Raw genomic sequence first — 43,601 nt, forward strand, 5'->3', positions numbered from 1 at the left:
GCTCGGGCCGGTGCCGCCGGCGCCGTGCCCCAGGATGAGGCTGCCGCGCACGGGGATGCCGGGGCCCGGCCGGTGGAGGTAGGCGCGCGCCGGACCGACCGGAGTGGGGATCGTGCGCGTGCTGCGCCGCCCCGGCGCCGGGCTCACCCGAGCACCTCACCGGTCGCAGGATCGACAACGCCGACGAGGTCGGCCGCGCCGACCGGCTCGAGGAGCTCTGGGCCGTTGCTGCGGCTGTTGCCGACGGCCCGCCCCACCGGATAGGCGGCGAACCGGCCGGGTCGCTGCGTTGCCACCAGCGCCTGCACCTGCTCCGCCGGGGCGTCCGGGTCGAGCCAGGCGCCCCACTGGTCGGGGTCGAGCACGAGGGGCTGCCGATCATGGATGCGCTCCAGCCCCGCCTCCGCCGCGGTCGTCACGATCGTGAACGTCGTGAGCCAGGCCAACGGGTCGTCGCGCTCCGCGCCCGGATCGCGCCAGAACTCGAAGAGCCCGGCGAACGTGATCGGCACCCCGTCGGGACGGTGCATGAAGAACGGCTGCTTGCGTGGCTTGCCCTTGGCGTCCGTGGCCACCGGGCTCGTCTGCCACTCGTACCACCCGTCGGCCGGCACCAGCGCGCGGCGCGACGCGATGGCTGCGCGGAAGGCGGGTTTCTCGAAGACCGTCTCCGCCCGGGCGTTCGTCATCCGCGCGCCGACGGCAGGATCCTTGGCCCACGAGGGCACGAGCCCCCACGTCAGCAGCCGCAATTGACGCTGCAATCGACCCTGCCCGCCCTCCGCGTCGGCCTGCCCTGCCAGACCGCCGCTCGCCTCGACCGAGTCACCCTGGTCACGCGGGCGGCGAGCCACCACGACGCGCGCGTTCTTACTCGGCGCCACGTTGTAGTCGGGGTCGCCGGCGGGGGGCGACTGCGCTGACTTCAACACGCTGCGCACGGGGTCGGACGTGCGGTCCACATCGATCTCGAGCGCCTCGATCAACTCGTCGCTGCTGGAGGCAGCTGCATATCGCCCGCACATGGCGCCCCAGGCTAACGGGCGTGCCTGCGGGGCGCCGGTCATCGCCGTGCGGGGAGCGGGCAACTGCCACCTCACCGTCTCGGCGCCGGGGGACTACCGTAGGTAGTCCACGGGTCCGCCTGGCCCGTGAGCGCGCCGGCCCATCGCCCCCGGCGCGGGCGCCGATCATGCGAGGAGAGCCTGACCTGCGATGCATCTATTGCCTCGTCCCACCAACACCGTCAGTCACGGCGGCCGGGCATGAGTGACCACCGCGAGCCCGGCACCGCGGCCGACGACGACTCGGACGCCGGCGACTCCGCGGATCGGCATCTGGACCCCTGGCCCGCCCCACCCGCCGCCGGCGCCTTCGACGCCGTGGTGCAGTTGCCCGGCAGCAAGTCGCTGACCAACCGATTTCTGGTGCTCGCCGCCCTGGCCGGCGACACCTCCCGCATCCGGCGGCCGCTGCGCTCCCGCGACACCCTGCTCATGGCTGATGCGCTGCGCTCCCTGGGCGCGCGCATCGACGACATCCCCGGCGACGAGGACGACTGCGACGACTGGCTGGTCGAGCCGGGCCCGATCCGTGGGCAGACCTCGCTCGACTGCGGCCTGGCGGGCACCGTCATGCGCTTCCTGCCGCCGGTCGCCGCCCTCGCCGACGGCCCCGTGCGCTTCGACGGGGACGCGCACGCCCGCAAGCGACCCATGCGGGCCGGCCTGCTGGCACTGCGCGCCCTCGGCGTCGACGTGCGCGACGAGGGGCGGGCCGCGTTGCCGTTCACGGTCGTGGGCACCGGCGCCGTGCGCGGCGGCCGCGTGAGCCTGGACGCCTCCTCCAGTTCGCAGTTCATCTCTGCGCTGCTGCTCACCGGGGCTCGCTTCACCGAGGGCGTCGAGGTCGTGCATGTCGGCGATCCCGTGCCCAGCGAGCCGCACGTCGCCATGACGGTCGAAGTGCTGCGCGACGCCGGGGTCGACGTCGAGGACCACGAGCCCGACCGCTGGCGCGTCGCTCCCTCGACGATCCACGCCCTCGATGTGCAGGTGGAGCCGGATCTGTCGAATGCCGCCCCCTTCCTGGCCGCCGCGATGGTGACCGGGAGCCGGATCCACCTCCCGGGCTGGCCGCAATACACGACGCAGGCCGGGGACGAGCTGCGCGACATCCTCGACGCCATGGGCGGCGACGTCTCCCTCAGCCGTGAGGGCCTGACGTTGACCGGCCCCCCGACCATCCACGGGGTCGACCTCGATCTGCACGACGCGGGCGAGCTCGCTCCGGTCGTCGCTGCCCTGGCCGCTTTGGCCGACTCCCCCAGCCGACTGCGCGGCATCGCCCACCTACGCGGGCACGAAACCGATCGGCTGGCGGCCCTGGCCACCGAGATCGGCAAGGTCGGCGGCACCGTCGAGGTGCTGCCCGACGGTCTGACGATCCGTCCCGCCCGGCGACCGAGCGCCGCGCGACTGGCGACCTACGCCGACCACCGGATGGCGATGGCTGCGGCGGTGCTCGGCCTGGCCGCCCCCGGCACCCTCGTCGAGGACGTCGGGACGGTCGGCAAGACGCTGCCCACCTTCACCCGACTGTGGGCGGACATGTTGGGACAGACCCAGCGGAACGGCGAGATCGCACAGGAAAGCGTGGAGAAGCGGGGTCAGGGCAGCGGGCAGGACGCTCCGCGATCGCGGGGCGCCTCGACCCGGAACGGCGGCGCGTGAGCCGGCGGGCGCGGGCCTTCGACTACCGGGAATACGACGAGTCGGACGTGCGCGTCCGACCCAATCGACGCGGCAGTCGGCCGCGTACGAAGACGCGGCCCACGCACAAAGACGCCACGCCCGCCCGGGTCCTGGCGGTCGATCGGGGCCGCTACACCCTGCTGGTCCCCGGGCTCGAGCCGGGGCGCACGGTGACGGCGATGAAGGCGCGGGAGCTGGGGCGCAAGGGCGTCGTCGTGGGCGATGCGGTAGCGGTCGTCGGGGACGTCTCCGGTGATCCCGATGCGCTGGCGCGGATCGTGCGGATCGAGCCGCGGCGCTCGGTGCTGCGGCGCACGGCCGACGACACCGACCCGGTCGAGCGGGTCATCGTCGCCAACGCCGACCAGCTGGCGATCGTCACCGCCCTGGCAGATCCCGAGCCGCGGCGCGGGATGATCGACCGCTGCCTCGTCGCCGCGTTCGACGCCGGGCTCGCGCCGCTGTTGGTGCTCACCAAGGCCGATCTCGGCGACCCGCGGGCGTTTCTCGAGGCCTACAGCGAGCTGACCGACGTGCGGGTCGTCGTCACCGCCTCGGACCCGCACGCGCCGAGTGCACCGATCGAGGGCCTCGAGGCGTTGGCGCAGCAACTGCGGGGGCAGGTCACTGTATTCGTCGGGCATTCCGGGGTCGGCAAGTCGACACTGGTCAACGCTCTGGTGCCGACGGCGCACCGGGCCATCGGTGCCGTCAACGACGTGACGGGACGTGGCCGGCACACCTCGACCTCCGCCATCGTGCTGCCGCTGCCCGACGACGACGGCTGGATCGTCGACACCCCCGGGGTGCGCTCGTTCGGGCTGGCCCACGTGCAACCAACGGCGATCGTCACGCACTTTCCCGACCTGGAGCCGGGCACGCAGCACTGCCCACGCGGGTGCAGTCACGACGAACCGGAGTGTGCCCTCGACGAGTTCGTGGCCGCGGGCAACGCCGGTCCGGCCGGCCCGGCCCGGTTGGCGTCCCTGCGAAGGCTGTTGCGCGCCCGCACCGAGCGCGCCGAATAGCCCGCGCGGCGCGACGCAGCACCGGGCCGACCCCGCATCCGCGCTGGTGGCCCCGCGTGGTTGCGGGACGTTCGATTCCCCTGCGAGGTCACTGGGGTGTCACCATGAGGGTCTTGCGCGCCGACCGTGCCCGCCGCCGCTACGGACGAGGCCGATACCGACGAGAGGGACGCCCATGTCTGAGAAAGCCAAGCGCATGAACAAGGCCGTGTACGAGGCCGAGTTGCTGCGGCTGCAGCAGGAGCTCGTGGAGATGCAGGAGTGGATCAAGACCGAGGGCAAACGCCTCGTCGTGATCTTCGAGGGCCGCGACGCCGCCGGTAAGGGCGGCTCGATCAAGCGCATCACGGAGTTCCTCAACCCGCGCATCGCGCAGATCGTGGCGCTGCCGGCCCCGACCGAGCGGCAGACGACCCAGTGGTATTTCCAGCGATACGTCGAGCACCTGCCTGCCGCCGGCGAGATCCGGCTGTTCGACCGCTCCTGGTACAACCGCGCCGGGGTGGAGCGGGTCATGGGCTACTGCACGACCGCGGAGCATCGACGCTTCCTGCGGCAGTGTCCGATCTTCGAGCGGATGCTCATCGAGGACGGCATCATGCTGCGCAAGTACTGGTTCTCGGTGAGCGACGACGAGCAGGAGCGCCGCTTCCGCTCCCGGATGACCGACCCGATGCGCCGTTGGAAGCTCTCCCCCACCGATCTGGAGTCGCTGACCCGCTGGGAGGACTACAGCCGCGCCAAGGACGAGATGTTCGTGCACACCGACATCGCCGAGGCGCGCTGGAACGTCGTGGAGAGCAACGACAAACGGGCCGCGCGGATCAACATGATCGCCCACCTCGTCGACTCCGTGCCTTACCAGCACGTCGAGCAGCCCTACCTGGAGCTGCCGCAACGGCCGCCGTCGACGGGCTACCGACGCACCGACCGGGCCCTGCAGCTGGAGGTGCCCAACCACGCCAAGGCGGTACAGGCGCAAGCGCAGGCGCAGGCGGAGGCCGCCAAGAGCGCCAAGTCGGCCAAGCCCGCCAAGAACAGCAAGGGGTCCAAGAACGGGTAGACGCACGGCCATTCGTGACCGCGCGGCGACGCCCGCCTGCGGCTGAACACGCCGGGTGGGCGATAGGTTGGACCTCGTGCCCGATTACAACGACGACCTGCGGCTGGCCCACGTCCTGGCGGACTCCGTGGAGCGGATCACGATGGCCCGCTTCCGCGCCGCGGACCTGCGGGTCGACGCCAAGCCGGATCTGACCCCCGTCACCGACGCCGACACCGACGCCGAAGAGCTCATCCGCACCCAGCTCAAGCGCGCCCGTTCCCGCGATGCCGTGCTCGGCGAGGAGGGCGGCGAGACCGGCGGCGGGTCGCGCAAGTGGATCATCGACCCGATCGACGGCACGAAGAACTACGTCCGCGGCGTGCCCGTGTGGGCGACCCTCATTGCGCTCTACGACAACAACGAGCCGGCCATCGGGCTCGTTGCGGCGCCCGCGTTGGGCCGCCGCTGGTGGGCGGCGCTCGGCACCGGGGCCTGGACCGGCCGCAGCCTGTCCAGCGCGCAGCGCCTCGGGGTCTCCGGCGTGCGGGCGGTCGGCGATGCGTCGCTGTCGTACTCCAGCCTCGGTGGCTGGCGCAAGGCCGGGCGCTTCGACCAGTTCGTCACCCTCGCCGACCGCTGCTGGCGCACCCGGGCCTACGGCGACTTTTGGTCCTACATGCTGCTGGCCGACGGCGGCGTCGACATCGCGTGCGAGCCGGAGCTGGCCGTGTACGACATGGCCGCGCTCGTGCCGATCGTCACCGAGGCAGGCGGCCGGTTCACCTCTCTCGACGGTCAGCCCGGCCCGTGGGGCAACAACGCGCTGGCGACCAACGGCCATCTGCACGACGCCGTGCTCGAGAGCTTGCAGGCCTCCGCGGAGGCCGAGTCGGCACCGCAGGAGTCCGTCAGCCGCACCTGATCGGCACGACGCCGGCACCCTGCCGGCGCCCGGGGCCCGCGCCGCCACGCCCTCTCACACGACCTCGCGCTCAGCGGTCGATGACTCGCACCGCGCCCAGGCCGCGCTCGTCGGCCAGCCGCTCCAGGCCGGGGCCGACGGCCTCGGCGTCGCCCACCACGATCGTCGTCCACTGCGCGTCGGTGTCGGCGACGACGGACCGGTAGGCGCGGCGAAGCCGCTTGGGGGTCAGTTCGCGCATCTGCCGCAAGGTGCGCGTGGTGTGCTCGGTGTCCAGACCCTCCAGCGCCCGCGAGACCGCCTCGTCGGCCACCGAGTCGGCCGTGGCGTACCGACCGGGGGCCGTCTCGCAGAGAAAGTCGATACCCGCGCGGGCCTCGTCGCCGGTGAACCCGTCGCGAGCCGCGCGCAGGATGTCGAACGTCGCCCCGAGAGCCTCCGCCGTGACATCCGCCCGCACCGAACCGCTCGCGACGAACAGGCCCGACCCGACGCGCGGGCGGAACCCGGCGCGCATGCCGTAGGTGTACCCCAACTCTTCGCGCAGCACGGCGTCCAGCCGGGCCTGCGGCGCTCCGCCGATGAGGAACGCCAACACCGGATAGGGAGCCCAGCCGCCCTCGACCTCGCGACTGGGGCCGGGGCAGCCGAGGTGCAATTCGCTCTGCACGGCCCCGGGCCGATGCACGAGCACGATGCCCGTCGCGTCGTCGGCACGCGCGGCCGTGGGGACCGGTGCGGGGGCCTGTCGGTCGGCCGGATCAGACCAGGCACCCAGCCCGGCCTCCAACTCCGCCTCGATGTCGACGCCGGACAGGTCGCCGGCCAGGATCACGGTGCCGCCGACCGGGCCGAGGTGCCGGGCGTGGTACTCCCGCAACGCCGCTGGGGTAATGGCCGCGACGGTCTGCGCGCTACCCCCGGTCGGCCGCGACACCCGGGAGTCGCTGCGATAGTAGGCGCGGACGAATTCGATCGCGGCCCGCTGCCCCGGTGAGGCGAGCTCCTGCTCGATGTCGGCCAGGCGGGCGCGCACCCCGCGGCGCACCTCGGCCTCCCCGAAAGCGGGCTCGGCCAGGGCCTGGCGTAGCAGGTCGAGGGCGTCGCCGAAGCGGCGCTTGGGTACGTCCATGTCGACGACGAAGCCGCGCTCTCCCACCCCGGCGGCCAGGGCCACTCCCCGGCGTTCGAGCAGTTCGGCCATCTCTTCGGCCGACCACCGCTGGGTGCCCTCGTCCAGCGTCCGGGCCATCAGGGTGCCGATGCCCTCCACGGCGGGCGGCTCGCTAGGCAGCGGCAGCGGCACCGCGAGCCGCACCGACAGCACATGCTGGCCGGGCAGGTCGAACGAGAGCGCGGTCAGCCCGTTGTCGAGGTCGGTGCGGCGCGGCACCGGAAAGCTCCACGAGCGCGCCGGACTCACGGAGGGGCGCTTGGCCGTCTTCATCGGGCACCGCCTGCCATGAGTCCGCCCAGCGCGCCGGTCGCGGAGTCGTTTGTGGAGTCCGTTGAAGCGCCGGCCGCTGTGCCGGTTGCTGCGATGGCCGCCACTGCGGCGCCCTCACTGTGGCGGGCCGGCTCCCCCGGGGTGTAGCTCACGGTCGCCCGTGCGTGCGGCCGCAGCCAGGCCGACGCGGCCTCCCCCACCTGATCGGCGCTGACCGCCGCCGTGCGGTCGAGCAGGGTGTTGATGGCGCGCGGGTCGTCGAAGAGCAGCGTCGTGCGGCTGATGTGGTCCGCCCGCTCCTCCAGGGCCGCCAGCGAACTGAGCCAGGCCCGCTCGTTCTGCGCGACGACCGCCTCCATCTCGGCCACTGTCGGGCCTTGATCGGCGAACGCCTCCAGTTGCGCGCAGAGCTCCTCCTCGATACGCGCCGACTCGACCCCGGCCGCCGCCTCCGCGACGAAGAAGCCGAGGGAGACGTTGTCGACCAGGCCCATCGAGGCTCCGGAGAGGTGGGTGCACAGTTCGAGTTCACGCACGAGCCGCCGCTCCAGCCGCGAGATCGTCAGGCCGGCGAGGGCGTCGATGGCGGCCGAGGCGGCGAAGAACTCGGCCGTGTCGTCGACCGGGAGCCGGAAGCCCAGGTAGAGGCGGGCGGCCGGCACGTCGTCGACGACGTCGACCCGCACGGGCGTGCTGCGCGGCGGCACGGCCGGCGTCAGGGGCGGCTGCGGCACCGGGGCGTCGGCGATCTGACCGAAGTACTTCTGCGCCCCGGCGAAGCCCTCGCGGGGCGTGAGGTCGCCGGCGAGGGTGAGCACCGTGTTGCTGGGGCGGTACCAGGTGCTGAAGAAGTCGTGCACGTCCTGCAGCGTCGCCGCGTCGAGGTCGGCCATCGAACCGATCGTCGGATGGCTGTAGGGATGGCCCTGCGGAAAGACCGCGGCGTACAGCTGACTCAGCGCCTGGCCGTAGGGCACGTTGTCGTACCGCTGCCGCTTCTCCTCCTTGACGACATCCCGCTGGTTGTCGAGGTTCTCCTGGGTCACCGCGGCCAGCAGGTTGCCGTGCCGGTCGGCCTCCATCCACAACGCCAGGTCGAGGGCTCCGGCGGGCAGCGTCTCGAAGTAGTTGGTGCGGTCGAACCAGGTCGTGGCGTTGAGGCGGGCGCCGTGGCCCATGAGCACCGAGAAGTGCTCGCCGGAGGCGACATTCTTCGACCCCTGAAACATGAGGTGCTCGAAGAGGTGCGCGAAGCCGGTGCGCCCCGGGGGCTCGTGCCGCGAACCGACCCCCACCCACAGGTTGACGGCGACGACCGGCACGCTGTGGTCTTCGTTGACCACGACGCGCAGGCCGTTGCCGAGGGTGTGCTCGGCGATCTCGTAGGCAAGCGGCATTCCACCACATTAGGTGGCGCCGCCCGCGGCTAGAGCAGCGCCCACGCGGATCAGGCCACCTGGATGCTCAATCCCACTGCCGCGGGGCCTTCTCCTCCTGCACGACCTTGTCGCCGCGCAACAGCGGACCGGAGATGTTCTGGCCCAACTGCTTGAGGGCCAGACGGCCGACGAGCTGCTGGTTGGTGGTGACTCGCTCGGCGCGGCCGTTGCCGAGAAAGGTGATGACCCAGTGCAGGAGGGTCGTGACGCGGGCCTTGAAGCCGACCATGGCCAGCAGGTGCACGGCCAGCCACATCACCCAGGCCGAGAAGCCGGCCAACCGCAGCTTGCCGATGCTGGCGATCGCGTTGAACTTGCTGATCGTGGCCATGCTGCCCTTGTCGACGTACTTGAACGCGCCGGGCTCCTGCTCGCCGCGCAGCCGCGCCAGGATCTTGCGGGCCGCGTGCTGGCCGCCCTGGATGGCGCCCTGCGCCACGCCGGGGACGCCCTCGACGAACGCCAGGTCACCGACGACGAAGACCTCCGGGTGCCCCGGGAGAGTCAGATCGGGCTGCACCTTGACGCGACCCGCGCGATCCAGCTCGGCCCCCGCGGCGTCGGCGACCACCTTGCCCAGCGCGTTGCCCTGCACGCCCGCGGCCCACACCTTGCACGCCGATTCGATGCGCTCGGTGCTGCCGTCCTTGTGCTTGACGGTCAACCCGGTGTCGTCGACATCGGTGACCAGGGCGTTGAGCTTCACCTCGACCCCCATGTCCTCCAGGGCCTTCTTGGCCTTGCCGCCGAGCCGGTCACCGAAGGCACCGAGCACCGTCGGGGCTCCGTCGAGCAGGATGACGCGGGCGTCGCGGGAGTCGATGCGGCGGAACTCGCGGGCCAAGGTGGTGTTCGCCAACTCCCGGATCTGCCCGGCCATCTCCACGCCGGTCGGGCCGGCGCCGATGACGACGAAGGTCAGCAGCCGCTCCTTGTCTTGCGGGCTCTCCTCCATCTCGGCCAGCTCGAACGCGCCGAAGATGCGCGAGCGCAGCTCGAGGGCGTCGTCGATGGACTTCATGCCCGGCGCGAAGACCGCGAAGTGGTCGTTGCCGAAGTAGGACTGCCCGGCGCCGGCAGCGACGATCAGCGAGTCGTAGGGCAGCACCGTCTCCTTGTCGTGGAAGCGGGAGGTGACGGTCTTGTGCTCCAGGTCGATGTCGGTGACCAGGCCCTGGATGACGCGCGCGTTGCTCTGGCGGCGCAGGATCTCGCGGGTCGGCGGGGCGATCTCGCCCTCGGACAGGATGCCCGTGGCCACCTGGTAGAGCAGCGGCTGGAACAGGTGATGGCTCGTCTTGCCGACGAGCGTGACCTTGGTGTCGGGAGCGTCCAGTGCTTTCGTCGCGAACAGACCCCCGAAGCCGGAGCCGATGACGACGACGTTGTGACGGTCACGCGAAGGGAACATGCGGGGAGTCTCCTGAGGTCTCGAACGGCTGGACCATCCTGTCAGCCCTCCCCCGCAAGGGCCGACCCCTGACGCCCCTGTCCCGCATATCGGTCATCCTCCGTGCGCAACACGCAGGAGGTCGCCTGGCGCGAGGTCGCCCGCAGTCCGGTACCCCACCAACGGCACCACGGACGACGGAAGGCCCGGACCTTGCGGTCCGGGCCTTCCGTTAATCCGACGGGATTTTGGTAGCGGGGGCAGGATTTGAACCTGCGACCTCCGGGTTATGAGCCCGGCGAGCTACCGAGCTGCTCCACCCCGCGTCGGTGATCCCTACTCTACGCGGAGTACAGCGAGCGTCCAAATCGGGTGTCGGGCTCAGCCTCCCGTGCCGGTCGGGGTGGGGGTGGCAGTCGGCGTTGCCGTCGGCGTGGCCGTCGGGCTGGCGGTCCCGGTGGCCGCATTGCCCGGCTCGATCGCACCGCCCTCGGGCTGCAGCGCCATCGCCTCCGCGATGGCCTTGGACATGGCCTCCTGAGCGCGCCCGTAGGCCTCCCAGTCGCCGGCCTTCATCGCTGCCTCGCCGGCCTTGAACTGCCGGTCGACCTCGACGAGTGCCGCCCGCAGCTCCGCCGGCGTGCCCGGCTGCCCGGTCGGCGCCGGAGTGGGCGACGGGCTCGCACCCGGCGTCCCCCCACCTGGGGTCACCTCGGCGTCACCGGCCTGGGCTCCCGAGCTGCCGCCGAAGAGCTGGTCGAGCGAGGAGTCCAGCGTGTTGCCCCACGCGATCTTGTTACCGAACGACACGACGACCGCCTGCAACAGCGGATAGCCCGAGTCCCGCCCGGAGACGTAGATCGGCTGCACGTACAACAACCCGCCACCCACCGGCAGCGTCAGCAGGTTTCCACGCTGCACCCGACTACCGGTCTGGGAGATGTTGAGGAAGTTGTTCAGCGTCATCGGGAAGTCGACCGACGGCGTGTTCGAGGAGTTGATCTGGTTCTGCACCTGGCTCGGTCCAGGCACGTTGGTCGCGCTCGGCAGATCCAGCAGGCGCATCTTGCCGTAGTCCTCCCGGCGCACCCCGGCTTCGCTGCCCGCGTCCGAATCGACGGCCAGGAAGCCCGTCAAGAACGGTCGGTCGTCACCGATCGGCGAGAACGACGTCGTCAGGGAGAACGACGGCTCGTCCTGCTCCGGCATCCGGATCGAGAGGTAGTACGGCGGTTGGCCCTCGCCCGCAGCGCCCGCCTCGGCGCGCGTCGGGTCGACCGGCACCTTCCAGTACTCACCGCCACCGAAGAAGGTGCCCGGGTCGGTCACGTGGTAGCGGGCCAACAGCTCCCGCTGCACCTTGAACAGGTCCTCCGGGTAGCGCAGGTGACTCATGAGGTCGCCACTGATCTCGCTCATCGGCGACAACGTGTTGCCGAACGCCGACGACCACGCCTTGAGCACCGGGTCTTGGTCGTCCCACGTGTACAGCTTCACGGTGCCGTCGTAGGCGTCCACCGTGGCCTTGACCGAGTTACGGATGTAGTTGACCTGCCCCGCGCGCACCTGCTGCACGCTCTGGGTCCGCGTCGTCACCGCGTCGGCGGTCGCCGTGTCGAGGCTCTGCAGCTTGCTGTACGGGTACGACGCGGACGTCGTGTACCCGTCGAGGATCCACTTCACCCGCCCGTCGACCACCGAGGGGTAGGCGTTGCCGTCCAGCGTCAGCCACGGCGCGACCCGCTCGATCCGCTCCCGCGGCTGGCGGTGATCCAGGATCGTGGAGAAGTCGCCCACCTGCTCGGACAGCAGCAGCTGATACGCCCGGTACTTCACGGCGTAGGCGGCCCGCTTGAAGATGTTGTCCATCGCCACGCCGCCACCGTTGGCGTAGGTGAACCGCTGCTCACCCTCGGCGCTCTGGTAGTCGATCTCGCGTGGCGGCGCCCCCTCGGGGGCACCGACGACCGAGTAGTTCGTCGTGCGCTCACCGAAGTAGATGCGCGGCTCGAACGGGGTCAGCGGGCCGCGCGGCGGGATGTCGCGGGTGAAGAAGTCGGGCTCGCCGTCGGCGGTGCGCCGGTTGCCGTAGGCCGTCACCAGGCCGTAACCGTGCGTGTACACCGTGTGGTCGTTGACCCAGTTGCGCTGCGGCACCCCTTCGAGGTTGAGCTCGCGCGCGGCGACCACCGTGTCCTGCGGCGGGCCGCCGTCGATCGAGTACCGGTCGACGTCGAGCACGTCGGGGAACTGGTAGTACTGCCGCAGGCCCTGCATCTGCGTGAACGTCGGGCTCACGATGAGCGGGTCGAGGATGCGGATACCCGGGATCGTCGCCGCGTCCTCGCGCAGCTGCCCCGGCGTCGCATCGGTCTCGGCCTGATATTGGGTCTTCTCCATATCCGAGAGCCCGTAGGCCTGCAGCGTGGCCTGGATGTTCTTCTCGATGAACGGAGCCTCCAGCGCCGCCTCGTTAGGCCGCACTCGCAGGCTCTGCACCGCCATCGGGTACAGCCCGCCGACGACCACCGACATGACGAGCAGCATCGCGACACCGATGATCGGCAGCCGCCACGAGGTGGTCCAGATCGTCGCGATGAACAGCACCGCGCACAACAGCGCGGCGATGGCCAGGATCGTCTTGGTCGGCAGCACCGCGTACTGGTCGGCGTACGTCAGACCGGTGATCCGCGTGGAGTCGCGAACGGTCAGCTGGTACCGCTCCAGCCAGTAGCCGGCCGCCCGCACGAGCACGAGCGCGGCGCCCAGCAGCGACAGGTGCACCCGCGCGGCCTTCGTCGTGTGGGGGCCCCGGCCGCCCAACTGCAGGCCGCCGTAGATGTAGTGCGTCAACGCTGCCGCCATGAGCGCCAGCACGAGGCCCATCGTCAGGAACGAGACGATGAACATCAGCCACGGCAGCGTGAAGACGTAGAACCCGTTGTCCAGGCCGAATGTCGGGTCCTGCGTGCCGAAGTCCTGCCGGTTCAGCCACAGCAGCACCAACCGCCACTGGCTGGCGGCGGCCGCGCCGGCGAACGCGCCGAGCACCAGCGGCGCCGCAACCAGCGCCATCCGGCGCAGCGGGTCGATGAGCTCGCGGTAGCGGTCCAGGGCCTCCTGCTGCGGCGTACTCGGCGCGTACAGCGGCCGAGTGCGATAGCCGACGAGCAGGCTGGAGGCGACGAGCAACGCCACGATGAGGCCACCGACCACGAACAGCCCGGCCTGCGTACCCAGCTGGGTCCACAAGACCCGCGAGAAGCCGACCGACTCGTACCACAGCACCTCGGTCCAGAACTGCGACGCCGCCGTCAGGACCCCGGCGAGGATGACGAGCACCGCCAGCGTCGTGGCCAACGGACCGGGGCGCCGACGCGGACCTGAGCCCATCGGGCCCACGCGCATCCCGGGGCCACCGGGACCACCGGGGCGACCGGGCCCGCCTGGACCACCGGGAACACCCGGACCAGGGCGGCTGGGACCGGTCGGCCCCGACCCGCCGGGGCCGCCAGAGCCCTGTCCCGGACCGCTCGAACCGCCCTGGCCCCCAGCGCCACCAGGGCGCCCCGGACCCATGCTGAAGCCGCCCAGGCCACCGGGGAAGCGGAACGGATTGCCCGCACCGCGCGAACCCCCCGACCCACCCGACTCGCCGGGGTCACCCGGGCCGGGTCGGCCGGCTCCCTCCGAACCGCCCGGTCGATCGTCGCCGCGGCCCGGCTCCTGCGGGCCTGCGCCCTGGTCCTTGTCGTCACTCACGCTGATCGCCGTCCCACTCGCCCACGCCACAGCCCATTTCGTCCGCGCCTCGATGAAGCCACTCCACACCGAATCCGGCCGCGCCGCGGCCTCGCGGATTCGGTCGCCCCACCGTACCTACCGGCACCGGTCGCCCATGACCGTTGGGAAACGGTCCGGAGCGGGCGCCGAGACCACGGCCGGGTCACGTCACGGGACAAGTATCGAACAGACGCGCCCGCGCCGCCGCACGGCCCCGGCGCAGGCGCGTCGAGACGCCGATCTGTGCCCGCCCCAGCCGCAGCCGCCCGGGTCGGGCACAGTGGGCGTGTGAACCCGCTGCTACCTCCGCTGCTGTCTTGTGCGCGCGACATAGAACGGCACGTCGCCGCCGCCGGTTGGGACCAACCGGCCCGCCTGTTCGCCCTCGTCCCCACCGCGCAGCTGCGCGCCGCCCAACCGCACTTGGCCCAGCTGAGCGAGGAGGACGACGACGCGCTCAGCGCCATCGAGCAGGAGGATCTGCCCCCTGCTGACTCCGTCGAGACCCTGCTGGCGCAACTCGCGTGGCCCCCCGAGGTCGACGGCATCGCCCTGGCGGTCGAGCGGATCGTGCTGCCGCCGCAGGCGCAGGCAGACCTGCCGCGGACCGATGCGGAGGCACTGGCCGCCGTCGCGCAGCACCCCGACCGCCAGGACGTGCGACTCTTGGTGGCCGTGCGCCGCGACGGCTCGGCGACCTGCCTGCTGCGCCAGCGGGCCCACGACAGCGACGACCAGGTAGCCGTCGGTCAAGACATCGCACCGGGCCTGGTGGAGGCGCTGTCCGCAACCCTGCAGGACTGAGCCCGCCCAACTCGGCGCGCCGATGACGCGCTGGGATTACGGGGTGGGATTACGGGGTGGGATTACGGGGTGCAGGTGGGCACGCGGTCGCCCTGGCCTGCGCCGATCTGCTCCACGGCCTGCCGGGCCTCGTCGAAGGTGGCGACCTTGGCCACCTGTAGACCGTCCGGGATATTGCCGACGACCTCGGCGCAGTCGGCTGCCGGGGCCAAGAACCAGGTGGCCCCGGCATCCGCTGCGCCGACGAGCTTGTGGGTGATGCCGCCGATCGGGCCGACCGCCCCGTCGATGCCCACGGTGCCGGTACCGGCGATCTTCTGGCCGCCGGTCAGTGGGCCGGGAGTGACCTTGTCGTAGACGGCGAGCGCGAACATCATGCCCGCCGAGGGTCCGCCGACGTTGCCCGCGTCGATGGCCACGTCGATGGAGTCGTCGAATTTCGCCTCCAGGCCGATCCCCACCATCCGACGGCCCTGGTCGATCCGCGTCGGCACGGCAACGTCGATCTCCTGCCCGGATCGCCGGACGCGCAGCGTGGCGGTCGAGCCGCCCTCCTGGATCAGCGACGACACCTGCGACGCGCGGGTCACGGCCGTGCCGTTGACCGCCAGGACGATGTCGTCGGCGTGCAGCCGGCCGGCCGCCGGGCCGTCCGCCAGCACCTGAGCCACGACCGCCTGCTCCGGTTTGCCGATGGCGCGCAACGCGACGGCCGCCGCGTTGTGCTGCGAGCCGGCCATCTGCGCCGCCGTGCGCTCCTGCACCTGCTGGCGCGTGGTGTCCGGCGGGTACAGCTCGTCGCGGCGCCGGATCTCGGCGCCGGGGTCGAGGAAGGCGGCGAGCAGGTCCCAGGTGGTGATCTCGAAGCCCGGCCCGCCGTACTGCGCGACCGTGGTCAGGTCCAGGGTGCCGGTCGTCGGATAGGTCGGGATGCCGGTGACGCGCACCAGATCGTGGCCGTCCGTCGTCCCCAGCGTGTCGAACACCGGCCCGGCGCGCAGGATGACGTACGGCGGCCGGTAGAGCAGGCCGGCCACGGCGATGGCCAGCACGACCAGGAGGGCGATGAGGCGGTTGCGGGTGCGCGGGCTCAGCTGCCAGGAGACGCGGGGGCTCACGGGGTGCCCACCCACTCGTCGGAACCGTCGTCGAAGACCTGGTGTTTCCAGATCGGCACCCGCGCCTTGAGGGTGTCGATGAAGTCGCGTCCGGCCGCGAACGCCTCACCTCGGTGCGCCGCGCCGACGGCCAGGACCACGGCGAGATCCCCCACGGCCAGGTCGCCGACGCGGTGCGTTGCCGCCACCGCGACGACCCCGTCCCGCTCGGCGATCTCGCGCGCCACCTGCGCCAGCACGCGCTCGGCGCTGGGATGAGCGGAGTACCCCAGCGCCAGCACGCCGCGGCCACCGTCGTGGTCGCGCACCAGGCCGGTGAACGTCACGATGCCACCGACCCCAGGAGCCTGCACCGCCGACGTCACCTCATCGAGGCTCAGCGGTTGATCACGCACCGCCACCAGCCGCACCTTGCTGTCGGGGCCGGCGTGCTCGTGACCGGCAGCGACGCGCCCGTCGCTGCCGCCGGACTCGTCGGTATCCCGCACTGCCACGTCCCTAGGCTCCCTTCCTGCGTCGCCGCTTGAGCATGGCGGCCGTGCCGACCAACGCCACGGCCGCGCTGGCCGTTCCCACGGCGGCATCACGACGCAGAGCCAGCAAGCCGCGGTCGCGTAGTTGCTCCAGCATCGCCTGCAGGCAGGTCTCGTTGTCGTAGCGGGGTGACCAGCCGACCGACTCCAACCAGTGCGAACCCACGACCCACGGATAACGCACGTAGTCCAGATCGCCGCCCGACGTACTCAGCACCCCCGCGGCGTGCAGGCGCCTGGCCGTCGCATGGGCCGCGGCCGCCGGCAGTTCCAGGCGCCGCTTGCCCGTGAGCCGCTCGACGCGCTCTTGGGTCAGGGGGTGCGGATTGCCGACCGTGACGACGCCGCCGTGGTCCGGCGCCGGCGCACCGCAAGACTCGGGTCCGTCGGCGGTGGCGGCGGTCGAGTCCGCGGCGAAGGCCTGGACGACGACCAAAATCGCCCGAGCCAGGTCTTCGACGTGGACGAACTGCCACAGCGGGTGGCTACCACCGAGCACGAGCAACCGCGGTGACTCGAAGTGTCGGGTGATGGAGGTGTCGACCCCGGGGCCGACGACCGCCGCGGGCCGCACGACGGTCACCTGCAGATCGGGCCGAGCCTCGCGAATGGCGCCCAGCTCGGCCTCGACATCGAGCAGATCGCCGGCGATGCCCCCGTCGTCCCGGGCCTGCAAGGGGTGATCCGCGGGCAGCGGCACTGGGTTGCCCGCCCGCGCCCCGTACACGCGCGCCGACGTGACGACCACCAGATGGTGCTGTGCGGCGTCGGCGGCGGCCCGCACCAACTCGCGCAACACTCCCCGGCGCACGACTGTGGTCACCCGCAGGTCCGACTCCAGATCGGTGCTCAGGGCCACACAGACCACCGTGCGGGCGCGTAGCAGGGCCATGGCCCCGGTGCTTGGCTCGTCGGGGTCGCTCGAGACGGCTCGAGGGGGGGGACTTTTGCCCGGAACGCGCAACACAGTCGTGACCGAATCGAGACCGAATCGGTCCCGGGCGAGTGCCACGAACTCGCGCGCGATGCGTCCCTCGACGCCGAGCACGAGCACTCGCGGAGCCTGGCGCGCAGACACTTCGGGCGCCAGCGGCCCCACGGACGGCGCCTGCGCGCTGCGCTTCGCCACGTGTCACCTCCTGCCTGAACTGCCGCCCTTGTGCCCACGAAAGGCAAGAGCACCGGCCTGCCGACCCTACCCGCGTCCGTCAGTCTCGACCCTTGGCCGGCACAGTCTCACCCTCGGTCAGTCTGGCCTCTCTCGTGCTGGGATTGTGCGGCGGGCGCACCCGCGCTGCCAGGCGGAACGCTGCCCGGGCGCCGTGCGGGTCCACCGAGTGTTCGCACGCTCGATATCGTCTAACCACATCCTGTCAGCTTCATCGACGCCAACGGATACCCCAAGGAGACGGTCGTGTCGCGCGAGAACCCAGGCAACCCAGACCCCGACGACATGCGCCGAATGTTCGAACAGTTCCTCGGCGACGCCGACAACCCGGCCATGTCCGAGGCGCTGAAGTCCATGGGCATCGACAACCTCGATCCCGCCACCATGCAGATGATCGCCAGTCAGCTCACGGCGATGTTCGCCACCGAACCCACGGACGGCATCAACCTCGAGTTGAGTACCGACATGGCCCGCAAGACCGTGGCCGCCGCAGGCGACGCCCTCGTCGACGACGCGCAACGCAAGGCCGTGCGCGACGCAGTCGGGGTGGCCGACCTGTGGCTCGACGAGGTCACCTCGTTCACCCGACCCGGCGGTCCGGCCCTGGCCTGGAGCCGCGCCGAGTGGGTCGACCAGACGATGCCGGTGTGGGGGCAGCTGGTCGGGCCCGTGGCCACCGCCGTGACCGACGCCATCACCGGAGCCCTGCGCGGGCAGCTCGACCGGCTCGGCGAGAGCGGTGAGATGCCCGAGCTGCCCGGTGGCATGCCCGGCATGCCGGGGCTGCCGGCGGGCATGGACTTCTCGACGATGATCAACCAGTTCGAGCCGATGCTCGGACGCATGAGCAGCTCGATGTTCGGTGCCCAGATCGGGCAGGCCGTCGGCAATCTGGCCGGCGAGGTCGTCAGCGGCACCGAAGTCGGGCTTCCGTTGGTGCCCGGCGGCGGGGTCGCGCTGCTGCCTGCGAATGTCGCCAAGTTCGCCGAGGGCCTGGATGTCGACGACACGCAGGTGCTGCTGTACCTGGCGGTGCGAGAAGTCGCGCGGGCCCGGTTGTTCGCCGATGTGCCCTGGCTGGGCCCACAGTTGCTCGCGGCCGTGCAGGCCTACGCCGCAGACATCAGCGTCGACACCGACGGCATCGAGGCCAAGCTCTCGACCATCGACCCGACCGATCCGCAGGCTGTGCAGGAGGCGCTGGCCGGGGGGCTGTTCACCCCCGACCCGAGCCCGGCGCAGAAGCGGGCACTCGAGCGGCTGGAGACGCTGCTGGCTCTCGTCGAGGGTTGGGTCGACGTCGTCGTCGCCCGGGCCACCGAGCGCAGCCTGCCGCAGTCCGCCGGCTTGGGCGAGATGGTTCGTCGACGACGCGCGACCGGCGGCCCGGCCGAACAACTGTTCAGCCAACTCGTGGGCCTGCAGCTGCGGCCGCGCCGGCTGCGGGACGCCGCCAACCTGTTCGCCGCCTTGGAGAAGGCCGACGGCGCCGCCATGCGCGACCGGGCGTGGGGTCACCCCGATGTCGCCCCCACCGCCGAGGACCTGGACGACATCCTCGGCTACGTCGAGCGCCTCACCGGGCGACGGGCCGAGTCGATCGGCGCCGGCGAGGGCGGCGCGTCGGGTCCGGACACGCCGGCGGGCACCGCGCCCACCGCGCCACAGGCCGGCGACGCGCAGGGCTCCACCAGCGGTATGGCCGGCGACGCCGGCGAGTCCAGCGATCGTGGCGACCTGGACGACATGGACGCCGCCCTCGCCCGACTCATCGACGAGGAGACCCGGGGGGACGACCCGAAGAAGTGAGGCACGGGGAGTCTGGGTCGCCGGGGGGTCCGGCGCTGGCGTTGCTGCGATCGTGGGTGGCGCCGGACGCCGGTCAGGAGCGGTTACGCCGTGACTATGTGGCGCACCTGGAGGCGCATCCGCAGGGCTGGGCCCGCTCGGGCCCACCGCAGCACCTCACGGTCGGGGCGGTCGTGCTGGACGCCACCGGCAGCCGCACGCTGCTGGTGCTGCACGGCAAGGCGAAACGCTGGTACCAGCCGGGCGGGCATGTCGAGGCCGGTGACGCCGACCTCGCCGCCGCCGCGCTGCGCGAGGCGCGCGAGGAGACGGGCCTGGCCGACCTGCGCCTGGACCCGGATCCGGTGCACTTGGATCGGCACCCGCTGCCCGGAGCCTTTGCCTGCGACGAGCATCTCGATGTGCGCTTCCTGGCGGTGGCTCCGGTGCCGGAGCGCGCCCAGCGCAGCGCGGAGTCCGACGACCTGCGCTGGTGGCCGGTCGAGCGCCTGCCCGAGCCCAGCGTGGAGGCCCTGGTCGCGGCCGGCCGCGCCCGATTGCGCGCCAGCCTGGGCAACACGCCGGGAGGCCGGTCGTGAGTCGCACGACACGCGCCCACCGGGCCGCTCCCGCGACGCGTGCTGCGCGGCGCCGCCCCAGGGTCGCCTCCTGGGTCCCGCGGCAGCACGGGGCGTGGGCCATGCTGCTGCTCCCCTTCCTCGCCGGGGCGCTGCGCTCGGGTTTCGTCTGGCTGCACCTGCTGCTGCTGGCGTTCTGGCTGGCGGGCTACTTCGCGTTCAACGCGACCGCCGTGTGGGTCAAGTCGCGCGGCAAGCCGCGGTTCCGGCCTCCGGTGCTCACCTACGGGGCCCTGACGCTGGGCCTGGGTTTGCCCATCGTCTGGCTGCGCCCCGATCTGCTCGTGTGGGCTCCCGTGTTCGCCGTGTGCCTGGCGACCAGCCTGTGGTTCTCCTGGCGGCGTCACGAACGGGCGCTCGCCAACGACATCGTGACGATCCTGGCCGCTTGCGCGTTCGGGCTCGTCACGTACCAGGCCGGCTACAGCCCCGAGGGCACCATCGAGGTCGGCTGGCGCACCATGGGCGTCATCACCGCTGTGCTGTTCGCGTACTTCGTCGGCACCGCCCTGTACGTCAAGACGATGATCCGCGAGCGCGGGCAGCGTGCCTGGGTCTGGGCGTCGGTGGGCTATCACGCGGCTGTCACCGCCGCCTTGGGCGTGCTGGCGGTGCAGGCGTTCTCAGCCGGGTTGCCGCCGGGCATGCAGCAGCGACCGTTGGTCGCGCTCGCGGCCCTGTTCGCGCTCCTGACGGCGCGCGCCTGGCTGTTGGCGGGGCGTCGGATCCGCCCGCTGATCGTCGGCCTCGGCGAGATCGGTGTGTGCCTGGCTCTCCTCGGCGTCATCGCGCTGTGGCGCTGACCAGCAACAATCACGTCATCACCACATCGACGCTGAGCACCCTCGCCCGCACCGAGGGCAGCGGTCGCCGGCCGAACCACGCGACACCCCAGGTCAACTGGCCCCCTGTTGCGCGGGCTCGGGCCGACGCTGGTCTACTGTGGCCTGGTCCCAGGGCCGCCTGCGTGCGGCCATTCCATATGAGAGGGCCTCAAGACATGACAGACACCGGCGAGACCTACAAGGGCGAGTTCTACTGCGTCAAGTGCAAGGAGAAGCGCGAGGCGGAGGGCAACGTCGTCGAGACGAACGGACGCCGCATGGCCAAGGGCAAGTGCCCCACCTGCGGTACCAACCTCAACCGGATCCTCGGCAAGGCCTGACGACCGACACGAGGCCACACCGGTCGGGCCGGGCAGGCAGGGACGCCACCCGGCCGTGGGGGCACCTTTCGCCATAGCGCCGAATCAGCCGGCGGTCCTGGGCTTTCGCCCGGGACCGCCGGCTTTTCGTCGGCACCACTGCGCTCCCACACGACGCCGCTATCCACAGGCCTGTGGATAGCGGCGTCGTGTGCCTCCCCCGGGCGGGCAGACTCGGCGTCGTTCCCACCCTCACGCCGAAAGAGCCCCACGATGCTCGACCGCCTCCCCTCCGACACCCCGACCTACCCCGCTACCGGCTCTCCCGCCGGCGCCTCGACCGCCTCGACCGCCTCGACCGGCCCGACCGGCGCGGCCCGTGCGCCTTCGCCGACCCCGGCGGCACCATCGCGCCACCGTTTGCACCGCCCGGTCCTGCAGGCGCATGCGCGGGTATTGCGCCGCGGCCCGGATGCGCTGCAGATCGGCAGCCTCGACGCCGGCGTGGTGGTCCGCGGGCTGAGCGAGGACGAGATCGAGCAGCTGCGCCGGCTGGGGAGCCGACGACACGGCGGGCCCCGCGCCAACCTCGGGGACTCCCCCGAACTGCTGGTCGACTCGACCAGACTCACGGAGGTGCTCACTCGGCTCGCGGAGCACCACCTGCTGCTGGGCGCCACCACGCGCATGGATGATCTGCGGGGCATCCAACCGGAGCAGGTGTGGTGCTTCGCCGCGGACGCGGCGGCCCGCGCCTGTGCCTACGGGCTGGACGACGACGGTTTCACGCTGTTGTCGCGACGCACCCAGGCACGCGTGATCGTCGACGGCCGCGGCCGCCTGGTCGATCAGATCACCGACTGCCTGCGCGAAGGCGGCCTGTGCGCGGTCGAGAGCGGCCCGGCGGCCGTCGGCGCCGCCGATCTGGCGCTGCGCCGACGACTTGGCCAGCCCCCCGATCTCGTCGTCATCGTCGCCGAGGGCGCGGTGCCGCACCAGAGCGCCGAGTCGTGGCGGCGCCACGGCGTGCCGCATCTGCCGGTCGTCATCGATGGACCCGTGCTGCGGGTCGGGCCGTTGGTGCTGGACTCGAGCCCCTGCCTGGAGTGCGTGGACCGGCACCGCGGCGACCGCGACCCCGCCTGGCCGGAGCTGCTGTCGCAGCTGGCACCCAACCGGCCCGGCCAGGCCCAACCCGTGGAGGCCGAGAGCAGCCTGCGGGCTCTGGCGACCGGGCTCGTGGCGACCTTCGTGTTCGGAGCGATCGACGGGCACCCCCCTCCCCCGGGACTGTCCGCCACCTACCGGTTGCCCTCCCCGCAGGCGACGCACCACGCCTGGCGCTCCCACGCAGCATGCCGGGGCTGCGCCGATCGGCGACAATGGAACGGTGACTGAACTGCCACGCCGCGCCATCGTGCGCACGGCCAAGCTCGCGTCGCTGCCCATCGGGGTCGCCGGGCGGGCGGCCTGGGGGGCCGGAAAACGGTTGGGCGGCAAGCCCGCCGAGGCCGTCGCCGCGGAGTTGCAGGCCCGCACGGCCGAGCAGCTGTTCACCGTGCTCGGCGAGCTCAAGGGCGGCGCGATGAAGGTGGGTCAGGCGCTCTCGGTGCTCGAAGCCGCGATGCCGGAAGAGTTCTCCGCGCCCTATCGGGCGACGCTGACCAAGCTGCAGGACTCGGCGCCGTCCCTGCCGACGGCCACCGTGCACCAGGTGCTCAGCCGCGAGCTCGGCCCCCGCTGGCGCACCAAGTTCGCCCAGTTCGACGACGCACCGACGGCCGCCGCCTCGGTGGGGCAGGTGCACCACGCCATCTGGAAGGACGGCCGCGAGGTCGCCGTCAAGATCCAGTACCCCGGCGCGGGCGAGGCCCTCGTCGGCGATTTCCGCAGGATGGCGCAGGCCACCAGGATGCTCGCCTCCTGGGTGCCCGGCCTGGACCTGGGCCCGATTCTCGCCGAGCTCGTCGAGCGGGTCGAGGACGAGTTGGACTACGCCCTCGAGGCCAACAGCCAGCGCCGATTCGGCGAGGCCTTCGAGGGCGACCCGGAGGTCTTCGTCCCGGCCGTCGTTCACCAAAAGGGCGCGGTCATCATCACCGAGTGGATGGAGGGCGTGCCGCTCTCGCGCATCATCGGGGAGGGCACGCCGACGCAGCGGGCGCAAGCCGCGACCCGGTATCTGGAGTTTCTCGTCGCCGGGCCGCAACGGGCCCGGCTGTTGCACGCCGACCCGCATCCGGGCAACTTCAGGCTGCTGCCCGACGGCCGTCTGGGGGTGCTCGACTTCGGCGCGGTCCAAGAGTTGCCCGACGGGCTGCCTACCGCGATCGGCCGGTTGCTGACGTACGCGCTGCGGGGCGAGGCCGAGCCGCTGCTGGCCGGCCTGCGCGACGAGGGCTTCGTGCTGCCGACCATGACGGTGCAGGCGGAGGCGGTGCTGAACCTCATCGAGCCGTTTCTCGAACCGTTCACCGTGCCCACCTATACGCTGCGCCGCTCCTGGCTGCGCGGCGTCGCGACCCGCTTGCAGGATCCGCGCGGGGAGCAGTGGCGCACGAGCATCAAGCTCAACCTGCCCCGCGAATACCTGCTCATCGAGCGAGTGTGGATCGGCGGGCTCGGGGTGCTCGCCCAGCTGGAGGGCGAGGTGCCGGTCGCGCAGGTGCTCGCCCGGTGGCTCCCGGAGGCCACCTACCCCGTACCGCGCCCGGAGGCCCACGACTGAGCCGTGCCAGGCTCGATCGGCGCGTCGGTCGGCGCACGGACCGGCGAGGCGCCCGAGCCGACGAGGCGTGGCTTACGGCTGGTGGTCGGTCGCGGGCGCTGCGGTGCGCACGTCTCGCAGCGCCCGCGCCTGGGCCTGGGCGGCGGCGACCAACGGATCGACGGGTACCTGCTCGCCGTTGCGCCGGGCCGCGGAGCTGTTGCGCACCATGGCCAGTCGCAGGCGGTCGAGGCTGATCACGGTGTTGGCACGCGCGGGTACAGGCATGCGTTGACTTCCCGTCCGTCGGTCGCAGCGCAGCCGGCGCGCACTGCTCGGAAGCGGCACCCACGGCGCTCACCTGCGCCGACCCCCGGTGCCTTCCCGGGATTCTAACGGCGAAAGTAACGATTCGACAATTGTTAAGTGACACATCATGTGTCGTTTGATGGGCGACCTCAGGCGGCCGTGGTCTTACGGGGGCGGCCACGGGGCCGCTTACGGGCGACCACTGCGCCCTGCACGAACAACTGCCCGCCCCAGACGCCCCAGGGCTCACGACGGCTCAGCGCTCCCTGCAGGCACTGGACCTGCAGCGGGCAGTCTGCGCACAACGCCTTGGCCCGCTCGACCTCCTCCGGCCGCTCGGCAAACCAGAGTTCGCCGTCGTGTGCGCGGCACGGAAGCTCGTCGGTGACATCGGGCAACGCGACCATGAGGTCGCTCTCGGTCGCCTCCCCACCGGTCAACGCACCATCGGTGGCTTGGCCGCTGGGCGCGTCGGCAAGCAGGGCGGTGGCTGTGTGCATGGTCGTCTCCTGGGCGCCGCGGTGGCGGCTGGTCGTCCGGGCTGGCGGTCGGCGGCGGGTCCGGGGTGCCGGAGGCTCGCGGCGAACTGCTGCGCTGGTCATGTGCCTGTCTTTCGGACGTGTCCGGGCTGTGGGTGCGCAGTGCCTTGGGATGACGAAGGCCGCGGACCCGATCGGGTTCCGCGGCCTGGAGGAGACGTGTCGTCGGCTAGGTGCTCGACGGTGCCGATCTGCTCGTTGCCGGGTGGAGACCCGAGGTGGTGGACGGGGTGGTCTGGACAAAAGTGGCTGTGCCGGGCGTCATGCCGAGGTGCTTCTCGGCGCCCCAACGCGGTCGGTCATCGCCGACGAAGACGGCGAACGGGAAGGCGGGGGCCGCGGCGCAGGAGGCGGCGAACGAGGCTACGGAGGCGTAGACGGACGGACTCGTGGTCTGCTCGAAGGTCTCGTTCGACAGGCTGCTCCACGTCGTTTGCATCGACGCCATGCGGCTCAACGTCATGGTGGTGTTCACACGCCTCTCCTCCTCTCTGCTGCGACGCTCGTCACGACGGACAAACTCGTGTCCTGGCATAGCCGTGACCTGGGTGAATTCAGGCTAAGCGAGCCATGCCGCGGTGTGCAACGTATTTATCGACACAGATTCTCGCCGCTGCTTTCGCCGCTGCCCGAACGCCCCGTGCGGCTCACGCGGGCGGGGTGGGCTCGTGCAGGGCGCCGAGCACGCCGGCGCCGTAGCGCTCGAGTTTGACGGCACCGACGCCGCTGATGCGGGCCAGGGCCGGCAGGTCGGCCGGCATCCGCTCGGCGATCGAGGCCAGGGTCGCGTCGGTGAAGACGACGAACGCCGGCACCTTGGCCCGCGCGGCGGCGTCCGCGCGCCATTGCTGCAGGCGGACCATCGTTTGTTCGTCGTAGCCCGGCGGGCAGTCGGCGCACCGCCCGACCTTGCGGGCGGCCGCGTCGGGCAGTTCCCCACCGCAGCCGCGGCAGCGCGCGGGAGCACGCCGGGTCGCCGCGCCCCGACGACCCGGTCCGCCGTGCGACCCACCAGGTGACCCAGCGCGTGATGCACCAAGTGACCCACCACGTGACCCGCCGGCGCTGGGATCGTCGTCGGGCAGCGCGGCCGCGCCCAGGAGTCCGGCGGCGGGCGCGAGGAAGCGCGAGGGGCGCCGGGTGGGTCGCCCCCCGGGTCGCGCGGCGGCCCACGACAGGCTCAGGTGGGTGCGGGCGCGGGTCAGGCCGACGTACAACAGCCGACGTTCTTCCTCGATCTGCGCCGAGGTCAGCGCCATCGAGATCGGCAACAAGCCTTCGCTAGCGCCGATGAGAAAGACCGCGTCCCACTCCAGACCCTTGGCTGCGTGCAGGCTCGCCAGTGTCACCCCGTCGACCGTCGGTGCGTGGGAGGCTGCCGCCCGCTCGTCGAGTTCGGCGATGAACTCGCGCAGCCGCGCCTGGGGCAGGCCGCGCGTGAGCTCCTCGGCGAGCCGCACCAGAGACTGCAAAGACTCCCACTGGTCCCGGACGGCACCCCGCCCCGCCGGCGGCTCCGGACTCCAACCGGCCCCGGTCAGCACGTCGCCGACGAGGCGCGGCAGCGGGCTCACCCCGTCGTCGGAGCGAGCCGCGCCGCGCAACAGCACGACGGCTCGGCGCACCTCCTCACGGCTGAAGAAGCGCTCGCCGCCCCGCACCAGATACGGCAGATCCGCCGCGGCAAACGCCGTTTCGAGCGCCTCCGCCTGGCTGTTCGTGCGGTAGAGCACCGCGATCTGTGCCGCCGGAATCCCTTGGGCGATGAGTCGACCCGCCGCGGCGGCGGTGCCGACGGCCTCGTCCTCGTCGTCGTCGTAACGAACCAGTTGCGGCGGCGGCCCCGCGGCGGCGACGGCCCGCAACTGCACCCCCGCGCTCGTACCGCCACCGGTGCTGCGAGCGCGCAGCACCGTGTTGGCCAGGCCCACGACCTGGGGTGTCGAGCGGTAGTTGCGCACGAGCCGCACGGTGGCGGCCTTCGGGTGGCGGCGCGCGAAGTCGAGCAGATGCTTGGGCGAGGCGCCGGTGAACGAGTAGATGGTCTGCACCGGGTCGCCCACGACGCACACGTCGTCGCGATCGCCGACCCACAGGTCCAGCAGTCGTTGCTGCACGGCATTGACGTCTTGATACTCGTCGACGACGAAGTGGCGGTACTGCTCGCGGATGGCCGCCGCGACCCTCCCGTGTTCGCGCAGGATGCCGACGAGCAGCAGCAACACGTCTTCGAAGTCGATCACGGCGCGTTCGCTCTTGACCTGCTCGTACTCCTCGATGAGGCGAGCCATGGCGGTGACGTCCATGCCGGGCGGCTCGCGGTGGGCTCGCTGGGCGGCCCCGGCGTACGTCTCGTGCGTCAGCATGCCCACCTTGGCCCACTCCAGTTCGGCCGCCAGGTCGCGGATGGCCGCCCGGTCGAGTCGTAGCCCGAGCCGGGCCCCGGCCTCGGCGACCAACGGCGCCTTGTGCGGCACGATCTGCGGCGCGGCCCCACCCACCGCCTGAGGCCAGAAATAGCGCAACTGCCGCAGGGCCGCCGCGTGGAAGGTGCGGGCCTGGACGCCTCGTGCGCCCAGTTCGCGCAGGCGGGTGCGTAACTCCCCCGCGGCGCGCGCGGTGAACGTCACAGCGAGGACCCGTTGGGGCACCAGCACACCGGCCGCCACCCCGTAGGCGATGCGGTGCGTGATGGCCCGGGTCTTGCCGGTGCCCGCGCCGGCGAGCACACACATCGGGCCGAGCGGCTGCTGCGCCACCGCCCGCTGCTCCGCGTCGAGCGCGGCCAGCAGCGCGTCGGGATCGACCGGGCCTGGTGGCTCGGTGTGGCGCAGGGGTGGCGGGAGCATCCCCTCGATCCTGTCAGAGACCTCCGACAGCCCTCACGCGAGCGCCGGAGGGCCGGACTTGTCCCGATTCACCCATTCGTCCCGACAGCGCTCACGCAGTGTTCACCCTGCGGCCACACTGGCCGCCGTCGTTCCGTGATCGGTTTGAGATCAGCCGATCTCGACCGATCTGGAGACCTCATGGCCTCGACCTCTGCCGACGGCACCTCGCACACTCAGGCTCCGCCCGACGACGATCCCGCGACCGAGCCCCGCGACGCGCAAGAAAAGGCGCCCAAGAGTCCCCTGGACTTCCTGCCGCTGCAGGGCCGCGCGATGCAGATCGCGAACTGGGTGGGAGTGCTCGCCGGCATCTGGATCCTCATCACAGCCGTCAGCTCGATCGGTAACGGCTTCTCGATGGCGGTCGGCGACGAGGCCAAGGAGTTGTTCCAGTTCGCCGCCAACCCGTTCGTCGGGTTGATGATCGGATTGCTGGCGACGGTGCTGACGCAGTCCTCCTCGACGACCACGGCGGTGACGGTCGGCATGGTCGCCGGCGGCCTGCCCATCGAGATCGCCATCCCGATCCTCTTCGGCGCCAACATGGGCACCACCATGACCAGCACCCTGGTCAGCCTCGGCATGGCCCGCGACAAGGAGACGTTCCGCCGGGCCTTCGGCGCCGCCAGCGTGCACGACATGTACAACCTCGTCTCGCTGCTCATCTTCTTCCCACTGGAGATCGCCTTCGGCATCCTGGGTCGGGCGTCGGAGTGGATCGCCTCGACCTTCGCGGGCGAGGAGGCCGGCGTCGTGGGCGCCGCCTTCTCCGGTCTGGGCGCGGTCGTCTCCGCGATCACTGGCCCCGGGGCCGACCTCCTCGAATGGGCCGTCAGCCCGCTGGGCGACGTGTGGGGCGGCATCACGCTCATCGTGCTCGGCATCGCCCTGATCCTGCTGATCATCAGCTTTATCAGCACGATGTTGAAGTCGCTGCTCGTGGGCAAGGCCGAGCAGATCTTTCACACGGCCATCGGGCGCGGCCCGTTGTCGGGCATCGCCTCCGGCACGCTCATCACGGTCATGGTGCAGTCGAGTTCGACCACGACATCGCTTGCCGTGCCGCTCGCCGGCTCCGGCAAGTTCTCCCTGAAGCAGATCTATCCGTTCACCGTCGGCGCGAACATCGGCACGACTCTCACCGCGCTCATCGCCGCCTTCGGCTTCACCGGCGTCGAGGGCCAGGCCGCGCTGCAGGCAGCCTCGGTGCACATGCTCTACAACGTGTTCGCGGCGATCGTCGTGTTCTCCATCCCGTTCCTGCGGCCGCTTCCCGTCACGATGGCCAGCACCTTGGCCCGCCTGGGGTCCGAGAACAAGATGTACGTCGTCGCCTGGGTGCTAGGAATGTTCGTCCTGCTGCCCAGCGCGCTCATCGCCGTGACGGTGTTGCTGTGATCGGCCCGCACCCACTCCCCTGCGCACCTGCGACCGTCCGCGATCGAAAGGGCACCCGATGACCGACCCCACGAGCCGACCGACCGACCACACCGGCTCCGCTACCGCCGCAACCGAACCGGCCAGCCGCCATGGCGCCGGAGAGGGCAGCTCGCGGTTCTCGCCCGACCGCGAACTGGAGGAGATGCTGCGCGACGCCGAGGAGACCGTGGCGCAGCTCAAAGCCGAGCTGGCCGCGCGCAAAGCCTGCGCGCGCGACCACGGCGGCACGTGGGAGGAGCAGCACGAGGAGATCGCCAAGCTGTCCGAACACCTGGCCAACGCCAAGGTGCACTGGGGCGAGGTGCGCGCGTTCTTCCAGGAGGCGCTGCGCGAGTTGGCCGATAGCCGCCAGCGACGAGGGGGGCTGGGATGAGCCGCACCAGGCGCGCACGCCGGACTCCGGCGCGGCACTGGACCACGAACGTGTCGGCGGTGGTGCTGCCGCTGGTGGCGGCGCTGGGACTGGCCTCCTGCGGCGCACGGCTCGGCTCGGGCAGCGGACCGATCGAAGTATCGGGCAGCTCCACGGTCGCGCCGATCACGACCCTCGTGGCCCGCGAGGGCGGCTTCGACGTCACCGTGGAGGCCGAGGGCACCGGCTCCGGGTTCGAACGCTTCTGCGCCGGCGAGACCGCCATCAACAACGCCTCCACCGCCATCCCCGGGGCCGGGCAGCCGGTCGACTACGTCGCGCAGTGCGAGCAGAGCGGGATCGAGTTCCTCGAACTACCGATCGGGCTCGACGCCATCAGCGTCGTCCGCAACTCCCAAGCCTCCTTCGTCGACGAGCTGACCCGGGCAGAGCTGCGCTCGATCTGGGCGGCCGACTCGGGGGTCTCCTCGTGGTCGCAGGTGCGCGCCGAGTGGCCCGACGAGCCCATCGGCCTGTACGGGCGCCCCGACACCTCCGGCACCCACGCCTCGTTCTCCCACGCGATCACGCAGAACGCGGACGGGCTGCGGACCGACTACACGGCGACCGACGACCTGGCGCAGCTGTCGCAGTGGATCGCGGACGACCCCGGGGGCTTGGGCTACATGGGCGTCGGCAACTACCTGTCGACGACCCACGAGCATCAGGCGCGGGTCACCACTGTCGCCGTCGATGGACTGCAACCCTCGTTGGCCGACGCGCAAAGCGGTCGGTACGGCAATCTGACCCGTCCGCTGTTCCTCTATGTCTCGACGAAGGCGTTGGAGGACGAAGGAGTGGCGCGCTTCGTGGAGTACTACCTCGAGAGCGCACCCTCGGTGCTGCCGCGCACCTACTTCTATCCGCTGGACCGCGGCGCCTACATCCACACCAAGGAGCGGTTCGCGGCCCGTACCGCCGGCACGGTGTACGGCGGCGACCCGTTCGCCTCGATCGAGGCGGCGCAGGTGCCCTGAGTCCGCGGTGGCTCGTCAGCGCCCGCTGCTGGGCTTGTCCGGGTGCGTGTTCTGGTGCGTGTTCGTGGTCGTGGTCGCGTCCGGGCGGTGGAACGGCAGCTCGACCGGCGGCACCAGCGGCTCGCCGTACCACCCCTCGATCAGCCGCCGGGCGATGGAGAGCCGACCGGGCAGTCCGAGGGCGCCGGAGTCGACGGCCGAGCGCAGCTGATCTCGTGAATACCATTCGGCGGCCACGATTTCGGCGTCGTCCAGGTGCAGGGTCGGATCGGTCGCGCGAGCGGTGAAGCCGAGCATCAGCGACGCCGGGAACGGCCACGGCTGGCTGCCGAAGTACTGCACGTCGTGCACGGTGACGCCGACCTCCTCGGCCACCTCCCGGGCCACGGTCTCTTCCAACCGCTCCCCCGGCTCGACGAATCCGGCGAGCACGGAACGCCGGTTCTGCGGCCAGGCCGGCGAGCGAGCCAGCAACAGGCGTTCCCGGTCGTCGATGACGGCCATGATGACCGCCGGGTCGCTGCGCGGGTAGTGCTCGGACCCGTCGACCTCGCACCGCCGCACCCATCCGGCCTGCACGGCAACCGTGGGAGCGCCGCACCGGGGGCAGCGCACGTGGGTCCGATGCCAGGAGGCGAGCGCCTGCGCGGTCATGAACGCGTCGAGCTCGATCGGCGGCAACTCGAACCCGACGTCGCGCAGTCCCAGCCACACCAGGTGTGACGAGGCTGCTTCTGACGCTGCCTCGGCCGTGTCGTCGCCCGCTGCGTCTCCCGCGTCGTCGACCGCGAGGGCGACCCACGCGTGGCCGTTCTCGTCGCGCCCCAAGAAGATCGCCAGCTGCCCGGCCACGGTCTGTGGCACGCCGGGACCGCCATAGTGCAGCACGAGCCGCGGCTGACCGGGGGTGCTGGTGTCGACGAGCATGCCGTGGCGCGACCACACGAGCACGCGGGTGTCGTCCTGCGCGAGGACGGTCGTCAGCAGATGCTCGTCGGTGCGCTGGGCACCGCATCGGTCCAGGCGTGGCGCGCGCGCCCCGGCCTCCGCCGCAGAATTCATGATGCTCACCCTGACACACGGTGCGATCTGCCCCGGCCCTCCCGCGCGGTGGACGTGCGTCGCGGGCCCGGCTCGATACCGTGGGGCGGTGACACGTTCGGCCTGGACCCTCGCTGCGCTCGCGGACGCCGCCGTTCCCGGGTTACGCCCGCGCCTCGTCGAGGAGTTGGTCGACCGGGTCGGCGAGCGGTTCCGCGTGGGTTTCATCGAAGGCGACGACGGACGCCGATGGGTGGTGCGGGTGCCTTCCGACGCGGTCGCGGCCGCGCAGTTGGAGGAGTCCGCTGCCCTGGCGGGGCTGATCGCCGACAAGGTGCCTTTCGCTGTGCCGGAGAGCGCCGGGGTGGCGCCGCTGCGCGACGGTCGGCGCGCAGTCGTGTATCCGTTGATCGCCGGGCGATCCGTCGACTTCGCGCTGCTGCCTGCGGGGCCTGGGCTGACGACGGCGGTGGTGGCCGCGGTGGCCGCAGTCCACAACCTCGACCGGCGGGTGTTCGAGGAGGCGGGCGTCCCGGCCTACGAGGCGGACGACCTGCGCCGACGGCGGCAGGCGGACGTGGACCGTGGTGCGGCGACCGGGCTGGTGCCGACCGGGCTCCTGGCCCGCTGGGAGCGGATGCTCGACGACGTGTCGTGGTGGCGGTTCGCGCCCACCCCGGTGCACGGGCGGCTGCACGACGATCACCTGCTGCTGCGCTTCGGCGATCCGGACGACAGCGCGACCGCGCAGGTCGTCGGCATCACGAGCTGGGAGAGCGCCCAGATCGGGGATCCGGCGGAAGACCTCGCGGCGCTGCTGGCGCTGGCGCCCACGGAGACCGCCGACACCGTGCTGGAGGCCTACGCGGGGGCGCGACACGAGCCGGCCGACGGTCATCTGGCCGACCGGGCGAGCCTGTTGGCCGAGCTGGAGTATCTGAGCGAACTGCTGACCGCGCGCCGGTTGGGCGATCGCCGACACCTGACGCAGGCAACCGAGGCGTTGCGCCGGCTCGACGACCTCGTCTCACACGGTCGCGGCAGCGGCAACCGCTCAGGTACCGCGGTCGACCGGCTCCCCGTCGACTTCGACGCCGACACCGGGGGGCAAGACCTCTACCAAGCCGGCGGGCCCACCCGCAGGATCGGGGACCAGGACGAGCAGGCGCCCAAGGGCGCGCAGCGAAACGACTCCACCGCAGCCGCGGATCCCCCTGGCGACGAGAGTCGCAGCGATACCACTGGGGGCGAGAGTCGCAGCGACACCACAGGCGCGTCCACCACGAGCGCGTCCACCACGAGCGCGTCCACCACGAGCGCGTCCACCGCGGGTGGATCCGACATTGCGGGCGAAGATCCGCACACCGCGCCACTGCCGGTCATCCCGCCCGAGCCCGGCACCGGGGTCGAGCCCTCGTTGCCGCCGGAGACCACGGTCCCCCCGCAGACCGCGGTCCCCCGGCAGACCGCGCCCTCGCAGGCGGTCAATCCCTCGCCCAGTGGACCGGGCCGGGTCGGCGCGAAGCGGCCCCTCTCGGCCGATCAACGTCAGACCGATCGCGCCAGCTCAACTCATCGCTCGTCGACGACCTCCTCCCCCGACTCCGCGCCGGCAGCGGACGAGGGCGGCGAGGCGTCCGAGGTGAATGCGGACCGAACAGCGCGCACGGAGCCCGGGCGCTCAACCGGGGAGTCACCGGACCCCCGGGGCTCCGCCGGCTGAGCGGCGCGCGCCCGGGCCTGCTCCGCCGGGGCCTCGTGGTTTCCTCCTGATGCCGTGTGCCCTCCTACTGGCACCTGCTGACGCCCCGTCGGCGTCCAGTCGCGACCCGGAGACTCGGCAGGCTCGGTTGACGACGTTGGCTCGGTTGACGACGTTGGCTCGGTTGGGCCGGCCGACTGGGTGCGGATCGCTGCGACGTGGGCGCGCAACGCTTGCTCGGGGTCCGGCGGCTGTGGCGGGTACACCGTGGCGCCGGTGGCCGCGTGGTAGAACGCAGCGCGCACGTCGCTGACGTTCAGCCCCCGCAGGCGGGCGTAGGCCACGCGGTAGGCGCAGAGCTGTAGCGTCCGAGCGCGCAACCGGTCGCCGGTGACCGGCCGCGATGCCTTCCAGTCGACGATGACGACGCCGTCACCGTCCGGGAAGACCGCGTCGATGCGCCCCCGAAGTGGCATCCCCTCGACGATCGTCTCCACCGGCAGTTCCACGGCCAGCGGCGCTCGGGCGGCCCACTCGCTGGCGAGAAATCGCTCCTTGGCGGCGCGGAGGTCGCCACCGAAGTCGTCGTCGGCCGAACCGGGTAGGTCATCGAGGTCGACAATCGTCGCGGCCCCGTAGTGCTGTTCGATCCACCGATGTAGCTCGGTGCCGCTGCGGCGGCCCGGCGACGGCCGCTGCGGCACCGGCCGTCGCTGCTCGGCGAGGAATCCCTCGGGGTCCTCGGCGAAACGCACCAGCTGCGAGGTCGACAGGTGACCCGGGGCGCCGCCCACCGCACCGTGCGAGGCGCCCAGGTGATCGAGGCCGTCCAGCTCCACCAGGTCGGCCAAGAGATCCGCCTCGGCGAGCAGGGCCGTCGTCTCGGCATCCAGCCCGTCGGGATCGCCGATGCCGTCCCCTTCGTCGGGACCAGGCTTTTCCCGGTCCGCGGGCGAAGGCGCGGCGACGCCGGGCGTCGAGGGGCCGGGCGTCGAGGAGGCGGGAGCCGAGGGGCCGGGCGTCGAGGAGGCGGGAGCCGAGGGGCCGGGAGCCGAGGAGGCGGGAGCCGAGGGACCCCGGCGGAAGCGCTCGACCGCTTCGGCTGCCTGGCGGTGCCGGACCCGCCGCTCGTCGTCGTTACTCCCGGAGGCCGGCCACAGCAAGGTCGGTGCGTGCGCCTCCAGCGGATTGACCGGATGCGGGTCGTCGCTGGGCGGCATGGGAGCCCACCGGCTGACGTGCACGCCCGGCAAGGCTCCCGTGGGCGCCGCGCCGCTGCCTGCACTCGGATTCGCCAGGTCTTGGCCGTCGCGCCCATCGCCGGTGCCATCGCCAGTGTCTTTGCCGATGTCTTCGCCGGTGTCTTCGAGCAGCTCGCTGATGAAGCGCGACGTGATGCGGGGGCTACCCGCCTCGGCCCACACCGACGCGCTGAGCAGCGCCTCGTGTCGGGCCCGGGTGAGCGCGACGTAGGCGAGCCGACGCTCCTCGGCCAGGGCATGCCGCCCGCCGGCCTGCGCGAAATCCTCGAGCCGGCCCTCGAGGGTGTCCAGGGTGTCGGCGCTGCGCCAGTCCAGGCTGGGCAAGGCGCTGCGGTCGCCCCGCAGCGCGTACGGGATGCGGTCCAGGCCGGTGATCCAGCCGCGGTCCTTGGGTTCGGCCAGCCGCCACACACCCTTGGCGGGTGCCGACCGCTGGAAGCGGTAGCCGGGGAACGAGCCTTCCAGCAGCCCAGGCACGGCCACGACGTCCCACTCCAGACCCTTGGCGGCGTGCACGGTGAGCACCTGCACGCAGTCCTGGCTGGTGTGCGCGGCCGGCGACTCGAGCCCCCGCTCCTCGACGCGGGCGATCTCCAGCCAGGCGAGAAAGCCGCCGAGACCGGGCCGGTCGGCCGCTGCCTCGAAGTCGCGAGCCACGTCGGCGAAGGCGTCCAGGTGCACCCGCGCCGAGCCCCACGTGGCCCCGGGGCGGGCCATGACCTCGACGTCGAGGCCAATTGCCTCCTGGGCGATCCGCACGATGTCGGAGAGTGGATGGTCGCAGCTGCGCCGCACCCGGGCGATAGTCGCGCCGAGCTGGGCCAGTCGCTGCCGGGCCGCATCGGTCAACCACTCGCCTCGCGGACCGCGCCACTGCCGCGGAGGCAACCGGTCGAGGCCCTCGATCAGGCTCGCCGCCTCGTGCACCTCGCCGACGGCGCGGTCCGTCACCTCCTCGCTGTCAGCGTGGTCCGTGGCGGGCGCCTGAGTAGCCCGCTGGTGGCGTTGCCGGGTCCACGCGTGCAGGGCGGTGAGATCGGCGGGGGCGAGCCGGACGGCGGGCCCGGTGAGCAGCCGCATGAGCTGGTCGCCGCGCGCCGGGTCGGCCGCCACGGCCAGCAGCGAGACGAGATCGCCGACCTCAGGGGTCAGCAGCAGCCCGCCGACCCCGACGACTTCGACCGGTAGGCCCTGGGCCCGCAGCGCATCGACGATCGCGGGAAATTGCGCGCGGCGTCGACAGAGCACGGCCGCGCTGACGCCGCGGCGCTCACCGCCGCCCCGACCGGCTCCTTGGGGTGGCCCGGGGTGCTTCCACCAGCGATCCGCGACCCACTGCGCGACCGCGTCCGCCTCGGCCAGATGGGTCTGTGCCCGTAAGAGCTCGACGCACCCCGATCCGGCAGCCGGTGCCGGCACCAGACGCGCCACCGGAACCGGGGAGCCAGTGGTCAGCGGGTCGGCCAGCCGGTTGGCGGCGGCCAGGATCGCCACGTCGTTGCGCCAACTCGTCGACAGCGGCAGCGTCGGCACCGGGACTCGCACCGACCCGCCCTCGCAGCTGCCGGAGCTGCCAGAGCTGGCGGCCACCGGCGCGGTCCCCGCGGGGGGTGTGGCACTGGGTGCGAACAGGGTGGTGAACGACGCCAGGGTGGTGGCGCTCGCGCCGCGCCAGCCGTAGATCGACTGGTGCGGGTCGCCCACCGCCATCACCGGCACCGGCGCGAGCCGCGACCGGGCGGCAGCCGTCCGCTCTGGCAGGTCCCGCTCCGGTTCACCGCTGTCTTCCTGCTTGTTCGGCTGGCAAGTGACCGGCTCGGATCCGACCCGCTCTGAACTGACAGGCTCTGAACTGACCCCCTCTGACCTGACAGGGTCGTCGCCGTCCGATCCGGTGGGGCCGGTGGCGCCCAGGACGGCGTGCAGGAGCCGCAGTTGCGCCTCGCTGGTGTCCTGGAACTCATCGAGGATCACCACGCGATACTGGGCTCGCTCGGCGTCGGCCGCGTCGGGAAACGACTCGGCCAGGCGGGCGGCCAGGGCCATCTGGTCGGCGAAATCGAGACTGTCCCGGTCGCGCTTGAGCTGTGCGTACCGACGCAGCAGCGGCAGCACCGCCCGCTGCGACCGTGCGTGAGTCAGCAGGCTCGCGACGCCGGCGGGCACCGCTCGGCGGCGGCCGCCCAGCGGCAGCGCCTCGACCCTCTCTTCGAGCCGGATCAGCCAGGAGTCGATCTCGCTGCTCATCCGCAGGTGCTCGGCCAGCTCTGAGCTGAGGGCCAGCACCGCCTGGGTGATGGTCGACTCGGCCGCGTCCAGGTCGGCGACGGACCCGTCGTAGGAGGTCACCGCCTCATGGGCGAGCTGCCAGGCGGCTGCCGCGGTGAGCAGCCGGGAGTCACTCTCGATCCCAAGGCGCAGCCCGTGATCGCGCAGCAGCCGCCCCGCGTACGCGTGATAGGTCGACACCGTCGGCATCGACACGGGCGAGCGCGCCGCAGCCGCCGAGGCCGCAATGTCCGCACCGCTCGCCTCGTCGGGGCGCCAGAGTCCTGTGGCAGCCAGGCGACGTAGCCGTCTGTCGATGCGCTCGGCGAGTTCGCCAGCGGCTTTGCGAGTGAACGTCAGGCCGAGCACCTGCTCGGGTGTGACGGCGCCGTTGGCGACGAGCCAGACGACCCGTGCAGCCATGGTTTCGGTTTTGCCGGAGCCGGCGCCGGCGACGACGAGCATTGAGGTCAGCGGGTGCTCGATAATGCGGCGCTGCTCCGATGTGGGTGGCGGTAGCTCCAGGGCGGCCGCGATCTGCTCGGCGCGCAGGCGTGGTTCAGGCGCGACGCGGCGGGCCGGGCCGCCCGTCCCGGGGGTACTCACAGCGTCCACCTCGCGGCTTGCAGCGGGCAGGAGTCCAGCACCGGACAGGTGCGGCAGGCCTCGCCGACGCGAGCCTCGACGTGGTCGCTCGCCATGGCGTCGGCAACCTCGCGAACCAGGGTTTCGGCCCACTGGGGGTCCTCGTCTGCAGCGAGCGCCGGTTGCACCTGCAGGGTCGGCTTGGTGCCGGCGGCTTTGCCCACCTGCAGCAGGGCGGCGCCAGCGCTGGCGCTGCCGAGGTCGCCGCCGAAGGCACCCGCCTGCACCGCCACCTGATAGGCGCCGAGCTGCGGCAGCCGGGCCACGTCGGCCCGCGCGGGCTTACCCGCGCCGGTCTTGAGGTCGACCACCCGCAGCCGACCCTGCGCGTCGACCTCCAGCCGGTCGACGCGACCGGTGACGGTGGCGCGACCGACGTCGACGCGCACCGGTAGCTCGCGCCCCACGACGCGCCACCCCTGCGCGCTCGCTTGGGCGTCGTAGCGGGCTAGGAGGCTGAGCATCGACTCCGCGAGTTCGTAGTGGCGCTGCGCGAGCCACCCCTGGCCCAGTCCCAGCCGCGGCCAGCGCTGCGCCAAAGCCGCGCGCAGCAGCCCAGCGTCGTCGTTGTCGACCTCGGCGGCGATCTCGTGCACGAGGTTGCCGATGGCCACCGGCACGGACTCGTGCGTCGACTGCCCGCCGCAGGACGTCAACAGCCAGCGCAGCCCGCAGCGGGTGAACGCCTCGACGCGCGAGGGTGACACCGGTACCTGCGCCGCACCCGGCCACACCGGGCGTTCGTCGGTCGGCTCGTTACCACCCCACCAGCGAGCGGGATCGGCGGTCGCGACCCCGGCATCGGCGAATCGCGCCAGCCTGCGGGCGAGCGCCGCCCGCACGGCCGGGGCCGGCTCGCCGGCCAGGCGGCGACGCAGATCGGCGACGACGCCCGCGACCGTCAGCGGCCGCACGGCCTCCGCGAACGGGCGGCTCTGCTCGCTGTGCCCCTGCGGGTCGATGACGTCGAGATATGCCGAGGGCTGGTTCTCTTCGTCGCGCACCGCGGTGACCAGAAGTCGCGTGCGTGCTCGGCTGACGGCCAGGAGCAGCAGACGCGCCTCGTCGTGCCGCAACCGCCGGAGACGGTCCGGAGTGTCGACGGTCGACGGTGCCGCCGCCTCGTGCGGCGCTAGCGGCACGTCGCCGAGGGCGTCGAGCAACTCGGGAACCCGCAGCGTCGAGCCGCGGGGGCGCAGGTCGGGCCACGCTCCCTCTTGCAGGCCCGCGACGACGACGGTGTGCCATTGACCGCCGACCGCTCCTGCCGGGGTCGTCAGGGTCACCTCACCGGCCCGCACCCGCCGGGCGACGAGGCTGTCGGCCGCGATCTCCTGCGCCGCGACGTGGTCGAGGAATCCGCGTGGGCTGCTGCCGGGCAGGCGCTCCACATAGCGCCCAGCGGCGTCGAACAGGGCACACACCGCGTCGAGGTCGCGATCCGCGCGAGCGCCCGCGGACCCACCTCGCACCGCCTGCGCTCGCCACCTGTCCGCGAGGCCGAGTGAGGACCAGATGGCCCAGAGCACCTCGTCGACCCCGACCCGGCGCGCGACCCGGGTCTGCGGTGTTGCGCCGGTCAGTTGCTGCTCCGCCGGCGGCGCAGCGACCATCTGGCCGTGCTGTGCTGCCGAGCCGTCGGCCGCCCCCGCCTGCTCACCCGGGGGGTGTAGCCCGGCGGCCCGTCGACCGGCCGCCACGGCCCGCACGATCCGCCGTAGCGGCGCCGGCAGCGCGGTGAGCTCTGCCCGCACCGACTCGTGCGTGGCGTCGGCCAGTTGCAGGGCCGCCACCAGGAGCTCGTCGCTGCCGCGTGTGTGCCCGTGCGCCTGCGCGTGGCGTCGCAGGTCGCGGCGGGCGGCGCGCACGCCCAGGGAGTCGGCGCCGATGAGGCGGCTGGTCATGAGGTCGACGACCCCTGTGGCCGGCAGCCACGGGCGCGGGGACAGGCTCAGGGCGAGCAGGGTGAGCAGGGGCCGCACCGCCGGCTCGTCGCGCAGGGGCACTCGTGCTCCCGGCACGGTGACCGGCACCGACTCCGCCGACAGGGCGCGTCGCAGCGCCGCCGCCTGCGAGCCCGAGCGCACGATGACGGCCAGCTGCTCCCACGGCACCCCCTCCTGCAGATGCGCGCGGCGCAGCGTCATCGCGATATGCCGCGCCTCGTGAGCGGCCGACGGGGTCACAGCCACCTCGACCCCCGAACTCGCGCCGCGCGGTCCCCTGGCCAAGGGCTGCCGGTGCGCGGCCACCCCGGCGGTACCGATCTGCGCAGCGACCCGGTCGGCGACAGCGACCACCTCCGGGCCTGCCCGGTGACAGGTGCGCAGCACCACCGCACCGGAGGCACTGCCCGCACCCTGTTCGCCGAGCCCCAAGCCCGGCAGGGGCGGCCGCAGGTACTCGGGCTCACCACGCCACGCCGTGAGCAGCGCGTGCGGCTGCGCCCCGCGGAACGTCTGGGTGGCCACGTCTGGATCTCCGACGAGCAGGAGACGGACGCCTAGGTCGGCGAGGCGCGCCAGCAGCACGACGCCGGCCCGGGTCAGCTCCTGCGCGTCGTCGACCACAACGAGCCGCAGGCCACCGACGAGCGCCGCGGCACCGACGGGCGCAGCGGCGGCGCCCTGGCCAGCCGGCCCGGCCTCGCTCGCCTCGGAGAGCACCGCGATGGCCTGCGCGAGCAGGCCGGCCGAGTCCAACGCCCCCGGCCGGCTCAGCGCGCTGACCTCCTCGTACTCGGCCAGAACATCGGCAGCCGCCGCCCACACCGGCACCTCGTGCGCCGCCGCCAGCGCCCGCAGGTGGCCCGCCCCCACGCCGTGCTCGGCCAGCCGCATGAGCAGCTCGCGCAGTTCGGCGCGCAACCCACGCGTCGTCGTCGCCTCCCGCAGCGACTCCGGCCAGTGCGGGACGCGCCCGTGGCCCGCCGCGTGCCCGGCCAGCAGCTCGCGCAGGATGACGTCTTGTTCGGCGCCGGTGATGAGTTGCGGCGCCACCGTCGCCTCCTCCTGCGCCCGGGATCGGACCAGCGAGAACGCCAACGACTCCATGGTGCGCACGGGCACATGACTCGTGGTGGCCGCCAGTGCCCGGCTCAGCCGCTCACGCAGCCGCCCTGCCTGGACCCGCGAGGGCGCGATGAGCAGACACTGGTGCGGCCCCAACCCTTCACCCCGCACCGCGTGCAGGATGCGGTGCACGGCCACCGTCGTCTTGCCCGTGCCCGGCGCACCCACCACCCGCCGCACCGACCCCGCGGCAAGGACGCCCGCGCGCTGCGCGGCATCGAGCCTCGACCAGTCCGGCAGCTCGACCGGCTCGCGCCCGAGGCCACCGGCACCCGCGCTGTCGGCGGCGTCGGCGGAATCGGCGGCGAAGGCGGTGCCCGCGGCTGTCTGGATGCTCACAGCCATGATCAGATCACCGACCGCCGACAAGCTTCGCCGTCGCACCCACCCTGGCCGGTTGACCTGCACAGACGCGCAGGCTCCCGGGCGTGTTGCCCACGGCCCGGGCGCGCTGGCGGGCTCCGCACGGGCGGGCTGGAGGCTACGTCGGGCCGCCCATGCCTACGTCCGTGGGCGATAACATGCCCGGAAAGCGTAGAGAACGAACCACAGGGAGAGTCGTGGCCATCGACGACGAACGGCCCGCAGCACCGAGCCGCACGCGGTTACCGCGTTCGGCCCGCCGCGCCCAGTTGCTGGCGGCGGCGCAGGCGGTGTTCGTCGAGAGCGGCTACCACGCCGCTGGCATGGATGAGATCGCAGAGCAAGCGGGCGTCTCCAAACCCGTTCTTTACCAACACTTTCCTGGCAAACGTGAGTTGTACCTGGCGCTGCTGGACAAGGCCGACGAGGCGATCGTGGCCGAGGTGCTCAGCGGCATGGACGTCTCCCGCGACAACAAGGAGCGGGTCGTCGCCACGATCAGCGCCTACTTCGCGTTCGTCGCCCGTGAGGGAGCGGCCTACCGGCTCGTCTTCGAATCGGATCTCGTCAACGATCCTCAGGTACGTAGCCGCATCGACGCCGTCCAGGAGCACTGCGCCCAAGCGGTCGCGGCCGTCATCCGCACCGACACGGACTGCTCGCAGGCGCAGGCGCTGCTGCTCGCCACCGGCGTCGTGGGAATGGCCCAGATCGCGGCCCGACAGTGGTTGAGCAGCGGTGAGCAGATGCCCCAGGAGGAGGCGGTGCGGCTGGTCGCCCAACTCGCCTGGCGCGGCATGCGCGGCCTGCCCCGAACCGGCTCCGACCCCGCCGCCAACTGAACGAAGCAGGCCCGTCTACCCTGGAAGGGACGGTCGGCGACGCCCCCGGGCGACCTCCGACCACGACCCCAGGATTCGCCACCAGCGGATCAGACGCAGCGTTGGCGCACGATCGCCACGAGACCTAGGGAGACCGGCATGGAGATCAAGATCGGTGTGCTGCACACCTCCCGCGAGATCACCCTCGAGAGCGACCAGACCCCGGAGGAGATCGAGCAGGCCGTCGCCGACGCCCTCAAGTCCGGAACGGTGCTGCGGCTCGTAGACCGCAAGGGCAGCGTCATCCTCGTGCCGGGCGCAACCTTGGCGTACATCGAGATCGGCAGCCAGCGCAAGGGTGGCGTCGGCTTCGGCCAGCTCTGATCGAGTGCGAACCCAAGGGGGCCCCACTCGACTCTCTGAGCACAACAGCGAGCACGCAAACCGGGCATAGCGGATTCGGTCGCCGACCCGGGTACCATGGCAATGTCAACAGGTGCCCGGTCGGCCGATAACGACACCCCTAGTCATCGCACGGCGATGATCGTCGCAGCACTCGCTGCGCCCGCCCAGCCCCTCACGGAGCAGGCAAAAGACCGGGCCACCCGCGCGGGTGGCCCGATGGACAAACCTCCGATCGGCCCTGACCGCCGTGCGTCGGCGCGCCCCGAGATGAGCTCGAGGCCACCGCGACGCGCCACCGATCGAGAGAGTCCATGACACAAACGCACAACGACGTCGCCGAGCAGGCGACGCCCATCATCGAGGCCGAGCTCGTCGAGGCCCCGGAAGCAGCCCCCCAGGCACCCGCCCCCACGTTCGCCGACTTCGGCGTACACCCCGACATCGTCGCGGCGCTGGCCGGCGCGGGCATCGTTCACCCGTTCCCGATCCAGGCGATGACCGCGCCGGTCGCGCTCACAGGCCACGACATCATCGGCCAGGCCAAGACGGGCACGGGCAAGACCCTCGGCTTCGGCGTGCCCTTGCTCAATAAGGTGGTGGCCCCCGGCGACGAGAGTTTCGAGTCGCTGCCCCACCCGGGTCGCCCGCAGGCGCTCGTCGTCGTCCCGACCCGGGAGCTGTGCACCCAGGTGACCGGCGACCTCAAGACCGCCGGCAAGAAGCGCGGGATCCGCGTCGAGAGCATCTACGGCGGCCGCGCGTTCGAGCCGCAGATCGAGGCTCTGCGCCGCGGCGTCGAGGTCATCGTCGGCACCCCGGGCCGGCTCATCGACCTCAACAAGCAGGGCCACCTCGCTCTGTCCAACGTGCGTACGGTCGTGCTGGACGAGGCCGACGAGATGCTGGACCTGGGCTTCCTGCCCGACGTCGAGAAGATCCTCGCGCAGACCCCGGCTTCGCGGCAGACCATGCTGTTCTCCGCGACGATGCCCGGTGCCGTGGTCGCCCTCGCCCGCCGATACATGACGCAGCCGACGCACATCCGCGCCGTCTCCGATGCCGGTGACGACCGCCAGACCGTCGCCGCCATCGAGCAGTTCGTCTACCGTGCCCACGCGATGGACAAGGTCGAGCTGCTCTCCCGCGTGCTGCAGGCCAAGGGCCGCGGGCTGACGATCATCTTCTCGCGCACCAAGCGCACCGCCGCCAAGGTCGCCGACGAGCTCGTCGACCGCGGGTTCGCCGCCGCGGCCATCCACGGCGACCTCGGCCAGGGGGCCCGCGAGCAGGCGCTGCGCGCGTTCCGCAACGGCAAGGTCGACATCCTCGTCGCCACCGACGTGGCGGCCCGCGGCATCGACGTGCCCAACGTGACCCACGTCGTGAACTACCAGTGCCCCGAAGACGAGAAGACCTACCTGCACCGCACGGGCCGCACGGGCCGCGCGGGCCTGACCGGCGTGGCGATCACCCTCGTCGACTGGGATGACCTGCCCCGCTGGGGGCTCATCAACAAGGCCCTCGACCTGGGCATCCCGGACCCGGAGGAGACCTACTCCTCCTCCGAACACCTCTACGAGGACCTCGAGATCGACCCCTCGGTCACCGGTCGGCTACCCAAGGCCGCGCGTACCCGCGAGGGATTGGACGCCGAGGTGATCGAAGACCTGGGCGAGACCGGTCGGGGCGCCGGCCGGGGCCGCCGGGACGGCGGTCGTGAGGGCGGCCGCAGCGCGGGTCGCGAGGGC

At 72.0% G+C, this 43,601-nt stretch carries 32 protein-coding genes, 1 tRNA gene and 1 pseudogene; 18 read left to right on the top strand and 16 right to left on the bottom strand.

Annotated elements, in window-relative coordinates; genetic code table 11:
• Positions 1–143 precede the first annotated feature (143 nt).
• Positions 144–1,025, bottom strand: coding sequence for an SOS response-associated peptidase (locus tag KILIM_RS15575; protein WP_040563595.1), 882 nt, complete (start codon positions 1,023–1,025; stop codon positions 144–146).
• A 240-nt stretch (positions 1,026–1,265) separates the two neighbouring features.
• Between KILIM_RS15575 and aroA the strand changes: the two genes are divergently transcribed.
• From aroA to KILIM_RS15595, 4 genes are all read left to right on the top strand, one after another.
• A complete protein-coding gene (gene aroA, locus KILIM_RS15580; protein WP_006593683.1) occupies positions 1,266–2,732 on the top strand; it encodes a 3-phosphoshikimate 1-carboxyvinyltransferase in 1,467 nt (488 codons plus the stop codon).
• A complete protein-coding gene (gene rsgA / locus KILIM_RS15585; RefSeq protein ID WP_006593684.1) occupies positions 2,729–3,781 on the top strand; it encodes a ribosome small subunit-dependent GTPase A in 1,053 nt (350 codons plus the stop codon). Before aroA ends, rsgA begins: the two co-directional genes overlap by 4 nt.
• A gap of 175 nt (positions 3,782–3,956) precedes the next feature.
• Positions 3,957–4,844, top strand: coding sequence for a polyphosphate kinase 2 (ppk2, locus tag KILIM_RS15590; RefSeq protein WP_006593685.1), 888 nt, complete (start codon positions 3,957–3,959; stop codon positions 4,842–4,844).
• 76 nt (positions 4,845–4,920) lie between these two features.
• On the top strand, positions 4,921–5,748 hold the full coding sequence (locus tag KILIM_RS15595) for an inositol monophosphatase family protein (RefSeq protein WP_006593686.1): 828 nt from the start codon (positions 4,921–4,923) through the stop codon (positions 5,746–5,748).
• A 70-nt stretch (positions 5,749–5,818) separates the two neighbouring features.
• On the opposite strand, the gene KILIM_RS15600 is transcribed toward KILIM_RS15595, so the two are convergent.
• From KILIM_RS15600 to KILIM_RS15620, 5 genes are all read right to left on the bottom strand, one after another.
• Positions 5,819–7,195, bottom strand: a complete 1,377-nt coding sequence (locus KILIM_RS15600) for a M16 family metallopeptidase (protein WP_006593687.1) — start codon at positions 7,193–7,195, stop codon at positions 5,819–5,821.
• The gene (locus tag KILIM_RS15605) at positions 7,192–8,592 is read right to left on the bottom strand and encodes a M16 family metallopeptidase (protein WP_006593688.1); all 1,401 of its coding nucleotides are present in this window, start codon (positions 8,590–8,592) and stop codon (positions 7,192–7,194) included. The genes KILIM_RS15600 and KILIM_RS15605 overlap by 4 nt, the downstream gene beginning before the upstream one ends.
• A gap of 67 nt (positions 8,593–8,659) precedes the next feature.
• Positions 8,660–10,045, bottom strand: coding sequence for an NAD(P)/FAD-dependent oxidoreductase (locus tag KILIM_RS15610; RefSeq protein WP_006593689.1), 1,386 nt, complete (start codon positions 10,043–10,045; stop codon positions 8,660–8,662).
• Positions 10,046–10,273: 228 nt separating this feature from the next.
• Positions 10,274–10,350: transfer RNA gene (locus KILIM_RS15615), tRNA-Met, on the bottom strand.
• A gap of 55 nt (positions 10,351–10,405) precedes the next feature.
• Positions 10,406–13,417, bottom strand: coding sequence for a UPF0182 family membrane protein (locus KILIM_RS15620; protein ID WP_276511122.1), 3,012 nt, complete (start codon positions 13,415–13,417; stop codon positions 10,406–10,408).
• 678 nt (positions 13,418–14,095) lie between these two features.
• Between KILIM_RS15620 and KILIM_RS15625 the strand changes: the two genes are divergently transcribed.
• Complete coding sequence (locus KILIM_RS15625; protein WP_040563591.1) at positions 14,096–14,611, top strand: PPA1309 family protein; 516 nt, start codon at positions 14,096–14,098, stop codon at positions 14,609–14,611.
• A 62-nt stretch (positions 14,612–14,673) separates the two neighbouring features.
• On the opposite strand, the gene KILIM_RS15630 is transcribed toward KILIM_RS15625, so the two are convergent.
• Genes KILIM_RS15630 through KILIM_RS15640 form a run of 3 tightly spaced genes read right to left on the bottom strand, consistent with a single transcriptional unit; the run spans position 14,674 to position 17,391 of the window.
• Entirely contained in the window at positions 14,674–15,729 is a 1,056-nt protein-coding gene (locus tag KILIM_RS15630; protein WP_006593692.1) for a YlbL family protein, read from the bottom strand.
• Positions 15,726–16,223 (bottom strand): molybdenum cofactor biosynthesis protein MoaE, encoded by a 498-nt coding sequence (locus tag KILIM_RS15635; RefSeq protein WP_006593693.1) that lies wholly within the window; start codon positions 16,221–16,223, stop codon positions 15,726–15,728. The genes KILIM_RS15630 and KILIM_RS15635 overlap by 4 nt, the downstream gene beginning before the upstream one ends.
• Positions 16,224–16,227: 4 nt before the next feature.
• Entirely contained in the window at positions 16,228–17,391 is a 1,164-nt protein-coding gene (locus KILIM_RS15640) for an NAD-dependent epimerase/dehydratase family protein (protein WP_006593694.1), read from the bottom strand.
• Between the two features lie 285 nt (positions 17,392–17,676).
• Here KILIM_RS15640 and KILIM_RS15645 point away from each other — a divergent pair, with 285 nt between their 5' ends.
• The 6 genes from KILIM_RS15645 to KILIM_RS15665 all read left to right on the top strand — a co-directional run bounded on the left by KILIM_RS15645 (position 17,677) and on the right by KILIM_RS15665 (position 23,728).
• Positions 17,677–19,239, top strand: coding sequence for a zinc-dependent metalloprotease (locus KILIM_RS15645; protein WP_006593695.1), 1,563 nt, complete (start codon positions 17,677–17,679; stop codon positions 19,237–19,239).
• 56 nt (positions 19,240–19,295) lie between these two features.
• Positions 19,296–19,817: an NUDIX hydrolase gene (locus tag KILIM_RS15650; protein WP_006593696.1), complete on the top strand. Its 522-nt coding sequence runs from the start codon at positions 19,296–19,298 to the stop codon at positions 19,815–19,817.
• Positions 19,814–20,659, top strand: coding sequence for a YwiC-like family protein (locus tag KILIM_RS15655; protein WP_040563592.1), 846 nt, complete (start codon positions 19,814–19,816; stop codon positions 20,657–20,659). The genes KILIM_RS15650 and KILIM_RS15655 overlap by 4 nt, the downstream gene beginning before the upstream one ends.
• 197 nt (positions 20,660–20,856) lie before the next feature.
• Complete coding sequence (locus tag KILIM_RS24380) at positions 20,857–21,021, top strand: DUF5679 domain-containing protein (RefSeq protein WP_085956017.1); 165 nt, start codon at positions 20,857–20,859, stop codon at positions 21,019–21,021.
• A 252-nt stretch (positions 21,022–21,273) separates the two neighbouring features.
• Positions 21,274–22,398: a hypothetical protein gene (locus KILIM_RS15660; protein ID WP_006593699.1), complete on the top strand. Its 1,125-nt coding sequence runs from the start codon at positions 21,274–21,276 to the stop codon at positions 22,396–22,398.
• On the top strand, positions 22,391–23,728 hold the full coding sequence (locus KILIM_RS15665; RefSeq protein ID WP_006593700.1) for an ABC1 kinase family protein: 1,338 nt from the start codon (positions 22,391–22,393) through the stop codon (positions 23,726–23,728). The genes KILIM_RS15660 and KILIM_RS15665 overlap by 8 nt, the downstream gene beginning before the upstream one ends.
• A 72-nt stretch (positions 23,729–23,800) precedes the next feature.
• Here the strand turns inward: KILIM_RS15665 and KILIM_RS15670 are convergent, their stop codons facing one another.
• The 4 genes from KILIM_RS15670 to KILIM_RS15685 all read right to left on the bottom strand — a co-directional run bounded on the left by KILIM_RS15670 (position 23,801) and on the right by KILIM_RS15685 (position 27,404).
• Positions 23,801–23,995 carry a hypothetical protein gene (locus tag KILIM_RS15670; RefSeq protein ID WP_006593701.1) on the bottom strand — a complete coding sequence of 65 codons (195 nt, stop codon included), beginning with the start codon at positions 23,993–23,995 and terminating at the stop codon, positions 23,801–23,803.
• Between the two features lie 170 nt (positions 23,996–24,165).
• Positions 24,166–24,516, bottom strand: coding sequence for a WhiB family transcriptional regulator (locus KILIM_RS15675; protein WP_006593702.1), 351 nt, complete (start codon positions 24,514–24,516; stop codon positions 24,166–24,168).
• 208 nt (positions 24,517–24,724) lie between these two features.
• On the bottom strand, positions 24,725–25,030 hold the full coding sequence (locus KILIM_RS15680; protein ID WP_006593703.1) for a hypothetical protein: 306 nt from the start codon (positions 25,028–25,030) through the stop codon (positions 24,725–24,727).
• Positions 25,031–25,202: 172 nt separating this feature from the next.
• Complete coding sequence (locus KILIM_RS15685; protein ID WP_006593704.1) at positions 25,203–27,404, bottom strand: ATP-dependent DNA helicase UvrD2; 2,202 nt, start codon at positions 27,402–27,404, stop codon at positions 25,203–25,205.
• Positions 27,405–27,584: 180 nt separating this feature from the next.
• On the opposite strand from KILIM_RS15685, the gene KILIM_RS15690 reads away from it, so the two are divergent.
• The 3 genes from KILIM_RS15690 to KILIM_RS15700 are packed head-to-tail and all read left to right on the top strand — an operon-like array spanning position 27,585 to position 30,275.
• On the top strand, positions 27,585–28,844 hold the full coding sequence (locus KILIM_RS15690; RefSeq protein WP_006593705.1) for a sodium:phosphate symporter: 1,260 nt from the start codon (positions 27,585–27,587) through the stop codon (positions 28,842–28,844).
• Positions 28,845–28,902: 58 nt separating this feature from the next.
• Positions 28,903–29,259, top strand: a complete 357-nt coding sequence (locus KILIM_RS22560) for a hypothetical protein (RefSeq protein ID WP_006593706.1) — start codon at positions 28,903–28,905, stop codon at positions 29,257–29,259.
• Entirely contained in the window at positions 29,256–30,275 is a 1,020-nt protein-coding gene (locus KILIM_RS15700; protein ID WP_006593707.1) for a substrate-binding domain-containing protein, read from the top strand. The genes KILIM_RS22560 and KILIM_RS15700 overlap by 4 nt, the downstream gene beginning before the upstream one ends.
• A 15-nt stretch (positions 30,276–30,290) precedes the next feature.
• On the opposite strand, the gene nudC is transcribed toward KILIM_RS15700, so the two are convergent.
• Positions 30,291–31,337, bottom strand: coding sequence for an NAD(+) diphosphatase (nudC, locus tag KILIM_RS15705; RefSeq protein ID WP_006593708.1), 1,047 nt, complete (start codon positions 31,335–31,337; stop codon positions 30,291–30,293).
• A 1-nt stretch (position 31,338) separates the two neighbouring features.
• On the opposite strand from nudC, the pseudogene KILIM_RS25090 reads away from it, so the two are divergent.
• Positions 31,339–32,193, top strand: a pseudogene (locus KILIM_RS25090) (phosphotransferase); the annotation flags it as partial.
• 695 nt (positions 32,194–32,888) lie between these two features.
• On the opposite strand, the gene KILIM_RS22570 reads toward KILIM_RS25090, so the two are convergent.
• Together KILIM_RS22570 and KILIM_RS15720 are read right to left on the bottom strand one after the other, a co-directional pair.
• The gene (locus tag KILIM_RS22570; protein WP_006593710.1) at positions 32,889–37,154 is read right to left on the bottom strand and encodes an ATP-dependent helicase; all 4,266 of its coding nucleotides are present in this window, start codon (positions 37,152–37,154) and stop codon (positions 32,889–32,891) included.
• A complete protein-coding gene (locus KILIM_RS15720) occupies positions 37,151–40,603 on the bottom strand; it encodes a UrvD/REP family ATP-dependent DNA helicase (protein ID WP_169330770.1) in 3,453 nt (1,150 codons plus the stop codon). Before KILIM_RS15720 ends, KILIM_RS22570 begins: the two co-directional genes overlap by 4 nt.
• Before the next feature lie 221 nt (positions 40,604–40,824).
• Here KILIM_RS15720 and KILIM_RS15725 point away from each other — a divergent pair, with 221 nt between their 5' ends.
• The 3 genes from KILIM_RS15725 to KILIM_RS15735 form a co-directional block, all read left to right on the top strand.
• Positions 40,825–41,469, top strand: coding sequence for a TetR/AcrR family transcriptional regulator (locus KILIM_RS15725; protein WP_006593712.1), 645 nt, complete (start codon positions 40,825–40,827; stop codon positions 41,467–41,469).
• 138 nt (positions 41,470–41,607) lie between these two features.
• Positions 41,608–41,832, top strand: a complete 225-nt coding sequence (locus KILIM_RS15730; RefSeq protein WP_006593713.1) for a DUF3107 domain-containing protein — start codon at positions 41,608–41,610, stop codon at positions 41,830–41,832.
• A 332-nt stretch (positions 41,833–42,164) separates the two neighbouring features.
• The coding region (locus KILIM_RS15735) for a DEAD/DEAH box helicase (protein WP_006593714.1) at positions 42,165–43,601 on the top strand (1,437 nt) is incomplete at its 3' end.

The sequence above is a fragment of the Kineosphaera limosa NBRC 100340 genome (genome assembly GCF_000298215.1).
In the GTDB taxonomy this organism is placed as follows: domain Bacteria; phylum Actinomycetota; class Actinomycetes; order Actinomycetales; family Dermatophilaceae; genus Kineosphaera; species Kineosphaera limosa.

Excerpts from the sequence above, each read along its gene's own strand:
- KILIM_RS15575 (WP_040563595.1), bottom strand. The coding sequence starts at position 1,025 with ATGTGCGGGCGATATGCAGCTGCCTCCAGCAGCGACGAGTTGATCGAG.
- aroA (WP_006593683.1), top strand. The coding sequence starts at position 1,266 with ATGAGTGACCACCGCGAGCCCGGCACCGCGGCCGACGACGACTCGGAC.
- ppk2 (WP_006593685.1), top strand. The coding sequence starts at position 3,957 with ATGTCTGAGAAAGCCAAGCGCATGAACAAGGCCGTGTACGAGGCCGAG.
- KILIM_RS15600 (WP_006593687.1), bottom strand. The coding sequence starts at position 7,195 with ATGAAGACGGCCAAGCGCCCCTCCGTGAGTCCGGCGCGCTCGTGGAGC.
- KILIM_RS15605 (WP_006593688.1), bottom strand. The coding sequence starts at position 8,592 with ATGCCGCTTGCCTACGAGATCGCCGAGCACACCCTCGGCAACGGCCTG.
- KILIM_RS15610 (WP_006593689.1), bottom strand. The coding sequence starts at position 10,045 with ATGTTCCCTTCGCGTGACCGTCACAACGTCGTCGTCATCGGCTCCGGC.
- KILIM_RS15620 (WP_276511122.1), bottom strand. The coding sequence starts at position 13,417 with ATGGGCTCAGGTCCGCGTCGGCGCCCCGGTCCGTTGGCCACGACGCTG.
- KILIM_RS24380 (WP_085956017.1), top strand. The coding sequence starts at position 20,857 with ATGACAGACACCGGCGAGACCTACAAGGGCGAGTTCTACTGCGTCAAG.
- KILIM_RS15660 (WP_006593699.1), top strand. The coding sequence starts at position 21,274 with ATGCTCGACCGCCTCCCCTCCGACACCCCGACCTACCCCGCTACCGGC.
- KILIM_RS15670 (WP_006593701.1), bottom strand. The coding sequence starts at position 23,995 with ATGCCTGTACCCGCGCGTGCCAACACCGTGATCAGCCTCGACCGCCTG.
- KILIM_RS15675 (WP_006593702.1), bottom strand. The coding sequence starts at position 24,516 with ATGCACACAGCCACCGCCCTGCTTGCCGACGCGCCCAGCGGCCAAGCC.
- KILIM_RS15685 (WP_006593704.1), bottom strand. The coding sequence starts at position 27,404 with ATGCTCCCGCCACCCCTGCGCCACACCGAGCCACCAGGCCCGGTCGAT.
- KILIM_RS15690 (WP_006593705.1), top strand. The coding sequence starts at position 27,585 with ATGGCCTCGACCTCTGCCGACGGCACCTCGCACACTCAGGCTCCGCCC.
- KILIM_RS22560 (WP_006593706.1), top strand. The coding sequence starts at position 28,903 with ATGACCGACCCCACGAGCCGACCGACCGACCACACCGGCTCCGCTACC.
- KILIM_RS15700 (WP_006593707.1), top strand. The coding sequence starts at position 29,256 with ATGAGCCGCACCAGGCGCGCACGCCGGACTCCGGCGCGGCACTGGACC.
- nudC (WP_006593708.1), bottom strand. The coding sequence starts at position 31,337 with ATGAATTCTGCGGCGGAGGCCGGGGCGCGCGCGCCACGCCTGGACCGA.
- KILIM_RS15730 (WP_006593713.1), top strand. The coding sequence starts at position 41,608 with ATGGAGATCAAGATCGGTGTGCTGCACACCTCCCGCGAGATCACCCTC.